Annotated in this window: 55 protein-coding genes and 1 tRNA gene (2 of these 56 running past the window's edge); 26 read left to right on the forward strand and 30 right to left on the reverse strand. The window is 61.6% G+C overall.

Annotated features, from left to right (window positions below):
* From LQK84_RS13660 to LQK84_RS13670, 3 genes are all read left to right on the forward strand, one after another.
* A protein-coding gene (locus tag LQK84_RS13660) for a hypothetical protein (protein ID WP_230829284.1) crosses the window boundary here: on the forward strand, positions 1-291 show its 3' portion. 234 nt of this gene lie to the left of the window's left edge; only the last 291 of its 525 coding nucleotides appear in the window; the start codon falls outside the window, past its left edge; the stop codon is at positions 289-291.
* A 159-nt stretch (positions 292-450) separates the two neighbouring features.
* Complete coding sequence (locus LQK84_RS13665; RefSeq protein WP_230829285.1) at positions 451-738, forward strand: HigA family addiction module antitoxin; 288 nt, start codon at positions 451-453, stop codon at positions 736-738.
* A gap of 73 nt (positions 739-811) precedes the next feature.
* Positions 812-1198, forward strand: coding sequence for a DUF302 domain-containing protein (locus LQK84_RS13670; RefSeq protein WP_230829286.1), 387 nt, complete (start codon positions 812-814; stop codon positions 1196-1198).
* 13 nt (positions 1199-1211) lie between these two features.
* On the opposite strand, the gene LQK84_RS13675 is transcribed toward LQK84_RS13670, so the two are convergent.
* The 4 genes from LQK84_RS13675 to LQK84_RS13690 all read right to left on the reverse strand — a co-directional run bounded on the left by LQK84_RS13675 (position 1212) and on the right by LQK84_RS13690 (position 4544).
* A complete protein-coding gene (locus tag LQK84_RS13675) occupies positions 1212-1979 on the reverse strand; it encodes a hypothetical protein (RefSeq protein WP_230829287.1) in 768 nt (255 codons plus the stop codon).
* Positions 1980-2011: 32 nt separating this feature from the next.
* Positions 2012-2488 (reverse strand): hypothetical protein, encoded by a 477-nt coding sequence (locus LQK84_RS13680; RefSeq protein WP_230829288.1) that lies wholly within the window; start codon positions 2486-2488, stop codon positions 2012-2014.
* Positions 2489-2497: 9 nt separating this feature from the next.
* A complete protein-coding gene (locus LQK84_RS13685; protein ID WP_230829289.1) occupies positions 2498-3424 on the reverse strand; it encodes a porin family protein in 927 nt (308 codons plus the stop codon).
* 94 nt (positions 3425-3518) lie between these two features.
* Positions 3519-4544 (reverse strand): AraC family transcriptional regulator, encoded by a 1026-nt coding sequence (locus tag LQK84_RS13690; RefSeq protein WP_230829290.1) that lies wholly within the window; start codon positions 4542-4544, stop codon positions 3519-3521.
* Between the two features lie 96 nt (positions 4545-4640).
* Between LQK84_RS13690 and LQK84_RS13695 the strand changes: the two genes are divergently transcribed.
* The 3 genes from LQK84_RS13695 to LQK84_RS13705 all read left to right on the forward strand — a co-directional run bounded on the left by LQK84_RS13695 (position 4641) and on the right by LQK84_RS13705 (position 8481).
* Positions 4641-5906: an MFS transporter gene (locus LQK84_RS13695; RefSeq protein WP_230829291.1), complete on the forward strand. Its 1266-nt coding sequence runs from the start codon at positions 4641-4643 to the stop codon at positions 5904-5906.
* Positions 5907-5981: 75 nt separating this feature from the next.
* The gene (gene glgX, locus LQK84_RS13700; RefSeq protein ID WP_230829292.1) at positions 5982-7940 is read left to right on the forward strand and encodes a glycogen debranching protein GlgX; all 1959 of its coding nucleotides are present in this window, start codon (positions 5982-5984) and stop codon (positions 7938-7940) included.
* Positions 7941-7998: 58 nt separating this feature from the next.
* Positions 7999-8481 (forward strand): MaoC family dehydratase, encoded by a 483-nt coding sequence (locus LQK84_RS13705; protein WP_230829293.1) that lies wholly within the window; start codon positions 7999-8001, stop codon positions 8479-8481.
* A 72-nt stretch (positions 8482-8553) separates the two neighbouring features.
* Here LQK84_RS13705 and LQK84_RS13710 read toward each other — a convergent pair whose 3' ends face one another.
* Positions 8554-9489 (reverse strand): LysR substrate-binding domain-containing protein, encoded by a 936-nt coding sequence (locus tag LQK84_RS13710; protein WP_230829294.1) that lies wholly within the window; start codon positions 9487-9489, stop codon positions 8554-8556.
* Between the two features lie 119 nt (positions 9490-9608).
* Between LQK84_RS13710 and LQK84_RS13715 the strand changes: the two genes are divergently transcribed.
* Both LQK84_RS13715 and LQK84_RS13720 read left to right on the forward strand, forming a co-directional pair.
* On the forward strand, positions 9609-9821 hold the full coding sequence (locus LQK84_RS13715) for a hypothetical protein (RefSeq protein WP_230829295.1): 213 nt from the start codon (positions 9609-9611) through the stop codon (positions 9819-9821).
* A 259-nt stretch (positions 9822-10080) separates the two neighbouring features.
* A complete protein-coding gene (locus LQK84_RS13720) occupies positions 10081-10872 on the forward strand; it encodes a ParA family protein (RefSeq protein ID WP_230829296.1) in 792 nt (263 codons plus the stop codon).
* Here LQK84_RS13720 and LQK84_RS13725 read toward each other — a convergent pair.
* Genes LQK84_RS13725 through LQK84_RS13740 form a run of 4 tightly spaced genes read right to left on the reverse strand, consistent with a single transcriptional unit; the run spans position 10824 to position 15991 of the window.
* Entirely contained in the window at positions 10824-11375 is a 552-nt protein-coding gene (locus LQK84_RS13725) for a sarcosine oxidase subunit gamma (RefSeq protein ID WP_230829297.1), read from the reverse strand. The two genes, LQK84_RS13720 and LQK84_RS13725, sit on opposite strands and share 49 nt — an antisense overlap.
* Positions 11368-14361 carry a sarcosine oxidase subunit alpha gene (locus LQK84_RS13730; protein ID WP_230829298.1) on the reverse strand — a complete coding sequence of 998 codons (2994 nt, stop codon included), beginning with the start codon at positions 14359-14361 and terminating at the stop codon, positions 11368-11370. Before LQK84_RS13730 ends, LQK84_RS13725 begins: the two co-directional genes overlap by 8 nt.
* Positions 14358-14723: a sarcosine oxidase subunit delta gene (locus tag LQK84_RS13735; protein ID WP_230829299.1), complete on the reverse strand. Its 366-nt coding sequence runs from the start codon at positions 14721-14723 to the stop codon at positions 14358-14360. Before LQK84_RS13735 ends, LQK84_RS13730 begins: the two co-directional genes overlap by 4 nt.
* 14 nt (positions 14724-14737) lie before the next feature.
* Positions 14738-15991, reverse strand: coding sequence for a sarcosine oxidase subunit beta family protein (locus tag LQK84_RS13740; protein ID WP_230829300.1), 1254 nt, complete (start codon positions 15989-15991; stop codon positions 14738-14740).
* 358 nt (positions 15992-16349) lie between these two features.
* Between LQK84_RS13740 and rpsU the strand changes: the two genes are divergently transcribed.
* The 3 genes from rpsU (at position 16350) to LQK84_RS13755 (ending at position 19029) form a co-directional block, all read left to right on the forward strand.
* Positions 16350-16577, forward strand: coding sequence for a 30S ribosomal protein S21 (rpsU, locus tag LQK84_RS25240; protein WP_109856714.1), 228 nt, complete (start codon positions 16350-16352; stop codon positions 16575-16577).
* A 181-nt stretch (positions 16578-16758) separates the two neighbouring features.
* A complete protein-coding gene (locus tag LQK84_RS13750) occupies positions 16759-17589 on the forward strand; it encodes a tetratricopeptide repeat protein (protein WP_230829301.1) in 831 nt (276 codons plus the stop codon).
* A gap of 204 nt (positions 17590-17793) precedes the next feature.
* Positions 17794-19029, forward strand: a complete 1236-nt coding sequence (locus LQK84_RS13755; protein ID WP_230829302.1) for an NAD(P)/FAD-dependent oxidoreductase — start codon at positions 17794-17796, stop codon at positions 19027-19029.
* A 70-nt stretch (positions 19030-19099) separates the two neighbouring features.
* Here LQK84_RS13755 and LQK84_RS13760 read toward each other — a convergent pair whose 3' ends face one another.
* From LQK84_RS13760 to LQK84_RS13770, 3 genes are all read right to left on the reverse strand, one after another.
* Complete coding sequence (locus LQK84_RS13760) at positions 19100-19321, reverse strand: aa3-type cytochrome c oxidase subunit IV (protein ID WP_230829303.1); 222 nt, start codon at positions 19319-19321, stop codon at positions 19100-19102.
* Positions 19322-19583: 262 nt separating this feature from the next.
* Positions 19584-20126 (reverse strand): hypothetical protein, encoded by a 543-nt coding sequence (locus LQK84_RS13765; RefSeq protein ID WP_230829304.1) that lies wholly within the window; start codon positions 20124-20126, stop codon positions 19584-19586.
* A gap of 191 nt (positions 20127-20317) precedes the next feature.
* Positions 20318-23794: an indolepyruvate ferredoxin oxidoreductase family protein gene (locus LQK84_RS13770; RefSeq protein ID WP_230829305.1), complete on the reverse strand. Its 3477-nt coding sequence runs from the start codon at positions 23792-23794 to the stop codon at positions 20318-20320.
* A gap of 227 nt (positions 23795-24021) precedes the next feature.
* Here LQK84_RS13770 and LQK84_RS13775 point away from each other — a divergent pair, with 227 nt between their 5' ends.
* The 3 genes from LQK84_RS13775 (at position 24022) to LQK84_RS13785 (ending at position 27153) form a co-directional block, all read left to right on the forward strand.
* A complete protein-coding gene (locus LQK84_RS13775; protein WP_230829306.1) occupies positions 24022-24576 on the forward strand; it encodes a TRAP transporter small permease subunit in 555 nt (184 codons plus the stop codon).
* Between the two features lies 1 nt (position 24577).
* Positions 24578-26443 carry a TRAP transporter large permease gene (locus tag LQK84_RS13780; RefSeq protein ID WP_230829307.1) on the forward strand — a complete coding sequence of 622 codons (1866 nt, stop codon included), beginning with the start codon at positions 24578-24580 and terminating at the stop codon, positions 26441-26443.
* Between the two features lie 86 nt (positions 26444-26529).
* Positions 26530-27153 (forward strand): LysE family translocator, encoded by a 624-nt coding sequence (locus LQK84_RS13785; RefSeq protein WP_230829308.1) that lies wholly within the window; start codon positions 26530-26532, stop codon positions 27151-27153.
* Here LQK84_RS13785 and LQK84_RS13790 read toward each other — a convergent pair whose 3' ends face one another.
* Both LQK84_RS13790 and LQK84_RS13795 read right to left on the reverse strand, forming a co-directional pair.
* Positions 27154-27819: an HAD family hydrolase gene (locus tag LQK84_RS13790; protein WP_230829309.1), complete on the reverse strand. Its 666-nt coding sequence runs from the start codon at positions 27817-27819 to the stop codon at positions 27154-27156.
* A gap of 134 nt (positions 27820-27953) precedes the next feature.
* A complete protein-coding gene (locus LQK84_RS13795; protein ID WP_230829310.1) occupies positions 27954-29063 on the reverse strand; it encodes a TRAP transporter substrate-binding protein in 1110 nt (369 codons plus the stop codon).
* Positions 29064-29324: 261 nt separating this feature from the next.
* Here LQK84_RS13795 and LQK84_RS13800 point away from each other — a divergent pair, with 261 nt between their 5' ends.
* Entirely contained in the window at positions 29325-30086 is a 762-nt protein-coding gene (locus LQK84_RS13800; protein WP_230829311.1) for a gamma-glutamyl-gamma-aminobutyrate hydrolase family protein, read from the forward strand.
* 42 nt (positions 30087-30128) lie between these two features.
* Here the strand turns inward: LQK84_RS13800 and LQK84_RS13805 are convergent, their stop codons facing one another.
* From LQK84_RS13805 to LQK84_RS13820, 4 genes are all read right to left on the reverse strand, one after another.
* Positions 30129-30533, reverse strand: coding sequence for a hypothetical protein (locus LQK84_RS13805; protein ID WP_230829312.1), 405 nt, complete (start codon positions 30531-30533; stop codon positions 30129-30131).
* A gap of 205 nt (positions 30534-30738) precedes the next feature.
* Positions 30739-31695 (reverse strand): 2-hydroxyacid dehydrogenase, encoded by a 957-nt coding sequence (locus LQK84_RS13810; protein ID WP_230829313.1) that lies wholly within the window; start codon positions 31693-31695, stop codon positions 30739-30741.
* A gap of 78 nt (positions 31696-31773) precedes the next feature.
* Positions 31774-32793 (reverse strand): LacI family DNA-binding transcriptional regulator, encoded by a 1020-nt coding sequence (locus LQK84_RS13815; protein WP_230829314.1) that lies wholly within the window; start codon positions 32791-32793, stop codon positions 31774-31776.
* 114 nt (positions 32794-32907) lie between these two features.
* A complete protein-coding gene (locus tag LQK84_RS13820; protein WP_230829315.1) occupies positions 32908-33396 on the reverse strand; it encodes a MarR family winged helix-turn-helix transcriptional regulator in 489 nt (162 codons plus the stop codon).
* A 94-nt stretch (positions 33397-33490) separates the two neighbouring features.
* On the opposite strand from LQK84_RS13820, the gene LQK84_RS13825 reads away from it, so the two are divergent.
* Positions 33491-34252, forward strand: coding sequence for a creatininase family protein (locus LQK84_RS13825; protein ID WP_230829316.1), 762 nt, complete (start codon positions 33491-33493; stop codon positions 34250-34252).
* On the opposite strand, the gene LQK84_RS13830 is transcribed toward LQK84_RS13825, so the two are convergent.
* Positions 34236-35141 carry a LysR family transcriptional regulator gene (locus tag LQK84_RS13830; RefSeq protein ID WP_230829317.1) on the reverse strand — a complete coding sequence of 302 codons (906 nt, stop codon included), beginning with the start codon at positions 35139-35141 and terminating at the stop codon, positions 34236-34238. The two genes, LQK84_RS13825 and LQK84_RS13830, sit on opposite strands and share 17 nt — an antisense overlap.
* Positions 35142-35262: 121 nt before the next feature.
* Here LQK84_RS13830 and LQK84_RS13835 point away from each other — a divergent pair, with 121 nt between their 5' ends.
* Complete coding sequence (locus tag LQK84_RS13835) at positions 35263-35481, forward strand: hypothetical protein (RefSeq protein WP_230829318.1); 219 nt, start codon at positions 35263-35265, stop codon at positions 35479-35481.
* Here LQK84_RS13835 and LQK84_RS13840 read toward each other — a convergent pair.
* A complete protein-coding gene (locus LQK84_RS13840; protein WP_230829319.1) occupies positions 35471-36664 on the reverse strand; it encodes an OpgC family protein in 1194 nt (397 codons plus the stop codon). The two genes, LQK84_RS13835 and LQK84_RS13840, sit on opposite strands and share 11 nt — an antisense overlap.
* Positions 36665-36893: 229 nt before the next feature.
* On the opposite strand from LQK84_RS13840, the gene LQK84_RS13845 reads away from it, so the two are divergent.
* The 5 genes from LQK84_RS13845 (at position 36894) to LQK84_RS13865 (ending at position 41067) form a co-directional block, all read left to right on the forward strand.
* Positions 36894-38012: a CobW family GTP-binding protein gene (locus LQK84_RS13845; protein WP_230829320.1), complete on the forward strand. Its 1119-nt coding sequence runs from the start codon at positions 36894-36896 to the stop codon at positions 38010-38012.
* An 87-nt stretch (positions 38013-38099) separates the two neighbouring features.
* Positions 38100-38807, forward strand: coding sequence for an FkbM family methyltransferase (locus LQK84_RS13850; RefSeq protein WP_230829321.1), 708 nt, complete (start codon positions 38100-38102; stop codon positions 38805-38807).
* 117 nt (positions 38808-38924) lie between these two features.
* Positions 38925-39914 carry a WD40 repeat domain-containing protein gene (locus LQK84_RS13855; protein WP_230829322.1) on the forward strand — a complete coding sequence of 330 codons (990 nt, stop codon included), beginning with the start codon at positions 38925-38927 and terminating at the stop codon, positions 39912-39914.
* Between the two features lie 4 nt (positions 39915-39918).
* Positions 39919-40335: a DUF2267 domain-containing protein gene (locus LQK84_RS13860; protein ID WP_230829323.1), complete on the forward strand. Its 417-nt coding sequence runs from the start codon at positions 39919-39921 to the stop codon at positions 40333-40335.
* Between the two features lie 159 nt (positions 40336-40494).
* Positions 40495-41067 carry a peptidase inhibitor family I36 protein gene (locus tag LQK84_RS13865; RefSeq protein WP_230829324.1) on the forward strand — a complete coding sequence of 191 codons (573 nt, stop codon included), beginning with the start codon at positions 40495-40497 and terminating at the stop codon, positions 41065-41067.
* Positions 41068-41110: 43 nt separating this feature from the next.
* On the opposite strand, the gene LQK84_RS13870 is transcribed toward LQK84_RS13865, so the two are convergent.
* From LQK84_RS13870 to cpdR1, 4 genes are all read right to left on the reverse strand, one after another.
* On the reverse strand, positions 41111-41554 hold the full coding sequence (locus LQK84_RS13870; RefSeq protein ID WP_230829325.1) for a glyoxalase superfamily protein: 444 nt from the start codon (positions 41552-41554) through the stop codon (positions 41111-41113).
* A gap of 204 nt (positions 41555-41758) precedes the next feature.
* Positions 41759-42409 (reverse strand): PAQR family membrane homeostasis protein TrhA, encoded by a 651-nt coding sequence (gene trhA / locus LQK84_RS13875; protein WP_230829326.1) that lies wholly within the window; start codon positions 42407-42409, stop codon positions 41759-41761.
* Positions 42410-42555: 146 nt separating this feature from the next.
* A tRNA-Val gene (locus tag LQK84_RS13880) sits at positions 42556-42630 on the reverse strand.
* Positions 42631-42729: 99 nt separating this feature from the next.
* On the reverse strand, positions 42730-43092 hold the full coding sequence (cpdR1, locus tag LQK84_RS13885) for a response regulator CpdR1 (protein ID WP_109858444.1): 363 nt from the start codon (positions 43090-43092) through the stop codon (positions 42730-42732).
* Positions 43093-43308: 216 nt separating this feature from the next.
* On the opposite strand from cpdR1, the gene LQK84_RS13890 reads away from it, so the two are divergent.
* Together LQK84_RS13890 and hisN are read left to right on the forward strand one after the other, a co-directional pair.
* Positions 43309-44193 (forward strand): N-formylglutamate amidohydrolase, encoded by an 885-nt coding sequence (locus LQK84_RS13890; RefSeq protein ID WP_230829476.1) that lies wholly within the window; start codon positions 43309-43311, stop codon positions 44191-44193.
* 1146 nt (positions 44194-45339) lie between these two features.
* Positions 45340-46113, forward strand: a complete 774-nt coding sequence (hisN, locus tag LQK84_RS13895) for a histidinol-phosphatase (RefSeq protein ID WP_230829327.1) — start codon at positions 45340-45342, stop codon at positions 46111-46113.
* Here the strand turns inward: hisN and LQK84_RS13900 are convergent, their stop codons facing one another.
* Positions 46114-47118, reverse strand: coding sequence for an alpha/beta fold hydrolase (locus tag LQK84_RS13900; RefSeq protein WP_230829328.1), 1005 nt, complete (start codon positions 47116-47118; stop codon positions 46114-46116).
* 169 nt (positions 47119-47287) lie between these two features.
* On the opposite strand from LQK84_RS13900, the gene LQK84_RS13905 reads away from it, so the two are divergent.
* A complete protein-coding gene (locus LQK84_RS13905) occupies positions 47288-47752 on the forward strand; it encodes an Hsp20 family protein (protein ID WP_230829329.1) in 465 nt (154 codons plus the stop codon).
* A gap of 65 nt (positions 47753-47817) precedes the next feature.
* Here LQK84_RS13905 and LQK84_RS13910 read toward each other — a convergent pair whose 3' ends face one another.
* The 5 genes from LQK84_RS13910 to LQK84_RS13930 form a co-directional block, all read right to left on the reverse strand.
* On the reverse strand, positions 47818-48396 hold the full coding sequence (locus LQK84_RS13910) for a DoxX family protein (RefSeq protein WP_230829330.1): 579 nt from the start codon (positions 48394-48396) through the stop codon (positions 47818-47820).
* A gap of 1 nt (position 48397) precedes the next feature.
* Complete coding sequence (locus tag LQK84_RS13915; RefSeq protein WP_230829331.1) at positions 48398-49183, reverse strand: HvfC/BufC N-terminal domain-containing protein; 786 nt, start codon at positions 49181-49183, stop codon at positions 48398-48400.
* Entirely contained in the window at positions 49176-50075 is a 900-nt protein-coding gene (gene bufB, locus LQK84_RS13920; protein ID WP_230829332.1) for an MNIO family bufferin maturase, read from the reverse strand. Before bufB ends, LQK84_RS13915 begins: the two co-directional genes overlap by 8 nt.
* A gap of 81 nt (positions 50076-50156) precedes the next feature.
* Positions 50157-50468: a BufA1 family periplasmic bufferin-type metallophore gene (locus LQK84_RS13925; protein ID WP_230829333.1), complete on the reverse strand. Its 312-nt coding sequence runs from the start codon at positions 50466-50468 to the stop codon at positions 50157-50159.
* 204 nt (positions 50469-50672) lie between these two features.
* Positions 50673-51725, reverse strand: coding sequence for a threonine aldolase family protein (locus tag LQK84_RS13930; RefSeq protein WP_230829334.1), 1053 nt, complete (start codon positions 51723-51725; stop codon positions 50673-50675).
* A 535-nt stretch (positions 51726-52260) separates the two neighbouring features.
* Here LQK84_RS13930 and gltB point away from each other — a divergent pair.
* A protein-coding gene (gltB, locus tag LQK84_RS13935) for a glutamate synthase large subunit (RefSeq protein WP_230829335.1) crosses the window boundary here: on the forward strand, positions 52261-56253 show its 5' portion. It continues 735 nt past the right edge of the window; 3993 of the gene's 4728 nt are visible here — the first part of the coding sequence; the start codon lies at positions 52261-52263; the stop codon falls past the right edge of the window.

Raw genomic sequence — 56253 nt, forward strand, 5'->3', positions numbered from 1 at the left:
AATGGTGAATTCGAAAAAATACCGCTTACCCTGCGTAAAGCGCCGACAATATCTTCCTACATATATATGATTCCTGCTGATAAATACGCCAGCGAAAGATATATAATATTGAATAAGAAGAATGGTGCGCCCGTGATCGATCTTTATATATGCAAGGATCTCGAGGGGTATTATTGCATCATAAATCTAAACGATGTTGGGCGGGGCAATCAACGGCGGGTCGAGGTCGGTAACGCACAGGACATGGTTCAGAGAATTTTGTCATTTGCCCAGAACGATGATGGCGAATGACGTGTCCGGATGTTCCGAGTTTTGACGATGCGGTTCCTCGGTCGTAGAGTCTTTTCAGCCGCCGACGCGGGCTGGCTGGATACCGGGTCAAGCCCGGTATGACGGAGATCTTGGACCGCTTTGGACTGAGCGGGGCCATTGATATGGACGAGGTGGCACATGATGAAAACTCCGCCGCATCCCGGCTTGCTTCTCAAGGACGATGTCATTGCGCCGCTGGGTCTTTCCGTGACCGAGGCGGCAGATCGGCTGGGCATGTCTCGTGTGGCCTTTTCGCGGGTGCTGAACGGGCGTGCTGCGATCAGCGCGGATCTGGCCATCCGGCTTGAAATGGCCGGCGCCAGCAATGCGCGGTTCTGGATGGCCCTGCAAAGCGCCTATGATCTTGCCGTGGCGCGGGCGCATGCGCAGCCCAATGTGAAGCGTCTGGAGCCGGAGGAGGCCTGACGCCTCAATCTTGACATTTCATTCCTGCATAATACATATTGAATATAATATTTATTGTGCAGGAGCACCTAAAATGACCTACGCATTCACCAAGACACTGGATATGCCGTTTGACGCGGCGATTGCCCATGTGACGGACGCGCTGAAGGCCAAGGGCTTTGGCGTGTTGACGACGATTGACGTCAAGGCGACGATGAAGGCGAAGCTCGACAAGGAGATGGCGCCCTATACCATTCTCGGCGCCTGCAATCCGGGGTTTGCCTACAAGGCCCTGCAGGCCGAAGCGCTGATCGGCACGATGCTGCCCTGCAATGTCGTCGTTCGTCAGATGGACGATGGCAAGGTTGAGGTTGCGGCAGTTGATCCGGCGGCCTCCATGCAGGCGATCGACAATCCGGCGCTCGGTGCCGTTGCCGGCGATGTGCAGACGATGCTGAAGGATATGGTTGCGGGGCTTTGAGGCCCCGCGAGGATCAGCTCGCCAGCCCTGGCAGGCTGGTGAAGGTTACTGGGTTGAACTTCAGCAACTCGCTGTCGAGAAGCGTCTCACTATAGCTCGTACCGTCTTTCGTTCTGATCAAGTGATCGCTCATCCACTGGCGCGCGGCGTCATCGTCGGTCAGAAACGTCGTGAGCGCGCTGTCATCCCTGATCAGGTCGCGGATGTCCGAGAAGTGGAAGGGGCCATGGGGCTGGATCCGCTTCTTGAAGAGCTCGTAACGCTCGGTGATCGCAGCGGCCTCCGGGCCTGATCGAAGGGACTGCTGCCACAGCCGTCCCCAGTTCTTATAGTATTCGAACTGAGCCGGATCGAGATCGATGGGGTTCTTATTCTCCAAACCCGCGCTCTTGCATGCCGGGCCGCAGTAATTCAGGCTGTGCTGGAGCTTGTTGAGCTGCTCATAGCCCAATTCCGGGTGATTGTAGAAGTAGCTGCCCAGAACGGCGCCGAGGAACAGATTCTTGTTTGACGTCAGTTCCGTGCGGTAGTTTTCAGAAACATAAAGAAGGTTTTCGCCCAGAAGCTCGTTCCAGGCATCCTGACTGTCCTGGCTTTTGCTGCGGAGAGTTTCAAGAAGCTGTCTCTCGCCGCCGTCGTTCCTGAGAGCGAGGGAAATCTGCGGCATGACGCCAAGATCGAAGGTGCAGCCGGCGATAAAAGGCACCGCCATCGCGAGCGCCATGAGCATAGTGCGGCCGGACCGGAAGAATGTGCGCTCGACGCGTTCATCATATTGCATGAGTGTTCCTTCGCCAGGTTGCACTGGCCGGATCAACTGGCGAGGCCCGGCAACGACGACATTGTGATCGGGAATGCGTATTGGAGCACGCCCTCCAGGGTGAACCCCCCGGCAGTCAGCGACGATTGCCAGTAGGACGTATCGATCAGGATCTGCTTGAGCGTCGCAGCCGCATAATCGTCGTCCCTGAGGAACCTGTTGAGTTTTTCATCGTCGATCAGAAGGGAGTTCGGCAGGTACCAGGTTCCCTTTCTCGTCTCCGTCAGGCCGCTCAGCCTTTTCATGATCAGCGCGATCTTGCTCTGGCGCACGCTGTCTTCAGACGTCGGGCTGTCGTCGTCGGTAACCGACGCCATTCCTCCGGCTCCGCCAATGATGGCGATGGTCGGCAATTGCGGCGTTACCAGCGAAGACTGCGCGTTAGCACTGGAGAATATGCTGGAAAGGAGGGCGGCGCTCAGGACAAGGGTCCCCTGCATCCGGCGAATGGTTTGACAGGCGAAAATCATTGCTTCCCCTCAGAACTTGTAGGTCAGCCCGAGGGCGACGCGGCTGTAGTCAAACTTGTTGTTGTTGAGCCAGGTTGATCCGCTCAGCTTCACGTCGAGATTTTCCGTGACGGCGTAGGTTGCCCCGAGCTGCAGCGATGCCCAGTTGATGTCGTTCGCCGTATCCGCGGGGGCGACCGTCTGCTTCATGATGTGGTTCAGGCCGAGACCGGCAGAGAGTGTCAGCTGCGGCAGTACGCGGTAGCTTGCACCCAGCGACAGGCTCAGAAGATCCGAGCCCCAGGTGGCGATCTGCGGAGTATTGTTGGGACCGTAATCCTGCCTGTTGCGGATGTTGAGATAGACGAGGTCGGCCGAGAGGGCGACCGGACCGGTCACATATGTTGCGCCGACGAAGCCGCCGAGGCGCTGGCCTTCACTGACGCTGTTCGAGCCGCCGCCAAAGGCGGTGAATGTGTAGCCGGCGTTGCCGTTGCCCATGCCGCCGATGAAGCCGGCGCGCAGCCACGGCAGAGGTTTGACGCCGATGATGGCATCGAAACCGCGGCTATAGGCATTGGCGGAGAGGTCGAGCGGGAACTGCACCACCTTCGACTTGATGACATTGGAGGAGAAGTTGCCGGTAATCGACGCGAAGGCATAGTCGCCCAAGTCGAAGCTCAGGCCAACGGCCATGCCGGTGCTGTACTGGCGAAGCGCTGCCGGCTGGCCGGCCTTGTGCCTGACCTCGCCGTAGCTGCCTTCGGCGGAGAGCTGGAAATTATGGAAGAAGCCGGCATCTTCTGTGGCGCCAGCGGGAAGCGCAGAGAGCGGCAGGGGCTTCACCTGGTCGAGGCTTGGCAGGGCGGCGTTGCGGTTCGTCTTATCCCTGGCGAAGGCGGTGCCGGAAATGGCAAGTGTCGCCGCCGCGGTTGCAACGAAGAGAGTGCGGTACATGAATGATCCCCTTGAACCTGTTGGTCTTGGGGTAGCAGGAATTTTCGCAAGGCCAGAAGTCCTGGCGTCTCGCGAATATTCAAATTGTCTCACATCAGTCGGTTTTGTTCAGGCCGCGAAGTTCGCTGGGCGGGATACCGAAGCGGCGACGAAACTGGCGCGAGAAATTGGCGGTGTCGTAGATTCCGCATTGCAGGGCGAGGTCCGTGACGGGAATATGCGCCGGTGCGTTCTCGATCAGTACTCTTGCGCGGTCGAGCCGCAGATCGCGTATGCAGCCGGCAACCCCGGTTTCGTGGCTGGAGAACAGCCGGTACAGTGTTGAGCGCGAGCAGCCCAGCGCCCGCGCAACCCGGCTGGAGCTCAGGCTCGGTTCACTCAGATGCTGTTCGATATAGGCTGTGGCTGCGGCCAGCAGCCCGGAATTCTGGTCAGATTGGCTATCTGCGCTATTGTGGCTGGTGATGGCATGCACGGCCATATCCGCTGCCTGCGAGAGGAGGAAGGCCTGTACGTAGCGGTTGGCGAGCTTCATGTTGCGTGCCATGGACATCATGTGGTCGCGCAGGACCTTGCCGATCGGCGAGCGTTCCAGCCGTTTCGTCAGCAGCGAGACCGGACCCGGATCGCCGCCGAGCGCGTTGCAAACGGCATCGCGGCGGGTCACCACATAAACGACCTTGTGACGGTTCCAGGCGACTGTCGAAGGCTTGGCGCCGTCATAGATGAACATGCTTCCCGGCCCGGTCGATATCCGGTCGTCGCCGTCCTGAACCGCGTCGCGGCGGCCCTCGACCACCAGACCGATACTGATGCTCTCCAACCCGTCGGCCTCGATATGCCGGCGTGTGCGGCCGCCTGAGACCGGGTCAGACTCGCTGACGAAGAAATCGGCCTTCTGCCAGGTGTAACCGGACGCGGCGGCGCGGAAATGTCTCGCCTCTTCCTTGCGCAAGGGGTCCGCTTCGAAATCCGCGAACGCGATCCTGCGCCAGAAATCATACGGGTTTTCGTCGCCGGCCAGGTTTGTGCCGAGCGACAGGAAGGCAGGGTCGGACGGATAGCCATGGCGGTCGAACTGCCATGCGCCGAGTTCTGGTCGCCAGCTCCAGTCCTTCATCTTCGCTCACTCACGTCCTGCGTCGCGTGCGATGCCCGGTTGCCTATCGTCAATCGCCGACGTAATCATCATCTCATTCACACAACGGGGGGCAGGATGAGTGAAGATCAGGGCACTGTCGCAGTATCGGGCAAGGTTTCTGCGCTGGTTGTTACACAGGCCCTGAGCGCTTTCAACAATAATCAACTGCGCGGTGCGATGCTGACACTTCTGGGGTTCGGCCAGCTGCGCGCATTTGGACTTGCGCCCGAAACGATTGTCGCGCTCAGCACATTGCTCATCGTAACACCGATTTTCCTTCTTTCGCTCCCTGCCGGAAGGCTTGCCGACCGGAGGTCGAAGGCATTGATGATCCGCGCCTGCAAGCTCGTGGAGCTTGCCGTCTTCATCATCGTCGCACTCGCGCTCTCGACCGGCAATGGAGAATTGCTGCTGGTCAGCCTGCTTCTGGCGGGCCTCGAAACGGCCTTCTTTGGGCCAGCGAAGCTTGGCATCCTGCCGGAGCTTGTGAGCCCCGACCGTCTGATCGACGCGAATGCCTGGATGGGGGCGACCAACACGCTGGCTATCCTGGCCGGTCTGATCACCGGGAGCCTGCTGCTGTTTTTCCCGCAAGGCGTGCTGCTGGTGGCAGCACTCGGCGTCCTGACAGCGTTGCTCGGGCTGGTGGCAGCTTTTGCGATCCCCAGACAGAAGGCCGTTGCCGGTTCATCGCCACCCCTGCGCAGTCTGGCGCAGGACCTTGGAGACCTTCGCCGGCTCTGCCACGAACAGCCGGTGCTGCGATGGCCTCTCATCGGTCGCAGCTGGTTCTGGTATCAGGGAGCCATTACCACATCCCTGATGCCACTCTTGCCGGGCGCCATGCCGGGACAGTCGACTGCCTATGCGACGATGATCTTCATTGCCACCGCGGCTGGGTTCTGTCTCGGCGCTTTCGGTTCTCGCTTTCTCGTGGGGGGGCGGAGTGGCGACCTATCGGCACTCGCGCTGCTATTCGCTGTCATCGCACTGCCGGCGATCGACATTCCTTTCGCCGTGCAGGCCAACCAGCCCATTCGTCTACTTGCCGATATCTTCGTGCTTTCTGCAGGAACGGGCCTGTTTCTAGTTCCACTCAATACCGTTCTGCAAAGCGAGACCCCGCCTGCTTTCAGAGCGCGGCTGATCGGCACGGGTGACATGGTGAGCGGTCTTGCCATGATGCTCTCAGGTGTGACGATCCTCGCGCTGGAAGCTCTTTCGGTGTCGATGCCTTTCATGTTCCTGATTGTCGGCGGACTGACGGCGGTGGTCGCCGTCCTGACGCTTCGCCCCGCTCTGCCGGCTGTCCGCGCTTTGGGCCGGGCGGCACAGGCGTAAACGGACCCAAGCGCGCTTTGCACGCCAGCCGATCTCTGGTCTAAGATGGGACGACTCAAGATACCTGGAGCCCGCATGCATTCTCCCAAACTTGGCGCAACGCTTCTTTCCAACGGCACGCAGTTTGGCGTGTGGTCGGAACATGCAGCGGCCATCGACCTTTGCCTCTACGCCCCGGATGGCGTGACGGAGATCGTGCGTTTGCCGATGGAGCGCGGGGTGGACGACGTGTTCCGTGCCTTTGCCGAAGGTCTGGGCGAGGGCGCGCTTTATGGCTTCCGGGCGTCCGGATCCTATGCGCCGGATCATGGTCTGTGGTTCGACGATGCGAAGCTGCTGGTGGACCCATATGCGAAGGAACTCGACCGGCCCTTCGTCTACTCGCCCCGGCTTTCGAGCTTCGGAGACGACACGGCCGATATCGTGCCCAAGGCGCGGGTCGTGGGGCAGACGCTGGTCAGCGTCGAGCCGCCCCGTTTCCAGCCCGGCGGCTTTGTCTATGAGGTGGCGGTCAAGCCGTTCACGATCCTGAACGAGGATGTGCCGGCCGCGCAGCGCGGCACGGTGGCGGCGCTTGCCCATCCGTCGGTCATTGCGCATCTGAAGCGGCTGGGCGTCGATGCCATCGAACTGATGCCGATCACGGCCTGGATCGATGAGCGGCATCTGCCGCCGCTTGGACTCTCCAACGGCTGGGGCTATAATCCCATTGCCTTCATGGCGCTCGACCCGCGTCTCTGCTCCGGCGGTCTTGCCGAATTGCGCGAGACGGTGGCCTCGCTGCATGCCGAGGGCATCGGCGTGATCCTCGATCTCGTCTTCAACCATTCGGGTGAGAGCGACCGCTATGGCGCGACGCTGTCCATGCGCGGGCTCGACAATCTCGCCTATTACCGCCATCTGCCCGGCGAGCGCGGCATTCTCGTCAACGATACCGGCTGCGGCAATACGCTGTCGCTGGACCATCCGATTGCCGGCGGGCTGGTGGTGGATACGCTGGCGCATTTCGTCTCCGAGGCCGGCATTGACGGGTTTCGTTTCGATCTCGCCCCGGTTCTGGGTCGCGAGGAGACCGGGTTCAATCCGAATGCGGCGCTCTTCCAGGCGATCAAAAGTCATCCGCTTCTCTCCGACCGGGTGATGATCGCCGAGCCCTGGGATATCGGCCCCGGCGGCTATCAGCTCGGCAATTTCCCGGATGATTATCTCGAATGGAACGACCGGGCGCGTGATGACATGCGGCGCTTCTGGCGCGGCGACGGGCATATGGTCGGGGCGCTGGCGACGGTGCTGGCCGGCTCCTCGCCAATCTTCGGGCGCTATGGCGGAAAGCGGACGCGCAGCGTCAATTTCCTTGCCGCACATGACGGGTTCACGCTGTTCGATCTCGTCTCGCATGCAGGCAAGCACAATGAGGCGAATGGCGAGGACAATCGCGACGGCCATAACGAAAACCATTCGTGGAACAATGGCGCCGAAGGGCTGACCGAGGATGTCTCGATCAATGCGGCGCGGCGGCGCGATGTGAAAGCGCTCCTTGCGACACTGTTTGCCGCGCGCGGCACGGTGATGCTGACCATGGGCGACGAGGGCGGCCGCAGCCAGCAGGGCAACAACAATGCCTATTGCCAGGACAATGCGATCACCTGGCTCGACTGGGAGCTGCTGGACGAGGAACTGGTGCTCTACACGCGCTTCCTCGCCGGTCTGCGCAAGCGTTTCGATGTCTTCGCGCGTGCCGATTTCTTCACCGGCGTTGACGAGGATATTGCGTGGCTCTCGCCCACCGGCGCTCCGATGACGGTCGGCGAATGGGAGGCGGAAGATCAGGGGCAGCTTGCCATGATCGTCAGGACGCGCGACGTGCTGAAGGGTGTCGGAACGCGTCTGGCCGTGCTCTTCAACCGCGGCGGCGGACCTGTCTCCTTCCGGTTGCCGGGGCTCCTGTGGCACGAGCTTGAGGGCGGGCAGGGCGGATCGACATTTACCGTTCCGGCGCGTAGCGTTCTCTTTGCCGTTGAAGAACCGCAATAATTCCGGCATGTTGCCGCGCTATTGATATTCTTACGACTGACTTTGCACGGAATTTCTCATGCCCCCTAAAATTCACCTGAAGGATGTTCCCGCGCTCATCGGCACCGAGGTGGGCGTATCTGAGTGGATCACCGTCGATCAGGCGATGATCGACAAATTCGCCGATGCGACGCTCGACCATCAGTTCATCCATGTCGATCCCGAGCGCGCCAAGGACACACCCTTCGGCACGACGATCGCCCATGGCTTCCTGTCGCTGTCGCTGCTCTCTGCCATGAACGCCTCCGGCGCGCCGCAGATCATCGAACAGAAGATGGGGATCAATTACGGGTTCGAGAAAATCCGTCTCATGTCGCCGGTCAAGTCCGGTTCGCGGGTGCGTGGCCGCTTCAAGATCGACGATGCGCGCTTTCGCGGCGGCAACATGCTGATGATCACATACAACGTGACGGTGGATATCGAGAACGAGACAAAGCCGGCGCTGACGGCGACCTGGATTACCATCGTGCAATTCGATCCGGCGGATCGTCCGGCGCTGTGACGCCCGCCATTGATGCTTCGATGCTTCGATACGCGCGCTTTGCGCGCTCCTCAGCATGAGGGTGGCACAGCCTCAGACGATCGGCCGTTCCTGTTGCTCGATCTGCTGCGCCTCGCCCAGGATCCATTCGCGGAAGGCGAGGATGCGCGGGTCGTTGGCGCTTTGCTCCGGATAGACGAGAAAGTAGGCGAACTCGGCCGGGATGCGGATGCCGAGTTCGAAGGGCTGGACGAGCCGGCCTTCCGCCAGATCGTTGGCGACGATGGCGAAATCGGCCAGCGCCACGGCAACGCCGCTGAGTGCCGCCTCGATCGCGTCCGATGAGGACGAGAAGGACAGCACGCTGCGGTCATCGAAGTCGGGAATGCCGGCAGCGGCCATCCAGACATTCCAGTTGGGCCAGGTGATGCCCTGTCCAGACCATTCGACATGGGCGAGTGTGTGCTGCAGCAGGTCGCGCGGCTCCTTCAGCGGGCGCTCCGCGTTCAAGAGACGGGGGCTGCAGACCGGTACGATGACATTGCCGAACAGACGTTCCGAACGCAGGCCTTCGTAGTGCCCGGTGCCGAAGCGGATGGCGAGGTCGATATCGTCGAGATCGAAATTGCGCGTGTCGTAGGAAATGTCGAAGCGCAGGTCGATGCCGGGGTTCAGGCGGCGGAACTGCACGACCTTCAGCATCAGCCATTTGGTGGCTAGCTCCACCGGCACGCTGATGCGCAGCGCCGTCGAGCCGCGCGAAAGCTTCTGGATGCGCGAGGCGGCGCGCGTCAGCGTTTCGATCGATTCCTCGGCCGCGTCGCAGAAGATCGTTCCGGCCTCGGTGAGCCGCAGGCTGCGGCCGGCGCGGTGAAAGAGGAGGGCTCCCAGCTGATCCTCGATCTCCTTGATCTGATGGCTGACGGCGGCCGGCGTCAGGCCCAATTCATCCGCCGCGCGGGTGAAATTGAGGTGCCGGCGGGCCGCCAGCAGGGTCTTCAAGGCGCGGGTTCCGGGAATGAACAGCATCGCAACTTCAAAAATAATTTGAAAGAGAGAGAAAAATTATCAGTTTCTCTTTTTGTTATCAATGCGTCATAAGCTCCCTCACAAGGAAACATCAAAGATAAATAAAAAGGAGTGGCGACATGGCACACGAAGTCACCAAGATCATGGAAATTCTCAAAATCCGCCGCTCGCAGCAGCGCCTCTCCCATGCCCTGCACAGCGTTCCGGATTTCCTCAAGTCCGATATCGGCGTCGAGGGCGCACCCGTGACCCGCGCGCATTATGGCGACCTGCATTCGGCAGCCTCCGTTGCGCGCGTGTCGACGGCGCATCGCCAGGTTTCGGCGTTCTGATCCGAACGATACTGTTGAACAAAAGGCCCGGTGCAGTTCCATGCGCCGGGCTTTTTATTGCGGCTGTTCGTTTGCCGGGTTTTATGTTGCTTCGATCAACCGATGATGCCGTCTTTGAATCGCGCAGAAATATTAGTTTTCAATAATATAATTTTTCCAACAAGATGTAGTAATATTGGCGCCGTCATTTTTTTGTCATGATATGAATATGCGATTCGGTCTGTTGGACTGAAATGCGCGTAGGACGGGGTAACGACAGGTGGCGATCATATCGTTGGCGAATGCCAAGGGTGGCTCGGGGAAGACGACGGCGGCGGTTCTCCTGGCAGCGGCTTATGCTCGTAAGGACAAGCGTGTTCTGGTTCTCGATTGCGACCGGTTCTCAAGCGCGACCGACTGGTGCGCCAAGGCGGGTGGCAAGATCGATGCCATCAGCGGCATTTCGGCTTCCAATCTTGCCGAACATCTTCGGCGCAATCGCGGGCACTACAAGCATATCATCATCGATCTTTCCGGCGCGTCGGACATGCTGATTGCGCTGGCTTCGGGGCTTTCCGATCTGGTTCTGGTGCCCGTGCAAGGCAGTGTGCTCGACGGGCAGGGCGCGGTGCATGTCTTCAATATCATTGAAATGGTGATGCAGAATACGCGCTGCCGGGTGCGGCGCGCGGTGCTGCTCTCCCGCGTCAATCCGCTGGTGACGACGCGGTCGCTGCGCAAGGTGCAGGCGATGCTGGATGAGAAGGGCATTTCGATGCTCTCCACGCCCATTGTCGAACGCAGCGCCTATCGCGACATGTTCGAGAAGGGGTGCCTTCTGGATGAGCTCGATCCGGCAAAGACGAGCAATATCGACAAGGCCATCGCCAATATGACGGCGCTGTTGCGCGAGGTGAAGACCTTCATCGCGGATGACGAGGATGCGCAGGCGCCCTATTCGGGCATCTGCTTCGGAGAGGAGCGCGCCGAACCGTTGCCGGTCAAGCGCGATCCCTTCAGGCGTTACGCGGCAGCGTCGCTGGCGCCTTCGTTGAGCATGCCCAGAGCATAGGTCGAGAACGACCGCCAGCATTCGACATGGAACGTGTCGGCGCTCTTCTTCCAGACGATCACCTCGATCTTGCCGAGCACGGTGCGGGCGCATTTGCCGACCGGGAAGGCGGTGTCGCGGAGATCCAGCGGGCAAGCGGCATTGATGGCGGCGGCGGCCATCGGCCCCTTCACCTCGAAACCCGTATTGCGATGCGAAACGTCGGTCGCCGAATGCAGCACGTTCACGCCGGCGAGAAGCGCCATCATGTCGGCACCGCTGGCGTCGATCAGCAGCCATTCGTCGGGGCCGAGCCAGAGGGCCGCGCGGCCATCCTTTTCGGCAGAGGTGAGCGGCGCGGTCGGCAGCGTCACGCCAAGCGCCTTCGAGAGTGTTGCGACAGCATCCGCGTCAGCGCGCAGCGAAAGCCGCGTCATGGGCTGAAGCGGCGTCACCGAGGCGGTGCCGGAGCCGGATGCGCTCAGCTTCTGGGGGAGGGTACGTGTTGCCTGAGCCTCAAGCATTGATGCGGCTCCCTTCCTTGTCATAGAAGACGGTGTCGGTCACTTCGACCGCGATGGTTTCCTTTTCCAGCGGCACATAGAGCGTCTGGCCGATCTTGGCGCGGCCATCGGCGACGACCGCGAGGCCGAAGCTCGTGCCCAGGTTTTCCGACCAGTAGGACGACGTGATGTGGCCGAGCATCTTCATCGGCTTCGGCTGGTTCGGGTCTTCGACGATCTGCGCGCCTTCCGGCACGAGCGTCTTGCCGTCACGCGGCTTGAAGCCGACGAGCTGCTTGCGGCCGGGGCGCACGAGATCCGGGCGCTTGAGGCCACGGATGCCGACGAAATCGGTCTTCTTCTTGGAAACCGCCCAGGCAACGCCGGCATCGTCCGGCGTCAGCGTGCCGTCCGTGTCCTGGCCGACGATGATATAGCCCTTTTCGGCGCGCAGAACGTGCATGGTTTCCGTGCCATAGGCGCAGCCGCCTGCGGCCTGTGTGGCAGCATAGAGCGCATCCCAAAGGGCTGCGCCATAGTCTGACGGCACGTTGATTTCGAAGCCCATTTCGCCGGCAAAGGTCATGCGGAAGAGGCGGGCGGGAACGCCCATCACCTTGCATTCGGCCACGCTCATGTGCGGGAAGGCTTCGTTGGTCAGATCGACGCCCTCAACGAAGCGCGCGATGATGTCGCGTGCCTTCGGACCCTGGACGGCAACGGTTGCCCATTGCTCGGTGGCCGAGGTCAGCCAGACCTTCAGATGCGGGAATTCCGTCTGCAGATAGTCTTCCATGTGGTTAATGACGCGGGCGGCACCGCCGGTCGTCGTGGTGACATGGAAGCGGTCGTCGGCGATGCGGCCGACAACGCCGTCGTCATAGACGAAGCCATCTTCGCGCAGCATGATGCCATAGCGGCAGCGGCCGGGCTTCAGATTGTCCCAGGCGTTGGTGTACATGAGATTGAGGAAGGCGGCCGCATCCGGGCCGACAACCTCGATCTTGCCGAGCGTGGAGGCATCGAAAATGCCGACGCTTGTCCGCACCGTCTTGCATTCGCGGTTGACGGCGGCGTGCATGTCTTCACCGGGGCGCGGGTAGAACCAGGCGCGCTTCCAGTTGCCGACATCTTCAAAGACGGCGCCGATCGCCTCTTCGCGCTCATGCATCGGCGTCTTGCGCGCCGGGTCGAAGAGCGGGCCACGATTGTGGTTGAGGATCGTGCCGAAGGTGACGGGCGTGTAGGGTGAGCGGAAGGTGGTGAGGCCCACTTCCGGAATGTCCTTGCCGAGCGCTTCGGCAGCAATCGCCAGACCGTGCATGTTGGAAAGCTTGCCCTGGTCGGAGGCCATGCCGTTGGTGGTGAAGCGCTTGATATGCTCGATCGAGGCCATGCCTTCGCGCACCGCCAGACGGATATCCTTGGCGCAGACATCGTTCTGGAAGTCGATGAAGGCCTTGCCATGGGTTTCCGGGCCGGCGCCTTCCGGCGTGCCGATCATGCCGCCGGTCCAGGCATAGGCGGATGCTGCTTCCGGCGCGGTGCGGACATCGCCGGTGGCGCCGGCTTCGCGGGCAGCATCGGTGCCGGCCGCAAAGGCTTCGGCGACGAGGGCTGCGGCATCGTCCGTGCCGTTGCAGGCGCCGACCGAGATGCAGTTCTCGGTATAGATGTCGGGCAGGAAACGGGCCTTTTCGCTGTCATATTTCAGCTTGCCGCGTGTCTGCGAGAACATGTGGACGGAAGGCGTCCAGCCGGCGCAGGTGATCAGCGCGTCGATGTCGATTCTGCGGCGCGTGCCGCCCGTCTTGCGGATGACGGACATCGAATTGACGCGGAGCTTGCCGCCGGTGGTGACGACCGACTGGCCGGTCATGACCTCGATGCCGAGGCGGGCCGCTTCGGCGCGGACGGCTTCGCCCGGGTTGTCGCGCGTGTCGACGATGGCGGCGATCTTCACGCCGGCATTGGCCAGATCGAAGGCGGCCTCATAGGCCGAATCATGGGCCGTGAAGACGCCGACTTTCGAGCCGACGGCGACGCCGTAATGGTTGAGGAAGGTGCGGGCGGCCGATGCCATCATGACGCCCGGACGGTCGTTGCCGTCGAAGACCATGTGGCGTTCGATGGCGCCGGAGGCGATGATCACCTTCTTGGCGCGGACCTTCCAGAGCCGTTCGCGGGGCGCTGCGCGCTCCGGGATGGCCTGATGGTCGGTGACGCGTTCGGCGAGGCCGACGAAATTGTGGTCGTAATACCCGAATGCAGTGGTGCGGGTCAGGACCCGGACGTTGGGGCGGGCAGCCAGACGCGTGGCTGCGCCCTGAGCCCATTCATAGGCCGGCTGGCCGTCAACGGTCAGGTTGCCGTCGAAATGGGCGGCACCACCGAGTTCCGGGCGCTCGTCGCAGAGGATGACGTCAGCGCCGGCACGGGCTGCGGCCAGTGCTGCCGTGATGCCGGCAAGGCCGCCACCGATGACGAGCACGTCGCAATGGGCGAAGCGGCTGGCGTAGTGATCGGGGTCTGCTTCCTTCGGGGCGTTGCCGAGGCCGGCGGCGGCGCGGATGAAGGGCTCGTAGACATGCTTCCATGCAGCCTTCGGCCACATGAAGGTCTTGTAGTAGAAGCCGGCGGCGAAGAAGGGCGAGAGCATGTCGTTGACCGCGCCGATGTCAAAAGACAGCGACGGGAAGCGGTTCTGAGACTTGACCTTCATGCCCTCGAACACTTCTTGCACCGAGGCGCGGACGTTGGGCTGTTCGCGCGACGCGTCGCGGGCAACGTTCATCAGCGCATTCGGCTCTTCGGAGCCGGCCGAGATGACGCCGCGCGGGCGGTGATACTTGAACGAGCGGCCCATGAGATGGACGCCGTTTGCCAGCAGGGCGGAGGCGATCGTGTCGCCTTCCAGCGCCGTGTAATATTGGCCGTCGAAGGAGAATCGCGCCTGACGGGCGGGCGTCAGCCGGCCCTTGCCGGCGATACGGAATGCGCCGCTCACTTGGCACCTCCTTCATTGTTTGTACGCAAGTCCGGACGGAAAACCGGTTCCCACTTTTCCTGGCCTTGCTCGATGTTAAGAGATTCAAGGGAGCGCTTGGCTTCGCCGGCCTTGTAGGTGACGACGAACTTGTCGCTGACCGTGTGGCGCACGGCGTTGAAGAAACGGCCGCAGCCATGCTGGTGCCGCCAGCGCTCGTAGATGTAGCCTTTGGGATTGTCGCGCAGGAAGAAATATTCCGCGAAGGCTTCATCCGAGATGTCGGCAATGTTTTCCGGCCGGGCGATATGGGCTTCGCCGGCGGCGTGGAATTCCAGCTCCGAGCGGTTTTCCTGGCAATAGGGACAATAAATGAGAAGCATCAGGACCCCCGGGATCAGTGAGCAACGGCGGCGGCAGCCGCTTCGTCGATGAGGCGACCCGTGCGGAACCGGTCGAGCGTGAGACCTGCGGCAAGCCGGTGCGGCTCGTTGCGGGCGATGAGATGGGCGAAGAGATTGGCCGAGCCGGGCGTGGCCTTGAAGCCGCCGGTGCCCCAGCCGCAGTTCACGTAGAGGCCCGGAACCGGAGTCGTGGACTGAATGGCCGAACGGTCCGGCGTGTTGTCGGTGATGCCGCCCCACTGACGCATCATCTTGACGCGACGGAAGATCGGGAACAGCTCGCAGATGGCGTCGAGCGTGTGCTCGATGATCTGGATGCCGCCGGTCTGGGAATAGGAGACATACTGGTCGGTGCCGGCGCCGATGACGAGTTCGCCCTTGTCCGACTGCGAGATATAGGCATGCACCGTGTTGGACATGACCACGCAGGGGAAGATCGGCTTCAGCGGCTCGGACACGAGCGCCTGAAGCGGGTTCGAGACCAGCGGCACGCGGACATCGGCCATGGCCATGATCTGCGTGTTGTGGCCGGAGGCAGAAACGCCGATCTTCTTGGCGCCGATGAAGCCGCGAGTCGTTTCGACGCCGGTGACGGCGCCATCCGGACCACGGGTGATGCCCGTCACCTGGCAGTTCTGGATGATGTGAACGCCGCGATCATGCGCTGCGCGGGCATAGCCCCAGGCAACCGCATCGTGGCGCGCCGTGCCGCCGCGACGCTGTAGCGCTGCGCCATTCAGCGGGTAACGCGCGGTGGCCGAGATATCGAGCGGCGGGCAATAGGCCTTGGCCTGTTCCGGCGTCAGCCACTCATTGTCGATGCCATAGAGACGGTTGGCATTGATGTGGCGGGTAAACGACTGCTTGTCATGCGTATTGTGCGACAGCATCATCACGCCGCGCGGGGAATACATGACGTTGTAGTTGAGATCCTGGCTGAGATTTTCCCAGAGCTTCAGCGAGTGCTCGTAAATGTCCATGCTCTCTTCATAGAGATAGTTGGACCGGATGATGGTCGTGTTGCGGCCGGTATTGCCGCCGCCGAGCCAGCCCTTTTCAATGACAGCGACATTGGTAATGCCGTGTTCCTTGGCCAGATAATAGGCGGCACCCAGGCCATGGCCGCCACCGCCGACGATGATGACGTCGTAAGCCTTCTTCGGCTCAGGCGACACCCATTGCTTCTCCCAGCCCTTGTGGCCGCGCAGGGCCTCGCGAACCACGGCGAATGCGGAATATTTCTTCATGAAGGGCGCTCCGGCGGTCGAATGATGCGGGACAGGATGCGATATGCGACATCCTATCTTTTCTCTTGGCGACAGGAATGGCAAATTTCCGTCACGCATAATGGTTCTTTTGCGACGCGAAAACAGCAATCTTTCGACACTGGTCCGATGAGGTGTCGCTTCCAGTGCATTTCCGGGGTCCCGGGGACGAAAATCTTGCGCGGGGCTTTCGAACGGTCTGGACTTCGCGGGGATGATCTGTTATCCGCTTCACCCAATCGCAGGGCTTCCGGCTCGGCGAACGTTATATTTTTGCCGCTTTGGAGCAGAACCTACTCCTCTTGCTGGCGTAACACAAAACCAAAGGAACGGGATTCACGTGCAGGTACTTGTCCGCGACAACAACGTTGACCAGGCGCTCCGCGCTCTCAAGAAGAAGATGCAGCGCGAAGGCATTTTCCGTGAAATGAAGATGCGCGACTACTATGAAAAGCCGTCGCAGAAGCGCGCCCGCGAAAAGGCAGAAGCCGTTCGCCGCGTTCGCAAGCTGGCTCGCAAGCGCATGCAGCGCGAAGGCCTCATCGGCGGCCGTCCGGGCGCTCGTTGATTTTCGCGCCGTTTTTTCGGCGTTTTTTTGATTGATGTGTGGCGGTGGTGACTGTGTCGCCGCCGCCATTTTCTTCAAGCGGCGTCGCGGTTGTCGTGACAGGAATTTCAGCATTTCCTTTGGGGGACTGGTTTTGACGGGTGCCATCAATTTCTCGGCAGCGAACGCTGCGACTACGGCTATGCGGCCTGTTCGCGCTGTTCTTGCCGCCCTTGCAGTCGGAAGCCTCGTGGTGGTTGCCGGTTGCGCGACAACGACGTCGGACGATACGATTCGCATCGACCGTGCGCAGGGCTCCGACGAGAACATCAGCTCGCTGACCAGCGTCATCAACTCCAATCCCAGCGATCCGGAAGCCTATAATTCGCGCGGTTCGGCGCTCGGCAAGGCCGGCCGCTTCAAGGACGCGATGAACGACTTCAACAAGGCGATCGCGCTCAATCCGCGTTACTATCAGGCCTATGCCAACCGCGCGCTGATCGAGCGCAGCCTTGGCAAGCAGGTCGAGGCCGTGCAGGACTACAACACGGCGCTGCAGATCAACCCGCGCTATGACGTCGCCTATATCGGCCGCGGCGATATCTATCGTCTGGCCAACCGGCTCGACGAAGCCATGGCTGATTTCAACAAGGCGATCGAACTCGACACGACCGATGGTCGCGCCTATCACCGCCGTGGCCTGATCTATCAGCGCCGGAACCAGCATGCGAAGGCGATCGACGACTTCTCGTCCGCCATTTCGCTGTCGCCGACGGCCCCGGAACCCTATAACGGCCGCGGCATTTCGTATCTTGCGACGAACGACCTCGACAACGCCTTCTCCGACTTCAATCATGCGATCGATCTTGACGGTCGGGTTGCCGAATCCTGGGCCAACCAGGCGCTTGTCTATGAAAAGCGCGGCAACATGCAGATGGCCTACAAGTCCTACTCGCATGCGCTGCAGCTTGATCCGAAGTACCAGCCCGCCCGCGAGGGCGTCGACCGCACGCGCGGCGCGACGGCCGGCTGATCAAGGCAGACAATCTCCTTCAAAAGCCCAGAGCTCTTCCGGGCTTTTTTTCGTTGAGCGCTTGCCTCTTGAAAGGTTATGCGGTTTCAACGACAAATCCTGTCAGAAACTGTTGCGGAGCGGCGCTGTGACCCCTTGCGGATAGGGCAATGATGCTGCCATCATTGTGCAACGCAACATGACAGTCCCGTGTCGGAGAATAGCATGAAACAGACCATCATCCTTGGCGCCGGCATGGCCGGCATCGGCGCGGGCCTGCATCTCTTGAAGCGCGGCGTCGATGTGACCATCATCGACCAGACGGAGCCGGGCCGCGAGACAAGCTATGGCAATGCCGGTCTTATCCAGACCGAGGCAGTCGAGCCCTATGCGCTGCCGCGCGAGATCAGCAAGCTTTTCATGATCGCGACGGGCATTTCGAACGATGTCTATTACGAGATCTCGAACCTGCCGAGCCATGCGCTGTCGCTGCTGAAATACTGGTGGTATTCCGGTCCGTCGCAATATCGCGAGATTTCGAAGGCCTATGCCTCGATCATTTCGCGGGCGACGGCGGAACATGCGCCCTTCGTTGCCGAAGCGGGTGCTGAAGACCTCGTGGCCCATGATGGCTTCCGGACCTTCTATCGCGACGGTCGCGAGTTCGAGAAGGGCATTGCGAATGCCAGGCGGCTGCTCGACACCTATGGTCTCGGCAGCACGGTGATGACCGGGCGGCAGCTGATGGAGGCCGAGCCGCATATCCAGATTTCAGGCGCCGGCGCGATCCACTGGCCGGACACCTGGGCGGTGCGAGACCCCGGCTCGCTGGTCGTGGCTTACGCCGACCTCTTCCGCAAGCTTGGCGGCAAGATCGTGCGCGGCGAGGCGCAGACGCTGGCTCCGAGCGGTTCCGGCTGGAAGGTGACGACGGTTGACGGGCCGATCGAGGCGGACTCGGTTGTCGTGGCGCTCGGACCCTGGTCGCCGACGCTGCTGAAGTCCTTCGGCTACGATATCCAGATGGTCCGCAAGCGCGGCTATCACATGCATTACCGCTCAGAAACGCCTTTGAACGTGCCGCTGATGGATATGGCGAACGGCTATGTGCTGGCGCCGATGCTGAAGGGCATGCGCATCACCACGGGTGCGGAGCTGACGAAGGAAGCTTCGCTGGCCGCTCCCGTGCAGCTCAAGCGCGCACACAAGGCGGCAAGCGAAATCATTCCGCTTGGCAGCCCGGTCGAGAATGCCCCGTGGTCGGGGACGCGGCCCTGCATGCCCGACATGCTGCCGGTCATCGGCGAGGCGCCGAAGCACAAGGGGCTGTGGTTCCATTTCGGCCATGGCCATCAGGGCTTCACGCTCGGGCCGGCAACGGGCCGCATGCTGGCCGAGCTGATGACCGGCGAAACGCCGTTCACGGATGCAACGCCCTTCCGGCCGTCGCGCCTGTTCTGAACAGACGAAATGAAAAGGCCGCAGCGGCAAGTGCCGCGCGGCCTTTTTGATTCGAAACTTTTGCCGCTGTTTAGAACAGCACGATGCCGCCGACGCTCAGGATGATGAAGAGCAGGACGGAGAAGAGGAAGCCGGCCGAGGTGAAGAAGCCGACGGCCATGGCGATCATCAGGAACACGATGATCATCGTGCCGTATTTCGCGCCCTTGATGAAAAGATCGTAGCTCTTTTCATGTTCCTTGTAGTCCATCGGCGCACCGAGCTCGACCGGACCGGACTGATGTTCTGCCATGATGTCTCTCCTCATCCCGAAAATGCGCCCCGTCCCCTCCGGATTGACGCATGTCACTCTTGGTATGAGAAATTACATAAAGAGCGGGAGTTGGCAATGGTGGCGGAGTGTCGCTGGGGGTTTCCGTGTGGAGGGATGCCCCCTCTGGCTCCCGCGATCTCCCCCACAAGCTTCTTGCAATGCTTCGAACACGCGACGGCTATCTCTCAAGCAAGCCAGCGGACACTGGGGTACGCAATTGATTTCGAGAACGGTTTACTTATTAGTTTAGGTTGAGTTCGAAGTAATATCCTACCCCATTATCCCACTGGCTCACGACCTTTTCGCGGTAGCGTTCTCTGTTGAATTCCACCCTATCTTCCCCCGAGCGCAAGAAAATATCGTCTTGGTTGACCACAGCCTCGAGGAAAAGGGGGGACCATTCCTTTAGGATTGTATAGTCTCCTATCATGAACTGGTTGAACGTGAACATCGCGTTGCAATAGTTGTTTAGCGTTTCGAAGGCGGAGAAATTCATGCGCTGAAATTCGTCCAACGTCATCATCGGTTGGAAGAATGGGCTAGACATCTTGATTGACCTATCGCCGAGCCGTTCTAGGGCTTCGGCGGTGTGGGGGAGCCGCTTAAGAATGCCAGCGCCTTCCAAAGCCCCCGAAGTCCACTCCCAGCAGCTTGTGAACTCATGGAAGAATGCTTCACGCTTAATGCCAGATTCATCAGGAATAAGGTTAATCCACTGATTGGACCGATCAACCTCCATTTTCTTGTACATTTTGAATAAGAGTTCATAAATAAGAGCGGCCACGCTCGCGTTTCGCATATGCAACCTCAATCTACATAAGGGTCGTATGCGACTTTAAGTAGAGAGATTTAAGAATCCTGTCGATAGATAATTAAATAACCTGGCAATTGGATTTCATTTTTACTTTGTCCAACCAACAATTCCACGGCCGACCGTTCTGGCTACATTCTCCAAGTGGGTAGATGAGTGGCCACTCATTCCGCCGCCACCCGCACCTCGGCCTTCGGCGAATCAAGCCCCCGCTCCATGTCCGCCATCTTCGCCAGAACCTCCTTCGCCGCCTTTTCCTTCACATGGCCGAAGCCGCGGATCTTTTCGGCGGCAGCCAAGAGCTCGGCTACCGCTGACGCGTTTTCGGCGTTGAGCTTGCCGGAAACCCGACCTAGCAACGCTTCGAAATCGGCGATCATCTGCCGTTCCATCTTGCGCTCGTCCGTATAGCCGAAGATGTCGAGCGGGGTGCCGCGCAGGGTCTTGAGCTTGGCGAGTACGCCCAGCGCGCCCATCATCCACGGGCCGTAGGATGATTTCACAAGATGGCCCTGCTTGTCCTTCTTCGCGAAGATGGGCGGGGCCATGTGGAATTCGAGGCGCTCCCAGTCGGAGAACTGTTCGGAAAGCCGCTTTTCGAAAGCGCCGTCGGTGAAGAGGCGGGCGGTTTCGTATTCGTCCTTGATCGCCATCAGCTTGCCGAGGCTGCGGGCGGCGGCGAGCGTCACCGCACCGGCCGCGCCCGTCGCGCGGATTTCGGCTTCGCGAATCGGGGCGAGTGCGCGTTCGAAACGTTGGGCGTAGCGGGCGTTCTGGTAGGCGGTGAGGTGGGCCTTCAGGCGGGCGATTGCTTCGTCGGCGGTCTCGGCGCGCGGGGCTTCGTGATGGTGGTCGCGATAGATCGCGGTGACGGCGGCAGGATCGTTGCCGGCGATGCGGCCCCAGCGGAAGGCGGCGATGTTCATCTCGACGGCTTCGCCGTTGAGGCGGATCGCTTCTTCCACCGAATCGGGCGAAAGCGGCAGGCCGCCGAGCTGGCTGGCATAGCCCAGCATGAACATGTTGGCGGCGAGCGCATTGCCGAAGAGTTCGCGCGCGGCCTCATCGGCGTCGAAGAAGCGGGTCGTGGCCTCGCCGGCCGACTTGCGGATGGTCTTCTTCATCAGCTCTGCGGGGAAGGAGAAATCCGGGTTGCGGGTGAAGCCGCCGGGCATGATTTCGGCGGTGTTGGCGATGAAGAGCGTCTTGTCCTCGGTGACGGTGGAAAGCACCTTCTTGGAGGCCGAAACGGCAAGGTCGCAGCCGAGTACGAGATCGGAGCGGCCGGCGGGGATGCGGATCGCGGTGATCGCCTCCGGGCTTTTCGCGATGCGCAGATGGGTCAGCACCGCGCCGCCCTTTTGCGCCAGGCCTGCCATGTCGATCAGGCCGCAGCCCTTTTCCTCGATATGGGCGGCCATGCCGAGGATCTGGCCGATGGTGACGACGCCGGTCCCGCCGATGCCGGCGACGATCGCGGCCCAGCCGTCATCGAGTGGGGCGATGGCGGGCGCGGGGAGGTTTGCGAAGAGGCTGTCGAAGCCGCTGGCGTCTTTCGCTTTCGCCTCGGCCTTGCGCAGCTTGCCACCATGGACGGTGACGAAGGAGGGACAGAAGCCCTCGATGCAGGAGAAGTCCTTGTTGCAGCTGGATTGGTCGACCTTGCGCTTGCGGCCAAAGGCGGTTTCGACCGGCTGGATGGAGACGCAGTTCGACTTCACGCCGCAATCGCCGCAGCCTTCGCAGACGGCCTCGTTGATGAAGGCGCGTTTGTTCGGGTCCGGGAAAGTGCCGCGCTTGCGGCGGCGGCGCTTTTCGGCAGCACAGGTCTGATCGTAGATGAGAACGGTGACGCCGGGAATGTCGCGCAGTTCGCGCTGCACATCGTCCATGTCGCGGCGATGGTTGAAGGTGGTTCCCTTCGGCCAGTCGATGCCCGGCGGATATTTATCCGGCTCGTCGGACACAACGGCGATGCGCGTGACTCCCTCGGCGGCGAGCTGGCGGGCGATCTGGTCTACGCTCGCGCCGCTTTCGACATGCTGGCCGCCGGTCATGGCGACGGCATCATTATAGAGGATCTTGTAGGTGATGTTGGTGCCGGCCGAGAGCGCGAAGCGGATGGCGAGCGAGCCGGAATGGGCATAGGTGCCGTCGCCGAGATTCTGGAAGATATGGCCGCGATCGGAGAAGGGGGCGACGCCCACCCATTGCGCGCCTTCGCCGCCCATCTGGGTGAAGCCCACCGTGTTGCGGTCCATCCAGATCGACATGAAGTGACAGCCGATGCCGGCCGCCGCAACCGAGCCTTCCGGCACCTTGGTGGAGGAATTGTGCGGACAGCCGGAACAGAAAAAGGGCGTGCGGATATTGCCATCGGCAATGCTGGCAATCATCGCCTGTGCCTGTTTCATGCGCGCCGTGCGGGCTGAAATCTCGTCCGAGGGGCCGATGAAGCGGGTGATGCGTTCGCCGAGCGCAATGGCGATGTCGTTGGGGTCGAGCGCGCCCTTCACCGGGAAGAGCCAGTCGCCACGCTCGTCGCGCTTGCCGACAATGGTGGGCTGGCCGGCCGTGCCATAGAGCGCTTCGCGCAGCTGCGTTTCGATCAGCGAGCGCTTTTCCTCCACGACGATGATTTCGGTGAGGCCGTTTGCAAAATCCTTCACGTCATCGAGATCGAGCGGCCAGGTGCAACCGATCTTGAACAGGCGGATGCCGAGGCGGTTTGCCTCTTCCTCGCCGATGCCGAGATTGGAAAAGGCCTGCAGGACGTCGAGATAGCTCTTGCCAGTGGAGATGATCCCGAGCTTGGGAGCATTGCCGCCGGACCAGATGATCTTGTTGAGGCCATTGGCGCGGATGAAGGCATTGGCGGCGGCGCGCTTGTATTCGTGCAGGCGCGCTTCCTGGCCGAGAAAGTCGATATCGTTGAGCCGGATATGAATGCCGCCGGGCGGGCCTTCGAAGGGCGGGGTGACGATGTCGAGGCGGTTCAGGCCGGCATTCACCGAGGCGGTCGATTCGACATTGTCCTTCACGCATTTCAGCGCCACCCAGCAGCCGGAATAGCGGCTGAGCGCATAGCCGAGCAGGCCGTAATCGATGATTTCCTGCACGCCGGCGGGGTTCAGGATGGGCATCATGTAGTCGACGAAGTTGAATTCGGTCTGATGCGCATTGGTGGAGGATTCGGCGGTGTGGTCATCGCCCATCAGGACGAGTACGCCGCCATTCGGCGCGGTGCCGGCAAGATTGGCGTGGCGGAAGACATCGCCAGCGCGGTCGACGCCCGGACCCTTGCCATACCAGAGACCGAAGACACCGTCATATTTGCCGTGGCCATCGAGCCCTGCCTGCTGCGAGCCCCAGACGGCGGTGGCCGCAAGTTCCTCGTTGAGGCCGGGGGTGAAGGTGATCTGGTGGGCGGTGAGCTGCTTCTTCGCCTTGACGAACTGGCTGTCCAGACCGCCAAGCGGCGAGCCGCGATAGCCGGAAATGAAGCCGGCGGTGTTGAGCCCCGCCGCCCTGTCGGCCTCGTGCTGCATCATCAGCATTCGCGCGATGGCCTGCGCGCCGGTGAGATACACCCGGTTGCGCGAAAGGTCGTATTTGTCATCGAGCGAGATTTTCTGATGCACTCGCGGTCCTCCCAAACCTTGAATAATGAGAGGAGTGTTCTACCAATGTCTAAGAAGGTCAAATCTTTTCAGGCCCCTGCTTTACAGACGCAACGGAGTTGCGGATAACCGTTGATGGAAGAGGAAATCTTTCAGACAGGGCGGGTTAAAGGAAACAAGCGAAAAGCGCCGGCTCTGAGGTTATTGGCTTTTTGCCGCGAGGCAGGGATCCAGCAGGGGGAGAAAAAATGGCATTCTTGTTGAGGTTGAGCGCGTTGGTCGACGCGGTCACGGCCGCGATCGGGCGTAGCGTCGCGTGGCTTATTCTCGTGGCGGTGCTCGTCAGCGCGACCAACGCCATCGTGCGCAAGATATTCGATATGTCCTCCAACGCCTGGCTTGAACTGCAATGGTATCTGTTCGGGGCAGTGTTCCTGCTGGCGGCGGCTTACACGCTGCAGAAAAACGAGCACATCCGCATCGACATCCTGTCCTCCAGCTGGAGCAAGCGGACGCGCGACATCATTGACCTCGTGCTGCACATCATCTTCCTGGTGCCGTTCTCATCGCTGATGGTCTATCTTTCCTGGTCTTGGTTCTGGCTGTCCTTCCGGACGAGTGAAGTCTCGGCCAATGCCGGCGGTCTCATCATCTGGCCGGCCAAGTCCTTCGTGCTGATCGGCTTCATCCTGCTGACGGCGCAGGCGTTTTCCGAAATCATCAAGCGCCTTGCAGTGCTGATGGGCCGGATCGACGATCCGTTGGTGGAAAAACCGACTGATCATGCCGAGGAGATGCGCTGAGATGCTTGAATTCATTGTCGAAAATCTCGCGCCGATCATGTTCACGACCGTCATGGTCATGCTGCTGCTCGGTTATCCCGTCGCTTTCACGCTGGCTGCCGGCGGCCTCGCCTTCTTTGCCATCGGTGTCGAATTCTCGCATCTGTCGCCATCGATCAACCTCTTCTGGCCACTTCTGCAGTCGCATCCCGAGCGCATCTACGGGATCATGAACAACGATACGCTGCTGGCGATCCCGTTCTTTACCTTCATGGGGATCATCCTTGAGCGTTCGCGCATGGCGGAAGACCTGCTCGACACGGTCGGGCAGCTTTTCGGGCCGATCCGGGGCGGGCTTGCCTATGCCGTCGTGCTGGTGGGCGCACTGCTTGGGGCAACCACCGGCGTGGTCGCGGCCTCTGTCATGGCCATGGGACTCATCTCCATGCCGATCATGCTGCGCTACGGTTACAACAAGCCGTTCGTCTCCGGCACGATCGCAGCATCGGGAACGCTGGCGCAGATCGTACCGCCGTCTCTCGTCCTCATCGTCATGGCCGACCAGCTTGGCCGGTCGGTCGGCGACATGTATGTCGGCGCGCTCTATCCTGCGCTGCTGATCATTGCGGCCTATTGCGCCTATGTCTTCGTCATCACGTTGATCAAGCCCTCATGGGCGCCGGCGCTTCCGCGCGAGGCGCGCACGCTAGGCGGCGGCGTGACGTCGCTGATCGTCATGGTCGCGATTGCCGTCGCGCTGTATTATTTGGCGGATCTCTTCCTTCTGACCGGTATTTCGCCGGAATGGCGGACAGTCGTCTCGCTGGCGCTCGGCGTCGGCGCCATCTATCTGGTGGCGTTGGCCAATGACCGGTTCAAGCTCAACCTGATCTCCCGGCTTGCCCAGCAGGTGATCATCGTGATGATTCCGCCGCTGGCGTTGATCTTCCTCGTTCTTGGCACGATCTTCCTCGGTATCGCGACGCCGACGGAGGGCGGGGCGATGGGTTCGGCCGGCGCGCTCATCATGTCCTTGCTCAAGGGGCGTCTGAGTTTCGCGACGCTGAAGCAGGCGGTCGACGCGACGACCAAGCTTTCTGCATTCGTGATGATGATCCTGATCGGCTCGCGCGTCTTCGGCCTGACCTTCTATGGGCTGAATGGCAACCTGTGGATCGAACACCTGATGTTGTCGCTGCCGGGCGGCGAATACGGCTTCCTGATCGTTGTGACAATCATCGTGTTCATCCTTGGCTGTTTCCTCGATTTCTTCGAGATCGCCTTCATCATGGTGCCGCTTCTGGGGCCGGTTGCCGAAAAGCTTGGCATCGACCTCGTCTGGTTCGGTATCATCCTCGGCATCAACCTGCAGACGTCGTTCCTGACGCCACCCTTCGGGTTCTCGCTATTCTACCTGCGATCGATCGCGCCGGCGGGCAATTGGAAGGATCCTGTGACGGGCCTGACGATGTCCGGGGTCAAGACCTCCGACATCTACAAGGGTGTATTCCCATTTATCGTGATCCAGTTCATCATGATCCTGGTGGTCATCGCCTTCCCGCAGCTCGTCATGGTCTATAAAAGTGGTGATGCGGTGGTTGATACGTCTAAGGTCAATATCACCGTTCCGATGTCCTCGCCCGGCGGTTCGTCGGGAATGACGCTGCCGCCGCTTGGCGGAGCAGGGGGCAATGGCGGTCTTCCGGGGCTCTCGCAGCCGCCTATCGGCGGATCGGGCGCTGGAAACTTGCAGAACGAGAGTGGAAATACGCTCGGCCTGCCGCCGCTCCAGGGGCTCGGCAATCCGCCGGCGCCAGCGAATACATCGAAGCCGGCAGAGGGCGCGAAACCCGCTATCGATCTCAGCCAGCCGCCGAAGTTCAACTAGGCCCGAAAATGTGCAAAGCCAAGCTCCGACCGGCTTTGCATTCATGAGCAGATAAACCGCGATCTTAAACGGAGTCTGGCAATTCCATGGATCATTTTCAGCATATCGGGCTTGTCTATGTGACCTACCTGATTACCGTGGCGAGCCCCGGGCCGAGCAATATGGCGATCATGGGCGTGGCGATGAACCAGGGACGTCCGCATGGTGTCGCTCTGGCGCTCGGCGTGTTGACCGGGAGCCTCTGCTGGGCGGGGCTTGCGGCGGCGGGAATTTCGACACTGCTGACGCGCTATGCCGAGGCGCTGATTGTCATGAAGATCGGCGGCGGGCTCTATCTGCTTTATCTGGCGTGGAAGTCGGCAAAATCGGCGCTATCGGCCAAGCCCGGTGGGTTTTCGGGGCAGGCGCGCGCCAGCCATTTTGCCTCCTATCACCGTGGCGTATTGCTGCATCTCACCAACCCGAAATCCATTCTCGGCTGGGTGGCGATCATGACGCTCGGTCTCAGGCCGGATGCGCCGGCGCATACGCTCGTCGCCATCATCGGCGGTTGCGCGGCGATCGGCTTCACGGTGTTTGTCGGCTATGCGGTGCTGTTTTCGACGGCGGCGATGGCGAATGGCTATCGCAGGGCGCGGCGGTGGATCGAGGGGACGCTGGCCGTGGTCTTCGGCTATGCGGGTCTCAGGCTGCTCCTGTCGCGCAGCTGATCAGGAGGCGCGTTCGATCATCATCGCGACTTCGTGGAGGTCGTGTGCGACGGCTGTACAGAAGGGCCGGATTTCGTCCGTCGGGTCGAGGAGGTCCGGCACCATGACCGCCATCATGCCGGCGGCATGGGCTGAGCGGATGCCGTTATGACTGTCTTCCAGCGCCAGACAGGCTGTCGGGTCGACGCCGAGGCGGTTTGCGGCGGTCAGGAACGGATCGGGCTCCGGCTTGCCCTTGGCATAGTCGCCCTGGGCGACGATGGCGTGAAAGCGGTGCGTGATGTCGAAGGTGCCGATCTTGAAATCGACCTTGTCGCGCGGCGAAGACGTGGCGATGGCGCGCGGGATCGAAAACCGGTCCAGAACGTCGAGGATTTCGACGACGCCCGGCTTGATATCGAGCCTGAGCTTGAGAAGCGCCTCGTAATGCGAAATCCAGACCGGGCGGAAGGCTTCGGCATCGAAGCTGTCGCCCAGCGCTGCCAGCAGTCTCGTCCGGATATCCGGCCATTGCCGGCCGATCAGCGTTTGGAAGAGATCCCATTCGACCGTGTGCCCGAGATGCGCAGCCGCGGTGACGGCGGACTCAAACGAGAGAGTCTCGGTGTTGAACAGCAGGCCGTCCATGTCGAAGATCACGGCGGCGGGTCGGCGGGAAAGGGGCATCGAAGCGTGGTTCCTGAAACTGGGCCATTTCCGAAACGTGCTTAGAGCATTTCCGGGGAAAACGGAATCATATGGCCAATAGAAAACGCCCCGGAGTTTCCTCCGGGGCGCGTGTGTCTTTCAGACAGGGCCGATCAGAGCTTGCCGGCGCGCTGCTGGATCATCATGAAGGTGTCGAACGTGTATTCGCCGACCTGCGCCCAGAGATAGGCGTCCTTCTTGAATGCCAGCTGGTCGTCATAGACCTTCTTGAAAGCGGGGCTCTTGGCCGAGAAGTCCGCATAGATCTCGACGGCGGCCTTGTAGCAGGCTTCCATGATTTCCTGGCTGAAGGGGCGAAGCTGCGTGCCGGAGCCGACCAGTTCCTTCAGTGCCGTCGGGTTCTTGACGTCGTACTTGGCCATCATGTTGGTGTTGGCGAAGGCGCAGGCGTCCTGCAGGATCGCCTGATAGTTCTTCGGCAGGGCATTGTACTTCGCCAGGTTGAAGAAGGCGTGGACGACCGGACCGCCTTCCCAGAAACCCGGATAGTAGTAGTACTTCGCGACCTTGTTGAAGCCGAGCTTGGCGTCGTCATAGGGGCCGACGAATTCGGCTGCGTCGATCGTGCCCTTTTCCAGCGCCGGATAGATGTCGCCGCCGGCGAGCTGCTGCGGCACGACGCCGACCTTTTCGAGGATCTTGCCGGCGAGACCGGCAATGCGCATCTTGAGGCCCTTGAGGTCGTCCAGCGTGTTGATTTCCTTGCGGAACCAGCCGCCCATCTGAACGCCCGTGTTGCCGGCGGGCAGGCCATAGACGCCCTGCGTGGCATAGAATTCGTTCATCAGCTTGTTGCCGTTGCCTTGATAGAACCAGGCATTGGACATGCGGGCATTGAGGCCGAAGGGCAGGGCGGTGCCGAATGCGAAGGTCGGTTCCTTGCCCCAGAAATAATAGGAGGTCGTGTGCGCGGCTTCGACCGTGCCGGCGGCAACGGCGTCAAGCGCCTGGAGACCGGGCACGATTTCGCCGGCGGCGAAGGTCTGGATGGTGAAGGCGCCGTTGGTGGCGGCGGAGACGTGCTCGGCGATATCCACCGCGCCGCCCCAGATCGTGTCGAGCGACTTCGGGAAGGACGAGGTCAGACGCCACGTGATCTTCGGATTTTCCTGGGCAATGGCGGGTGCGGCGAGCGTGGTGGCCGCGGCAGCAGCCCCGGCGCCGGCAACGCCAGCCTTCTTAATAAATGAACGACGATCCATGTATAACCTCCCGATTGGATTGTTCCGCAGCCCGGTTTCCCCCTCTGTGCCGCAGAGTGCGTGAAGCTAAACATTTTGCTTCTCCGCTGGCAAGCGCGCGCGTCAAAAAATCTTTCTGTAAGTGGCTGCAAGCAAATATCTTTTTGATAAATGTGCCGAACATTTCCGGGTGCATTTGCTCTTCATGTCGCCGCAATTTTGATTGACTTGCGTCAGTTGTGGCGTGATGAATGCAAAACTTGATCAAATTGGAGACCCTTCATGAGCATGCCGATTGTCGCGATTCCTGCCGATATCCGTGAACTTGACGGAACGACCTGGCACGCGGTGCAGACGCAATATGTCAACGCTGCCGTTGTCGGTGGCGGACTGCTGCCGCTGATCGTGCCGGCTCTGGAAGACGGTCACGATATTGATGAAGTGCTCGACCGGGTCGATGGCGTGCTGCTGTCTGGCTCGCGCTCCAACGTTCACCCCTCGCTCTACGGCAAGGAAGCGGAGGAAAAGGACGGACCTTTCGATCCGGCGCGCGACGCGACGACCATGCCGCTGATCCGCCGTGCCATCGAGCGGGGCGTTCCGCTTCTGGCGATCTGTCGCGGCATTCAGGAGCTCAACGTTGCGCTCGGCGGAACGCTGGCCAGCGAGATCCAGGAAATGCCGGGCATTGCCGATCATCGCCGCCGCGATGTGCCGGACCGCGACGTGCAGTATGAAATCCACCAGATGGTGCATGTGAAGGAAGGCAGCTGCCTTGCGGGCGCGCTGGGTGCCGGCCAGTTCAAGGTCAATTCGCTGCATCGCCAGGCGATCTCGGAAGCTGCCCCCAACCTGGCAGTCGAGGCGGTTGCCGAAGACGGCACGATCGAGGCCGTCTCGGTCATCGGCGCGAAGTCGTTTGCCGTGGGCGTCCAGTGGCACCCGGAATACTGGGTGGGCAAGGACGGTCCGTCGAATGCGCTGTTCAAGGCATTTGGGCAAGCCGTGCGCGATCACGCGGCAGGCCGCAAGCTGAACGACTGAAAGCTTTCACCTGTCCTCTCCCTTGCGGGAGAGGAAGGAACGTCAGCGGACGGCCGTCAACGTGAGGGCGGCCGAGGGTGGCTCGACGGCGACATAACCGATGCCGTCGCCGGGGGCGATCATCAGCAGCTGCCTGCCGGACTTGTCGGTCAGCGCCACGCTGCCGTCTGCGTTTTCCGTCCAGTTGCGCGCCTGATCGAGACCCGGCCAGACATCGTCACAGCCCGGCTCGCTCTTCAGCACGAAGGTGCGGGTGGAGGCATGCTTGCCGCGATTGACGACGCAGGCTTTTCCTTCTGCGATGTTGGCGACAGAGTAGCTGGACGGATTTCCGACCGCGGCAGTCTTCAGGGGATCAATGCCCGGCGCCTGTTGCGGCGAGGGCGCGAAGTAACTTGCGGCGGCTCCGGCAATGGCGACGGCCGTGGCGGCGATGATCATCTTCATGCGTTTCTCCTTTAGTCTCGGAGACCATTGCAGCTTTGCGCCAATCCAAGCCGAAGGGAATGAACCGGCACGGGATGCACTGCAATGCTTTCACATGCATCATAAAAGCATGTTGCGCGCCAATTCCTAACAGAAGTCTAACGCGCAAATGAGATATTAACCGGATATTGAGGTCAGACGATGACCGAGATCAAGTTGAACCCGCTCAACCCTTGAACGGGGTCTCCGGAACCGGCGTGATCGGGTGGCCCTTTTCGAACCAGGAGATCAGATTGTCCGCCGTCAGGTCGGCCATGGCGATGCGGGTCGGCACCGATGCGGAGGCGACATGCGGCAGCAGGCAGGCATTCTCCTGCGCGATCAGACGCTGAGGCACATTCGGTTCGTCCTGAAAGACATCAAGGCCTGCGGCTGCGATCACCTTGTTTTCAAGCGCATCGGCCAATGCATCCTCATCCACCGTCCAGCCACGTCCGACATTGATCAGAACGCCGTTCGGGCCAAGGCGGCGGAGAATATCCGCATTGATCGTCTTGTGTGTCTCAGCCGTCTTGGGAACGATGCAGATCAGCGTGTCGACCGCTTCGGCGAGTGCTTCCAGCGTCGGGTAATGACGGTAGGGCACGTCCTTGCGTTCCGTGCGCGTGTGATAGCTTACCGGCAGATTGAAGGCGGCGACGCGACGGGCAATCTCGATGCCGATGCGGCCAAGACCGTAGATGCCGACCGAGCGGCCGCGCAGAGAGAGCGGCGACAGCATGAAGGCGCCGTCGCTCGCCCAGCGTCCGTCGCGTAGCCAGGTTTCGGCGCGCGGCAGCAGGCGCACCGTGTTGATCAGCAGGCCGAGCGTCGTGTCGGCGACTTCCTCGTTCAGGACATCCGGCGTGTTGGTCACGATGATCTTGTTGGCGGCGGCATGGGCCACATTCACGCCGTCATAGCCGACACCGAAATTGGCGACGATCTCGAGATGGGGAAGCGCTGCCATCAGGTCGGCCGGCATGCCGTTGAAGCCGGTCGCGCCGCGCACGTTGGCGGCAATCTCCGGCGTGACAAGCGCCGGGTCCGGCCTGTCGATGCGGACGAGGTCGAAATGCGGCTGAAGTCGCTCGATGACGCGTGGATGGACCTTGCCGGCGGTGAGAATGGAGACTTTCGACATGGGACGTTCTCTGCCTATCGGTTTCAAGCAGTTCCGGACGCCAGACGCTGTCCGCGTTTGCCGGATTGCTCCGGGGGATCAGCTGCGGTGCAGCGGGGCGGTCGATTGCCGGATGCGCATTTCGGGCTTGATCAGATGCATGCCGTCCGGTTCGTGGCTGCCCGAAAGCTTGTCGAGAAGCGCGCGCGCGGCAAGGCGGCCGACTTCCGACTGGCCGTTCCAGACCGTGGTGAGGCCGGGCGTGGCAATGGCTGCCTCTTCCAGGTCGTCATAGCCGGTGACGGAAATGTCGCGGCCGGGCATCAGGCCTGCGCGCGCGATACCGTTCATGAAGCCGATGGCGACAAGGTCGTTCCAGCAGACGGCGGCGGTTGGCTTCTGCGGCAGCGACAGGAAATGCACGGCCGCCTCGAAGCCGCCCTGCTTGGAGCGGGGACCGGCAATGCGCAGCGCCGGATCAACCGGGATGTTCGCCTTCTTCAGCGCGTTGACATAGCCCTGGTAGCGGTCGCGGCCGGTCGAGGTCTGGTCGGTGCCGCCGACCATGGCAATGACGCGATGGCCGAGGCCGATGAGATGGTTGGTGGCGAGCGAAATGCCGTAGCTGTCATCGCCGCGATAGGTCGGCAGGTCGAGGTTCTCGACCGAGCGGGCGACGAGGATCGCCGGCATGCCGTTGTTTTCGGCCAGCTCCAGATCCTCGCGCGGCGTGCCGATGGCGGGCGACATGATGACGCCATCGCCGCCGAGCTGCAGCAGGGTCTCGATGAAGTTGCGCTGCTTGTCGACCGAGTCGTAGTGGTTGGAGAGAATGAAGGTGTGGCTCGAGCGATCGAGCTCGCTTTCGATCGCCTTCAGGATTTCCGCGTAGAACGGGTTCTGGATGTCGTGCACGACGACACCGATAATGCCCGAACGGGATGTTCTGAGGCTCGCGGCGCGGCGGTTGTAAATATAGCCGAGGGCCCGGGATTGTTCCTTGATCTTCTCGCGGGTTGCGGCGGCCACGAGCGGGCTGTCGCGCAATGCGAGTGAAACCGTGGCGGTCGATACGCCGAGAGACTCGGCGATCGTTGAAAGCTTGATCTTTTGCGCCACGTTGCCTCCCCGACGCTTGTCTCGCGGGGTCTTTGCCCCGCTTTCCGCTTACTTAAAAATTTTAAGTAAACTGTTTTAACGGCGCTTGCAACAATTTCGACGGGGCTTCAGCCTTCAACCTTCGGCGGAGAGGGCGGTCTCCAGATTGTCGCTGACCTGCTGCAGCAGCTCCAGAAGCTTGCGCATCTGCTTCTCATCGAGATCGCGGAAGGCGGCGTCCATGACGGTGTGGCTGGAGGTCTCGACATTTGCGAGCTTGGCGCGGCCGTCATCCGTCAGCCAGACGGTGGTCTGGCGGCCGTCGTCGCCGCCCTTGCGGGTCAGCAGGCCCTGCGCTTCCATGCGGGTGATCGTGCGGGTGATGGTCGGCGGTTTCACGCCGAGGCGGCTGGCGATGGCGCCGGCCGTCAGCCCGTCCTCCTCGCCGAGAGCCGTCATGACGCCTTCCTGTCCGCCGTAAAGGCCGACATCGCTCAGCGTTCGCGAGGTCAGCGTGCGGAACTGGCGGGCAACCTGCGCCACTTCGAAGGCAATGTCCGCCGGGCTCGCCGACAGCTTGCCCCGCTTGGCGTCTTTTTTCTTGTCTTTGTTCTTCTTTGCCATTTGCCCCGCTTGCCTCCGTGCCCCGGCACGTTATGACTCCCCCCACAAGGGATACCGGAGGTTTCAGGACGTGTCCACGCCGTCAAAGGGTCGAATGGAAGGAAAAGACAAGCGCCGCATCGCGGTGCTGCCGCTGGGCGCGCATGAGCAGCATGGTCCGCACCTGCCGTTCGAGACGGACGCGATCATCGCCGAGGGCGTTGCACGCCGGGCGGAAGCGCTTCTGCTGGACGATCTCGACGTGATCGTCCTGCCGACGGAAGCGGTTGGCTACTCCATCGAGCATCTGGATGTGGAAGGCACGCGGACGCTCACCTATCACGAGGCGGTCGAGCGCTGGCTCGGAATTGCCCGGTCGCTGAACGACGAGGGCATCCAGCGTCTCGTCCTTCTCAATGCCCATGGTGGCAATTCGCCCTTGCTGACGGTGGTGGCGACCGAAGCGCGAGTGCGGTTCGGCATGCTCTGTGTCGCGTCGAGCTGGACCCGTTTTGGCGCCGAAGCCGGCATCGTGACGCCGGAGGAGAAGGCCATCGGCATTCATGGCGGCGAGATCGAGACGTCGGTGATGCTGGCGCTTGCGCCCCATCTGGTGGACATGGCGAAGGCGCGTGATTTCCCGTCGCGCCAGAGCGACTTCATTCGCGACTTCAGGCACCTGCGCGCCTATGGCCCGCATGCGTTCGGCTGGATGATGCGCGATCTCAACGCGGACGGCGTTGCCGGAAATGCCGGGCTTGCGACTGCGGAAAAGGGACAGGCGATGATCGATCGCGCGGCGCGCGGGTTGATCGAACTGCTGGGCGACGTGGCCCGCTTCGATCTCTCGCTTTTCGGGCCTAGAGCGACGTCCTGAGCAGCGGGTGGCCGGCCAGAAAGTCGACAAAGGCCCTGACCTTGGGACTGCGATTTCCGCCCGGCGGCATGATCGCGTGGATGGGAAAGGGGTCGACCCGGTGAGCATCCTTCAGGATCTCCACGAGGCGGCCGTCCTTCAGCGGCTGCGCGACCGTGAGGCGCGCCAGTCGGCCGATGCCGAGGCCTGACAGCATCATGTCGACAATGACATCGGCGCTGTCGGTGACGAGATTGCCGCCGACCTCCTGCAGGTTCACGCCTTCCGGCGAGGCAAACGGCCAGCGCCTCAGATAGGGAAAGCCGGAAATCACGATGCAATTGTGCTGCACCAGATCGGCCGGGTTTTGCGGCATGCCGTGGCGCGCCAGATAGGCGGGGCTGGCGCAGATGGCGCGCGACGATTCGCCGATCTTGCGGGCGACCAGCGACGGATCTCCGAGCTGGCCCATGCGGATCGCCACATCCCATTGCTCGCCGATCAGGTCGACCTGCCGGTCGGCAATGCCGAGGTCGAGGCGGATCTTCGGGAAACGCGCCAGAAAGTCCGGAATGATCGGCCCGAGAACGTAACGGCCGAAGGCTGTGCCGGTGTTGACGCGCAGCAGCCCGGTGGGTTCAGCAGCGCTCGCCATGACCTCCTGTTCGGCATCCTCGACTGCGGCGAGAATGTCGCGGGCGCGGGCGACATAGGTCGCACCTTCCGAGGTCAGGGACAGGCGGCGGGTGGTCCGGGTGATCAGCCGGATGCCGAGCCGCGCCTCCAGCCGGCCAACGAGTTTGGAGACGGCGGACGGGGTGAGCGCGAGATCGTCCGCGGCCTGCGCGAAGCTTCCCGTCTCCGCGATCCGGCAGATGGCCTGCATTTCCTTGAGCGACGCGTCGGACATAGTTGACTGAAATTCACCTATGTGAGGATTTTTCCGACCATTATCATCCAACGGGAATGAATTAAGATCAAGGTCAATCACACGAAACGGGAGCATACGCCTTCCCGCAAAGGAGATCGACATGGCCGAGATCGACAGCTACCGCGCCGGCAGGTTCGAACTTGTCGGAGAAATCGAGGCGCCCCGGCGGCGCAGCCATCGCGAGGTCGAGGTTCCGTCCGCCATCTGGCCGGGAACGCGATCCGACATGGCGAGCCTTGAGCGCAATGCAGAGGAATGGCGGCGCGAGGAGCGCCGCCAGGCCGTGATCGCCTTCATGCGTCGCCTGTTCAGGCGGTGACGGGACGAAGGCCGGACGTGGAGGCGACAGCCGTCTTGCCCGTCTTTGCCGTCTTGCGGTTGGCATCGCGCTGATCGAGCACATAGGCGGCAATGATCTGGATGAAGATGCCGTTGGCGATCAGCAGCAGGCCGGTTTCCGGCCAGTTGCCGATGACGGCCATGATCGCCTGCGCCAGAACGGCCAGCACCGTCCCGATCAGGAAGATCGCCAGACCTTGGCGGCCGATGACGGCGAGCGGATTATCATGATCCAGGCGCGTGATGCGCGACAGGAACGGCACCGACAGGAAGATGTAGACCAGCGAGAGCATGTGGGCGAGGCGCCAGCCGGTGAGATAGGTCTTGTCGAAGCCGGTCAGCACGAAGGGCAGGCCGAGCGAGAGGCTGGAATGTGCGCCAAGCCCCATCACGGTCCAGAGTGCCGAGAAGAGCACGAAGGTGATCGACGCGGCGAGCAGGCCGGGGCTGCCGCCGATGCGGCCGCCGCGGGCGATGTAGCGCGCGCCGACATAGCCGATGACGAAGAGCAGCTGCCAGGACAGCGGGTTGAAGAACCAGACACCTTCTTCAAGCATCCGCGGCGGGCCGATGCGCCATGTGCCGGCGAGTGCCCAGATGAGGGCGGAAACGGCGATCAGCATGGCCGGGTTGCGACGCTCCAACCAGATCATTGCCGGCGCCATTGCCATCAGCGCCATGTACATGGGCAGGATGTTGTTATAGCCGAGCTGGTGGCCGAGGGTTGCCAGCGCCACGAGGCCCTTCATCGGGGCTTCCATGACCGGGCCGATCGCGACCTGCGTCATCAGATCCGGGCGGATAAACAGCCAGGCTGCGCCGACAAAAATGCCGAGCGTCAGCAGCGTGCCGGTCATGTGGGCGGCAAAGAGGGTGACGACGCGACGCCACGCCTTGACGGTGAGCGACGCGAGATTGGTCAGGTCATACTTGCGGCCATAGGCCAGCGCGACCGCGATGCCGGAGATCAGCACGAAGAGTTCGGAGGCATCGGAGAAGCCGAAATTCTTCATCGTCCAGTGCTCGAGTGGCTGGCCGGGGACGTGGTCGATGAAGATCATCAGGAGCGCGAGTGCGCGCAGAACGTCCAGCCGCGTGTCGCGGCGGCGTACGGGAGCTGTCGTCGGAGCAGCTTTTGCGGGCGAAGCGTGTGTCGCGGACATGGGTTGTCTCCTTTCGCCCGACAACGCACGGACGATTCGCTTGTTCCATCATCTTCATCCGACAGGGAAGCAGAAGTGCGTTCCAGCCGTGGCTGCATTGTGAAAAAAACATGACGGGAAAATCGAAGCAGCTTTCGTGCCAGCTTTTAATTTTTCACCATTGTTGCGGTCGCCGGGGAGGGCGTCCTATATAGGCTGAAATTCGAAGCCCTTTCCCCAAAGGTGGACCATGACGCAAGCGCAAGCGACCAAACCCATTCCCGTCACCGTGCTGACCGGCTATCTCGGCTCAGGCAAGACGACGCTGCTCAACCGGATCCTCACTGAAAATCATGGCAAGAAATATGCCGTCATCGTCAACGAGTTCGGTGAAATCGGCATCGACAACGACCTGATCGTCGAGTCGGACGAAGAAATCTACGAGATGAACAATGGCTGCGTCTGCTGCACCGTGCGCGGCGATCTGATCCGCGTCGTGGAAGGCCTGATGCGCCGCCCCGGCCGCTTTGACGGCATCATCGTCGAGACGACGGGCCTTGCCGATCCGGTGCCGGTTGCGCAGACCTTCTTCATGGACGACGACGTGCGCGCCAAGACCGAGCTGGACGCCGTCGTTGCGCTGGTCGACGCCAAGCACCTGCCGCTGCGCCTGAAAGATAGCCGCGAAGCGGAAGACCAGATTGCATTTGCCGATATTGTCATCATCAACAAGACCGACCTCGTCTCGCATGACGAGCTGCATCAGGTTGAGGACGTCGTGCGCGCCATCAACCCGGCAGCCCGCGTGATGTTTGCCAAGCGCTCGGAAGTCGATATCGCCAAGATCCTCGATCAGGGCGCGTTCAACCTCGAAAAGGCGATGGAAAACGATCCGCATTTCCTCGACGAATACGAGGATCACGTCTGCGGCCCGGATTGCGATCACGACCACCACCATCATCATGACCACGATCACCACCATCACGACCATGATCATCACCATCATGACCATGGCCACGATCACGGGCATCATCACGGCGCGCCCTCGGCCATCCATGACGTGACGGTGAAGTCGATCTCGCTGCGCGCCGGCGAGATGAACCCGGACAAGTTCTTCCCCTGGATCCAGAAGGTGACCCAGGTGGACGGCCCGAAGATCCTCCGCCTCAAGGGCATCATTGCCTTTGCCGGCGACGAGGAACGCTATGTCGTGCAGGGCGTCCACATGATCATCGAAGGCGATCACCAGCGCCCGTGGAAGGTGCACGAGAAGCGCGAAACGCGCCTCGTCTTCATCGGCCGCGATCTCGACCAGGAAAAGCTGGAACGCACCTTCAAGGCCTGCGAAGCGCAGACGGTTGCCGCCTGATTGCGGAACCGGCGTTTAGCAGGTTGATGGGGATCGTGCCTCGTGCACAATGGCCCCGGAATCGATTTCTCCATTCCGGGGACCGGCATGACTGAAGCACCGGCACGCAAGGCCTATCAGCTCGACTTCGTCGAATGCGAACTGGCAGGGAATTTCTATTTCCTGCCAGCCTATTCGATCGACCGGCCGGCGGTGAAGTGTTTCCTCGACGGGACGGTTTATGAGCCGGAAACCCATGCGCTGGTGCGCCACGTCTTCAGCCGCATCCGCGGGTCCATGATCCATGCGGGCACGTTCTTCGGAGACATGATCCCGAGCTTTGCGGCGGTGGCGGATACGCTCTGGTGCTTCGAGCCGGTGCTCGAAAACTACGTGCTGGCGCGCCTTTCCATCGAGCGCAATGGTCTTGACAACGTCAACCTGTTCAACGCGGCGCTGTCCGACACGGTCGGGCATGTCCGCATCAACACGGTGTCGCAGGGCGGCATCCATCGCGGCGGTTCGTCCTTCGTGGCCGAGACCGGCGTGACCTGCCCGGCGATGCGGCTCGACCAGTTCGACTATACCGATCTGCGGATACTCCAGCTTGACGTGGAAGATCATGAACTGCCGGCGCTGCAGGGGGCGGTCGAGACGATTGCCCGGCACAAGCCGCTGATCATGGTGGAGGACCGGGCGGAAACCTGTTCGGCGTTTCTGAGCAGCATGGGATATGTCAATGTCGGCGCGCTGCCGAACCTCAATATCTGGCTTGATCCGACAAATACCGTCGTGGAACTCGCGCTGAGGGCGTGATGCGTCCTTCAAGACCTCGATGCGGCTTTTCTCGCGGCCCGAAATTGGCTAGAGCCAAGCCTGACCTATCAGACGCCGAGCCTCTCCCGGGCCGGCACAATCGACAGAGACATGTTCATGCCCACAGTTGCTCCGCTTGATCTCGAAGGCCATATCGTCGGCGCGCATTTCATCGGTGATGTTCCCTTCTTCTCGGCCGCGTCCGGCGAGGTTCACCGCCTCGACATGGGCCACAAGACGGTGGCCGCGCATGAAGGCCTGCTGGCCTCCATCAAGGACGAGGCCAGCAACACGCTGGTGACCTCGGGCGAGGACGGCAAGGTCAATCGCATTCATGCCGATGGCCGGGTGGAATTGCTCGCCGAGGAACCGCGCAAGTGGATTTCCGTCATTGCCGCCGGCCCGCAAGGGGCGGTTGCCTATGGTCTCGGCAAGGAGGCGAAGGTGCGGCTTGCCGATGGAACGGTGAAGAGCTTTACCGAACAGCGCACGGTCGAGGCGCTTGCCTTCGCGCCGAAGGGTCTGCGCATCGCCGCTGCACGCTACAATGGCGTGACGCTGCATTGGGTGCTGACGGCGGGTTCGCCGATCGATCTCGACTGGAAGGGCGCGCACAACGCCGTGACCTTCTCGCCCGACGGCCGTTTCGTCGTCACCGCCATGCAGGAAAATGCGCTGCATGGCTGGAAGATCGACGTGAAGCCCGGCGAAGAGGCACGTCATATGCGCATGACCGGCTATCCGGCCAAGGTGAAGTCGCTGTCCTGGTCGGTCAAGGGCAAGTGGCTGGCATCCTCCGGGGCGCCGGCTGCGATCGTCTGGCCGTTTTCGGCCAAGGATGGCCCGATGGGCAAGCCGCCGATGGAACTCGGCACGCGCGGCAACATCATGGCGACCGCCGTCGCCTGCCATCCGGCGGAAGAGGTGGTGGCCATCGGCTTCATCGACGGCATGATCCTTCTGGTGCGCTTTGCCGACGAGAAGGAAGTGGTGCTGCGCCGCCCCGGCAAGGGGGCGATCACCGCCATGGCCTGGTCGAAATCCGGCAAGATGCTCGCCTTCGCCTCGGAAGCCGGCGACTGCGGCGTGGTCGACATCGCGGGGTGACACCATGCCGATGCCGCAGGACTATTTCCAGGCGTCGCGCGACTTCGAGGCCTTCATGGCGTCCCTCAAGCGGATCTCGCTGCTGCAGACGACGCATCAGTGCTACACCATGGTCGAGGCGGTGTTTCATGCGCTGCGCAGCCATATGAGCGCGCGCGAGGCGCTGGCGTTTGCCGATCTTCTTCCGCCCGTTCTCAGGGCAATTTTCGTGTCGGACTGGGACATTGACGTACCGGTCCTGCCGATGACCGACCGCGCCGGGCTGCAGCGCGAAATCCTGGCGCTTCGGCACAATCACAATCTTTCGACGCCTTCGGCGCTGGAAGATGTGGGGGCGGCGCTGCGGGAAAACATGGAACCGGAGAAGTTCGCCCGCCTGCTCGACATCATGCCCGCCGAGCTTGCCGGCTTCTGGCGCTGAACCCGGCTACCCGCGTGTTTAAACACCGTGTTCCGCCGGGAACAGCGGCCTGATCGTGTCGCATCTATACCTGTCTCCATCAGATGCAAGCCAGCCGGAGGCAAAAGCCTCCTGACGATCAGCCAAGGCTCGGGATGAGCCATACCGGGAGACACGACCATGACCAAGTTTCGCACTCTTTTCGCACAATCCGCTCTTGCCGCCGTTCTCGCCATCAGCGTAGCCAACGTCGCGCATGCCGACATCTCCAGCATGTCCGCCTCGATCGGAGGCCATTCGGGCAACGGGCCGAGCGCTGGCAACAACGGTGGCAACGGCAACAATAGCACTGACAGCGTCGGCACCAGTGCCCCAAGCAGCGGCGAAGGCCCTGACGCCTTCACCTACGACACCAAGCTTCCTAACAAGCCGAGGCTGCCGCGCCTGCCCAGGCCAAGGCCCTGCCACGGTGCAAGCTGCAAGGTCCAGACTGCGTCCGCCGACGGCAAGGTCTGCTTCTACACGGGCGCAAACTTCACCGGCGCACATTTCTGCGCCTCGATCGGCACCAGCGCGCCGCGCCTGCCGGCCACCTGGAACGACCGCATTTCCTCCGTCGAGGTGATCGGACCGGCCAGCGTCAAGATCTGCTCGGACCGCGCCTATTCCGGCGAGTGCCTGGCACTCAGCGGCAGCCGCGGCATGCTGATCTCGCTCGACAAGGCGATCTCGTCCTACACGGTCACCCGGTGATCGCAGGAAGGCGGCAACCCCTCTGGAGCTGCCGCCTTCCGTCTCACCATTCCAGTTCCATATGCGGCCGGCCGTTGGAGGTTTTCTCCACGGTCCGGCCGTCTTCGCCGATCATGCAGGTGACGCGCTTGCGGAACGCCGAGAAGCTGTCGAAGGTGACGACATCCACCGGCTCCTCGAAATCGAAGGTGATGCGATAGCGCCCCGGCGCATGCGTCAGCGCCTGCACCGAGAGGATTTCCGCCTTGAAGGGCTGGCCGAGATAGTGGCCGGTAACCCTGGAGCCGAGCATCCACGGATTGAGCGGCGGGCGGTTGCCGGCTTTCGCGGCCATCGTGTTCCAGTCGCGGAAGCCGTATTGGGCTGCGACCAGTTCCAGCGCTTTCGAGTGGGTGATGTCCTGGCTCTCGTCCTTGAGGCGACTGCGCAGGCGCTTGGCCTGATCCTTCAAGGTTTCGAGCGAGGGGATGGGCATCGATTGTGACATGGTTGAAGTCCTTGCCGCATTCGCAGTGCCGTGATCGGGACCCGCATTGCCGATGGCGCGAATGCTTCAAAGCTTCGGTCATCAATCGGAGTTTCGATGCAAGTCCTGACGAACTGCACCGGGAACTTCACCAAGGCAAATGCCAGCGGGCGGCAGGCGTTCCCAAGCCTTCCGACGAGCTTATGCCTGAAAGTGGCGCAGAGTTCAAGTAATCGCCGGAACGGCCGTCAGGACGGCCACGTAATGGATCGCCGCGGCGGCCAGCACATGGGTGTGCCAGATGGCGCGGGAATAGGGCAGGCGGTCGAAATGATAGAAGAGCGTGCCTGCCGTGTAGGTCACGCCGCCGACGAGCAGCAGGATCAGCACGAGCGGGTTGAGGTTTTCGATCAACGGCCACAGCGCGACGATGCCGAGCCAGCCCATGCCGAGATAAAGGAAGAAGCCGGCGCGCGGCCAGCGATGGAAGAAGGCAAGCTTCATGACGATGCCGACGATGGCCAGCGTCCAGGAGGCAATCGCCAGTCCCCAGCCCAGCCAGCCGCCAAGCCCGATGATGCCGATCGGCGTATAGGTGCCGGCGATCATCAGATAGATGGCCGCATGGTCGAATCGGCGCAGCACGGCGCGCACCTTGCTGTGGATGGTCAGATTATAGGCTGCGGAAAAGGAGAAGGTGGCGATCAGCCCGATGCCGTAGAAGGTCAGCGGCCAGATCCAGCTCGCCGGCAGCTTCAGGCTGGCCCAGACGATCAGCGCCGAGGTCGCGGCGATGGCGGCGGCAACGCCGATCACATGCACGACACCATCGGCAAAATGTTCCCAGGGCGTATGTGGCAGCTCGAATCGGGTCATGGGACAGCGTGGTCTCGTCGGGGTGGTTCTTGGTCCGGCAATAATATCGGGCGGCACCGCGCAAGGCAATCGCAAGTGCTGCGACATTCCCGCCCGCCGCTTCCGAAGAAGCGGCCGGGCAATCACATATGATTGTGAGGGAAGGATGGTGGGCGTGACAGGGATCGAACCTGTGACCCCTACGATGTCAACGTAGTGCTCTCCCGCTGAGCTACACGCCCATCCGATGTCGGCGCATAGATCATAAAATGCTTTGCGCCGTCAATAGGGTTTTTGAAGCTTTTTTCTCAATCGGTGGAAAAGCTTCGGTGGCCGCCTGATCAGGCGGCCAACATCTTGTTGACCTCGTCGACGAGGTCGCGAAGGTGGAAGGGCTTGGAGAGAACCTTGGCGTCCTTGGGGGCGCGGGAGTCCGGGTTGAGCGCCACGGCGGCGAAGCCGGTGATGAACATGACCTTCAGATCCGGGTCGAGTTCGGTCGCGCGGCGGGCGAGCTCGATGCCGTCCATTTCCGGCATCACGATGTCGGTCAGAAGCAGCGAGAAGGGCTCTTCGCGCAGACGGTCATAGGCACTCGCGCCATTGTCATAGGACATGACGTTGTAGCCGGCGCGTTCCAGCGCCTTGACCAGGAAACGGCGCATGTCGTTGTCGTCTTCTGCGAGGAGGATCTTCTGGGTCATTTTCTCTGACATCTGGTGTTTTCTCGTTCTGGCATATGAACAGGAGTTGTATGCTGGAGCGGGTAAATTTCCCGTGAACAGCAGCGGCCAAGCCTCTGTATAACGGTTCGTGAGCCGTTTTGGCTCCCGCGAATGGTTTTGACTTCGCAGCCGCCTGCTGGCAACATGTTTGACACTGCAAATCACCACAACAACAAAACATGGTAAAGGGGAATGATGCGCGGCCCAGGCGATGAACAGATCGATTTCGAGGTCTTCGAGCCTGTCGCTCATACCATTCCATTCGTGTTCAATTCCCCGCATAGCGGTCGCTGCTACAGCCGCGAATTCATGGCGCAGTCGCGCCTCGATCCGCTGACGATCCGCCGGTCGGAAGACGTCTATGTGGAGGAATTGTTCGGCGCCGCCGTCTCGCTCGGCGCGCCGATGCTGATTGCCCATTTCCCGCGCGCCTATCTCGATGTGAACCGCGAGCCCTACGAGCTCGATCCGCGCATGTTCATCGGCGAGCTGCCGTCGCATGTGAACCGCAATTCCGTGCGGGTCGCCGGCGGGCTCGGGACCATTCCGCGAATCGTCGCCGAGAACACGGAAATCTACCGCATGCGGCTGACGGCGGAGGAGGGGCTGGACCGGATCGAAGCCGTCTACAAGCCCTATCATGCCTGCCTGCGCCGGCTGATTGCCCGCACCCATGTGTGCTTCGGCCAGGCCATCCTCATCGACTGCCACTCCATGCCCGGCAATATTCGCATTCCCGGATCGCCGGAAAAGCCGGAGATCGTCATCGGCGACCGTTATGGCACAAGTGCCTCGTCGCGGCTGACGCGCGCGGCAAGCGACATCCTCACCGATCTCGGCTTCGCCACCGTGCGCAACAAGCCCTATGCCGGCGGCTTCATCACCGAACATTACGGCCGCCCGGCCCGCAACCTCCATGCCATCCAGATCGAGGTCAATCGTTCGCTTTATGTCGACGAGACGACGCTGGAGCGGAAGCCGGAATTCCTGCTGATCGCCGGGCTGCTGCGCGAATTCATGCTGCGGCTCGCCGATTACGTCGTCGAGACATCGGGCGACATGGCGTTTGCGGCGGAATAAGTCAGTCTCCCCCTTGTGGGGGAGAAAGCAAAATCAGGGTCTTAGGCGAAGCCTAAGTCGTAGATTTTGCCAGAGAGGGGGTTTCGCGGCGTGGTCGAAACTCCCCCCATCACCTGGAAAATCTAGCACTTAGCTTGCAGCTAAGATGCTGATTTTCTTGTCCTCTCCCACAAGGGAAGGACAAGCAGCAAACCTCTCCGCCGTCATCCTCGGGCCTGTCCCGAGGATCTACTGACGAGACCGAGCAATTGACGGTGCGGCGTGCATGCTGCGTAGCAGATCCTCTGGACAAGCCAGAGGATGACGGCAGTGGGGGCTGTGCCAAGGGTGCCTCAAGACATCACGGCGGAAAAATTTCATCCCACATTTTCCCCGTTATCTCATCTCCGCTTATTCTGTAGCTCTTCCGCCACCGGATGGACCAGCGACGACTGGCTCAGGCGGGAGGAGAGCCTGATGATGTTCTCCGTAACGTGCGGCGGATGTCATCAGGGGACGCGGGCGGCGTCGGGGCAAAAATCCCGACGAAACGTTTCCCCCGATGGGCCGCGAATGGCTCGGCGGCTTGGCTGCGCCAAAGAACCCGTCTGCCTCCGCAGACGGCTTAGCGAGGCGGCCCGCGTTTGAGGATCAGGGTCGGATGAGGCCCTGCCTTGCAGATCTCGACGGGTCGCGCTGGCGCTCCGCCGTTATTTTACTACTCAATCAGGGCGGCGCGTCAGCGTGGCTCTCCGGAAGCTGATGTCCAGAGAAAGGGACGGAGGCGGTTAGACCGGAGGATAACTCGGGGAAGGTATTTGTCCGAGGGTTTTGCTGCGCCAGCGTTCTCCGCTCGCCATGAGGGCAGGGCGCCAGTGGCCAAAAAAAACCGCGCCATTGGCGCGGTCAAATCTAGGGAGGAAACACCCAAGGAGGGTATTACAGCCGCGAGCGACTGTAAGATGAACATATTATTGCAGCGCACACATGTCAACGGATTTGGCACAGGATTTAAGCAGATTTTTTTCTTGCTCATTTTTTACCCATTCGTGCTTGCTGCGGCATCAAATGTGAAAGAATGGCCTTTCCTCTGCCGGCGATTTCCGGTTTAAGCAGGGAGGTTTCTGCATAAAACAAGAGCGCGCGGCGCGCGCATACGAGGGCCCCATGTTGCCAGACAGAGCGTTTTTCGATCGCCTCGCCGAGGTTGCTGCGCGCGAGACGCTGCCGCGCTTCCGCGCCGGTGCTGCGGTGGTCAACAAGGAAGCGGGCGGTTTCGATCCGGTGACGGAAGGCGACCGGGCGGCAGAAGAAGCGATCCGTGCCGAAATCGAGCGCGCCTTTCCCGATCATGGCATCCTTGGCGAAGAGCATGGCAATGTCGGGCTCGACCGCGAGAATGTCTGGGTGATCGACCCGATCGACGGCACGCGCGCCTTCATTTCCGGCCTGCCGGTCTGGGGGACGCTGATCGGGCTCTACAGCAATGGCCGGGCGAATATGGGACTGGTCGACCAGCCCTTCACCGGCGAGCGCTATTTCTCCGACGGCAAGGCCTCCTACTATACCGGCCCCGGCGGGGCGCGCGAGATCAGGACGCGCGATTGCGGCGACATCACCAAGGCGACGCTGTTTTCCACCTCGCCGCATCTCTTCACCGGTGAGGACGAGCGGAAATATCGTGCGGTCGAAAAGACCGTGCAACTCTTCCGCTATGGCTGCGATTGCTATGCCTATATGCTGGTCGCCAGCGGCAATATCGATCTCGTGGTCGAGAACCAGCTGAAGCCCTATGATGTCGGCGGCATCATTCCGATCATCGAGAATGCCGGCGGGGTCATCACGACATGGGATGGCGGGCGGCCGGAAATGGGCGGACGCATCGTTGCTGCCGCCACGCCGGCACTGCACAGGCAGGCGCTGGAACTGCTGGCGGGCTGATCAGCCCGCCGCCTTCTCCGCCGCGTCTTCCTTTTCCCCGTCTTCCTCGATCAGGCGAACGGGTTCGGCAAAGCCGCCGGGGATGAAGGCGAGCAGCGCCGCCATGGCCTGCGCGCGATATTTCTCCGCCTCCTGAAAGACCTCGTGTTCCGCGCCGTTGATTGGGATCAGCTTGCCGGCGCGGAAGTAGCGCGACATGCGCTCGATCTCCGGATAGGAGGCGACGCGATCGGCCGTGGGGCCAAGGACCAGTGTCGGCACAGTGATCGACTGCAGATAGGTCGGCGAGACGACCTTGCGGCCTGCCTTCAGGCATTCATGCAGCCAGCGCCAGGTCGGCGGGCCGAGCGTCAGTTCGGGATGCGCGTCAAGGATTGCCTGGTTGCGGGCAAAACGCTTGGGGTCCGACGTCACGGCATTGTCGGCGAAGTTCGAATAGTCCCTGTCCTTGCGCGAGGCGCGGCCGCCGAGGCCGATGAGGCACATGAGGCGGGCGACGAAGCGGACCATGCGGGGCGACGGCCGCAGGGAGGCGAGACCGAGGAAGGGAGCGGAGACGACGATCCGTTCGACACGGTTGGCGATGCGTCGAGCACTTGCCAGCGCAATCAGCCCGCCGGTCGAGTGACCGACGAGGAAGAAGGGGAGCTTGGCGTCCGGCAGGACGATCTGCTCGAAGAACGAGTCGAGATCCTTCTGGTAGTCGACGAAGCGGCGGACATGGCCGAGCCGCTTGTTTTTCAGGAGGCGCGGCGATCCGCCCTGGCCGCGCAGGTCGAAGGTGGCGACCCAGAGCCCGGTGGCCGTTATGTCGGCAATCGTTTCGGCATATTTCTCGATCGTCTCGCTGCGGCCCTGCAGGAGGACGACGGTTCCCTTGGGCGGCGATGCCTTGCCCTTGAAAACGGCATAGCGCAGGTCGAGCCCGTCATGCGTCTTGAAGGTCCCGGCCATATGGACAGGCGGCAGCGGATTGTCTGGGGTGGAATGCAGGGTCTCGGTCATCGCGCTCTCGATTTGGCTAAACTTCTCATCACCTCTTGAAGCGCAAAAATCAATTCCCATCTCTTCTTCAGAAGACGCCAAACGGGTCTTCCCAAACCGTCTCCCGCCGCCACAAACGGGGCGTGAGGCATTGAAAACATTGACTGACGTCGCTTCTCAGGAGGACATCATGCGTCACATCGACTACTCTCCCCTTTATCGCTCCACCGTCGGCTTCGACCGCCTGTTCAACATGCTTGACGGCATCGGCCAGCCCGACCAGTCGCAGAGCTATCCGCCCTACAATATTGAGCGGACGGGTGAGAACGCCTATCGCATCACCATGGCCGTTGCCGGCTTTGACGAAAGCGAGCTTTCGATCGAAGCGCGCGAACATGCGCTGACCGTCAAGGGTGAAAAATCCGCCGAAGTCGACAAGGATGTCGACTATCTCTATCGCGGCATTGCCAAGCGCGCCTTCGAGCGCCGCTTCCAGCTTGCCGACTATGTCGAAGTGCGCGGTGCCTCGCTGAAGAACGGCCTGCTCCACATCGACCTCGTGCGCGAAATTCCCGAAACGATGAAGCCGCGCCGCATCGATATCGTCGCCTCGAAGAGCGAAGCTCCCAAGGCGATCGAAGGCCAGCTCAACTAAAACTTCTCCTCCGGTTGATTGAAGAGGCCCCCGGTTTCCCTGCCGGGGGTCTTTTCGTGCCGGCTTCAGGCCATTTGCGGCTTCGGTACAAGTCTCGAGAGGATTGCATCCAGCGAGATGGCTCCGCCGCCCTTCAGCGCCAGATAGACGAGCGGCACGCTCCAGAGCAGGCGCTGGTCGGAGATCAGGCTGTCGGGGAAACGGTCGAAGAGCGCGCCGATCGTCTGGGCATCGGCCATGTGGCCATAGATGTCGGTCAGCGTCTGGACGATGACGAAGCCGATCATGCCGACGGCGGCAAGGCGGGTGAAAAGGCCGAGCACGACCAGCGTCGGCAGGATGAGCTCCATATAGGTGCCGAGCGGCACGATGATCTTCCAGGGCAAGAAGGGCAGGGCTCCGACATCACCGCTGACGGCATCCATCGCCTTCGGGGCGATCTGGTAGAAGGCGCCGTCCTGGATCTGGAAAAAGCCGGCAAGGCCTTCGCCGACCTTGGTGCCGAAGGAATTCAGGAAATAGAAATAGAGCACGGCGAAGAAGACGAAACGGGCGAAGAGGCCGAGAAACCAGCCCTCCGTCAGTTTCTCGGCGAGGCCGAAGACGCCATCGTGCAATTGCTTGATCTTGATTAGAAAATTCATGTCAGGAAACCTCCAGCCCCTCAAACAGGATTTTTGAAAATGCGCCTGCCTCGATGATGGCCGAAATTGCGGCGGGCAGGTTGAAATCGGGATCCGCAGCAAGCGCGGCTCCTGCCGCCTCGCCAAGCGTCCGGCCCTCGATCAGCAGGCCGATGAAATCCGCGCCGCCGGGCGGCAGATGGCGAATTTCGGGATCGTAGGCGGGGCGGGTGACGAGACCATCTTCGGCCACGAAGGGATCGAGCCCGTCGAGCGGTTCGCCGGCACGGTCTCGCGCCATGATCGTCACGGCAGCATGGCTGGCGCGGAAGAGGCGCGTGGCGGGATGGGCAACGAAGGTGAGGCCCGCCAATTGCTCCGGCGCGACGCGCTGGAGGACAGCGCCGTCAAGCGGCGCCGCATCGGCTTCATGGAAACTGTCGAGCCAAAGGCGCTCCAGCCGTGCGACATCGGCGAGAAAGGGCAATTCGGCAGCGGGTTCGAACTGTTCGATGAAGCTCGGAAAGGTCGCGCCGTATTCGAAGAGCAGGCGGGATGTGGGTGGATTGTCCTGCACGTAGAGCCTGGCCATGGCGCGGAAGAAGTCTTCGCCCACCAGGTTCTGGACGGTCGGGAAGACTTCCGACAGCGCGCTGACGAGGCTGACGGTCACGTTGTTGCGATAGATGCCGAAACGCTTGCCGGCCGGCTGGCCAGCCGGCGTGACGAGGCCGTCCGGGATGGCGCGATCCGGATCGAGAAGGGCGGCGGCGAAGGCCTGCTGCCGGGATGAGGGGGCGTTACCCATGGCGCGCGCCCATCAGATAGGTGCTGGCGTGGCGGGCAAGGATCGCGTCGGCGGCCTGCGCCTCGCGGCGAAGCACCGGCCAGTCGGGCACGTCATTGTCCCATTCGATCAGGGTCGGCAGCGGGCCGGTCTGGCTGATGACGATGTTGTAGAGGTTCCAGACTTCATCATCCACCGGGCGATCATGGGCGTCGATCAGCAGGCGGGTGCCGTCTTCGTCCTGATCCTCGGCGTGACCTGCCAGATGAATCTCTTCCACCAGGTCGAGCGGGAAGTCGTGCAGATACATGATCGGCTTGAAGCGGTTGTTGACCGAGGAGACCAGCACATTGTTGACGTCGAGCAGCAGGCCGCAGCCGGTGCGGCTGGCGATTTCGCGGATGAAGTCCGTCTCGCTCATGGTCGAGCGTTCGAAGAGCGCGTAGGTCGAGGGATTTTCGAGCAGGATCTTTCGCCCGAGCACGGATTGCACCATGTCGATGTGATCGCAGACGCGGTCCAGCGTTTCGCGGTCATAAGGCACGGGCAGAAGATCGTTGAAATAGCTGTCGTCGTGGGTCGACCAGGCGAGATGTTCGGACACCTGTTCCGGCTGGTAGCGCTCGACGACGGTCTTGAGGCGCGAAAGGTGCATGGCGTCCAGGCCCTTTTCGGAGCCGATGGACAGTCCGACGCCATGCACTGAGAGCGGAAAACTCTCCCGCATGCGGCTCAACAGGCGGTGCGGATGACCGCCGGCCCCCATGTAGTTTTCCGCATGCACTTCCAGGAAACCGATCCGGTAGCTGTCGGCGAGGATCGCGTCGGCGTGAACGGACTTGAAGCCGGCTCCGGCGCGAGCGGGCAAGCCGGTCACACTCGATTTTGCTGCGTTGAAGCGAAGCGGTTCCATGGCAGTCCTCCGATGATCCGTGCAGGCAGGAAGCCGGAGCCCAAGGGGCAGAGCGGGGGCTCCGGCTTTGGCGCGGGCCGATCAGGCCGGCAGATCGCGCTTCAGGGCTTCGAGCGCGCCCTTGCGGTCGCCCGGGAGCTTCATCGTGGTGCAGGTGCCCTTGGCAACGTATTTCCAGGAATTGCCCTGGAAGTCGACCTTGGACGTGCCGGCGCAGGTGGTGCCGGGGCCGGCGGCGCAGTCGTTCTTGCCAGCCATGGCAACGCCGAAGCACTTTTCCTTGGCATCATCGGCAACAGCTGAGGTGGCGGACGAGACGAAGGTCGTGGCGGAAACTGCCATCATGAGGGCGCTGGCGACAGCGGAAGCGCTGAGTACGGTCTTGGTGGACATTATTGATCTCCTCAAATTGCCTTGGGTTCGGCGGATCAGAAATCCCGCCGCCGGGCCTCTCTGGTCCGGTGATCAAAAGCTCTCACAGTTCCCGCAGAAATGGAAATCAACCCGCAGTGAGCGTTGCATGACGCCCGTGTGATCGCGCCGTGACGGATGCGTCATCGGCGCGGATCATGCCGTGAACCCCGCGTGATCGGGAGTTTACCGAAGGAGTTCGACGAAGCGGTCGACTTCGGACGCGTCCGTGGCGAAGGCCGTCACAAGGCGGGCAAGGGTCTCGTCGGGGCCGATCGTGTCGTGCAGGTGTTCGGGGATTTCATGCCAGTCGTAGAACTGGGCGCCGGCATCGCGCAGACGTTTGGACGCGTCGTTGCGGATGATCGCAAAGACTTCGTTTGCATTTGTGTCCCACGCGGCGTGGGCGTTGCCGCTCGCCGCAATGCCGGCACGCAGGCGGTCTGCCATGGCGTTGGCATGGGAGGCGAGCTCCAGCCACAGGCCGTCCTCGAAATAGGCCTCGAACTGGGCGGCGACGAAGCGGGTCTTGGAGAAGAGCTGTGCCGACTGCTTGCGGATGAAGGGGAGCTGGCGGGCCTGTTCCGGGTTCATGAAGACGATCGCCTCTGCACACCAGCAGCCGTTCTTCGTCGCGCCGAAGGAGAGGATGTCGACGCCGCGTTTCCAGGTCATCTCGGCGGGCGAGACATTCAGCGCCGTCAGCGCATTGGCAAAGCGGGCGCCATCCATGTGAAGCGGGATGTCGTGGCTCCTGGCAATGCCGGCAATGCGTTCGATTTCGTCAAGCGTATAGAGCGTGCCGGATTCGGTCGACTGCGTGACCGTGACGGCCATGGGCTGGCCGGCATGGATGAAGGCGGGCGGCACGGCGCGGATGCCGCGCTCAAGGCTCAAGGGATCGATCTTGCCGTCCTTGCCGGCAATCGGCGAGAGACGGGCGGCGCTGGAGAAGAAGCCGGGCGCGCCGCATTCGTCGCAGAAGACATGCGCGCTGTCATGGCAGAAGATGACGCCGCCGGGCTTGCCGACGCTGGCCAGCGCCAGCGAATTGGCGGCCGTCCCGGTGGAGACGAAGAAGACGGCGACCTCGCGTTCGAAGATGTCGTTGAAGGTCTGCTCCACCTTCCTGTCCAGCGCCGAGGTGCCATAGGCGGAGGCAAAACCGCCGGCTTCCGTCGTCAGTCTCTGGGCAATTTTCGGGTGGGCACCAGCCCAGTTGTCGGAGGCGAAAAACATCGTAAAATCGGGCCCTGTTGCTGGTGTATCGATGGACAGACCGGAGATTAGCCAATTGTCCCTGTTGCTGTCACCTGCGGGCTTCATAAACCTCAAAATTTGATCAATTGGCAACATTGCGAGCATTTTCACGAAAGAGACGAAATTTTATTACGTAAACTCGTAATTTTACGAAAGCTTGTGCGGCGTTGCGTTAATATTTTCCCCCAAGGCCCTTGCAGCCTCGGCGTGTTTCTGGCATAGAACCAATGAAATAGGACAGGTTTGCTGTCCTATTTCGGTCTTGAAGGGCCGAAGACGCGGCAAAAACGCTGGAAACAGCGACAATTCGCGCTATAGTCCGATCGTCACTTGCGGATGATAACGTCCGCCCGAGGACATCAATCAAGGCATGAGAATTTCGCAGGTTCCTGCGCCGGATGACGGGGCAGGCGAGGCTGCGGGATGCTCAATCTTCGAGGGTTGCGGCGGCTTGCTGCATCAAGGGAATGAACAAGGGCGTCCGCGCGTGCGGACCGGTTTTGGAGGAAGGACGATGACGGATTTGTCGCCATCTCAGGTCATGGGTGTTGAAATCGCGGCTGGTGAGACCACGGCCACGAAAACCCGCGCCTTCGCCCGAAAACTGCCGGATGCCCAGGGTCTCTACGACCCGAAGAACGAGCACGATGCCTGCGGCGTCGGCTTCGTCGCCCATATGAAGGGCGTGAAGTCGCATCAGATCGTCAAGGACGGTCTGTTCATGCTGGAAAACCTGACGCACCGCGGTGCTGTCGGTGCTGACCCTCTGATGGGTGACGGCGCCGGCATTCTGGTGCAGATCCCGGATCGCTTCTTCCGCGAGGAGATGGCAAGCCAGGGCGTTACGCTGCCGAAGGCGGGCGAATATGCCGTCGGCCACATCTTCATGCCGCGCGAGGGCGACCAGATCGCGCATTTCAAGAAGGTCATCGGTGAGGTGATTGCGGAAGAGGGGCAGGTGCTTCTCGGCTTCCGCGACGTGCCGGTCGATAATTCCTCGCTCTCCAAGGCTCCCGACATTGCCGCGACCGAGCCGCACCATGTGCAGGTGTTCATCGGCATGGGTTCGGGCGTTGCCTCGGCTGTCGAGTTCGAACGCAGCCTTTTCCTTCTGCGCAAGGTGATCTCCAACCGCATCTATAACGAAGGCGGCGGGCAGGAAAACCGCGATTTCTATCCGGTTTCGCTGTCGTCCTCGACCATCGTCTATAAGGGTATGTTCCTGGCCTATCAGGTCGGCGCCTATTACAAGGACCTGGCAGATCCGCGCTTCGAAAGCGCGGTCTGCCTCGTGCACCAGCGCTTCTCGACCAACACCTTCCCGTCGTGGAAGCTGGCGCACCCGTATCGCATGGTCGCCCACAACGGCGAAATCAACACGCTGCGCGGCAACGTCAACTGGATGGCGGCGCGTCAGGCTTCCGTGTCCTCGCCGCTCTTCGGCGAGGATATCTCCAAACTCTGGCCGATCTCCTATGAAGGTCAGTCGGACACGGCATGCTTCGACAACGCGCTCGAATTCCTCGTGCGCGGTGGCTATTCCATGGCGCATGCCGTCATGATGCTGATCCCGGAAGCCTGGGCTGGCAACCAGTCCATGAGCCCTGAGCGCAAGGCGTTCTACGAATATCATGCCGCTCTCATGGAGCCGTGGGACGGCCCGGCTGCCGTTGCCTTCACCGACGGTCGCCAGATCGGCGCGACGCTCGACCGCAACGGTCTGCGTCCGGCCCGCTATATCGTCACCTCCGACGATCGCGTCATCATGGCGTCCGAAGCCGGCGTTCTGCCGGTCGAGGAAGAGAAGATCGTCACCAAGTGGCGCCTGCAGCCCGGCAAGATGCTGCTGATCGACATGCAGGAAGGCCGCATCATCTCGGACGAGGAGATCAAGTCTTCGCTCGCCAACGCGCATCCTTACCGCAACTGGCTCGACAACACGCAGCTCATCCTTGAAGAGCTGAAGCCGGTTGAGCCGCGCGCGCTGCGCCGCGACGTCTCGCTACTCGATCGTCAGCAGGCCTTCGGTTACACGATCGAAGACACGAAGATCCTGATGTCGCCGATGGCGACGACGGGTCAGGAAGCCATCGGCTCGATGGGCACGGATACGCCGATTTCGGCCATGTCGTCGAAGTCGAAGCTGCTCTACACCTATTTCAAGCAGAACTTCGCGCAGGTCACGAACCCTCCGATCGACCCGATCCGTGAAGAGCTGGTCATGAGCCTCGTCTCCTTCATCGGGCCGCGGCCGAACATTCTCGACCACAAGGGCGCGTCCAAGGCGAAGCGCCTCGAGGTTCGCCAGCCGATCCTGACCAATGGCGATCTGGAAAAGATCCGCTCCATCGGCCACACGGAAGACCGTTTCGACACCAAGACGCTCGACTTCACCTATGAAGCCGAGATGGGTGCCGAAGGCATGCCGGCGATGATCGAGCGCCTCTGCGAGCGCGCCGAAGCTGCCGTCACCAGCGGCTACAACATCATCATCCTGTCGGACCGTCAGATCGGGCCGGATCGCATCGCGATCCCGGCGCTGCTGGCAACGGCTGCCGTGCATCACCACCTGATCCGCAAGGGGCTTCGCACCTCGGTCGGTCTCGTCGTCGAATCCGGCGAGCCGCGCGAAGTGCACCACTTCTGCTGTCTGGCGGGCTATGGCGCCGAAGCCATCAACCCCTATCTCGCCTTCGACACGCTGATCGACATGCACAATCGTGGCGAGTTCCCGCAGGAAGTCTCGGCCGACGAAGTCGTGTATCGCTACATCAAGGCGGTCGGTAAGGGCATTCTGAAGGTCATGTCCAAGATGGGCATTTCGACCTACCAGTCCTATTGCGGCGCGCAGATCTTTGATGCCATCGGCCTGAATTCGCAGCTGGTCGAGAAGTTCTTCTTCGGCACGGCCACGACGATCGAGGGCGTTGGCCTTGAAGAGATCGCCCGCGAGACGGTCGATCGCCACGAATCGGCCTTCGGCAACGATCCGGTCCTTGCCGGTACGCTCGATGTCGGCGGCGAATATGCCTTCCGCAAGCGTGGCGAAGGCCATGCCTGGACGCCGGATGCGATTGCCTCGCTGCAGCATGCCGCACGCGGCAACTCGCGTGACCGCTTCAGCGAGTTCTCCGCGCTTGTGAACGACTCGACGCAGAAGATGAACGCCATCCGCGGTCTTTTCACCATCAAGGATGCCGCAGCGCTCGGCCGCAAGCCGGTCGCGCTCGATGCTGTCGAGCCGGCTGTGGAGATCGTCAAGCGTTTTGCAACGGGTGCCATGTCCTTCGGCTCGATCAGCCGCGAGGCGCATACGACGCTCGCCATTGCGATGAACAAGATCGGCGGCAAGTCGAACACGGGCGAGGGCGGCGAAGAGTCCGAACGCTATCTGCCGAAGCTCGACGGCTCGCTGCCGCTGGAGCGCTCGGCGATCAAGCAGGTGGCCTCCGGCCGCTTTGGCGTGACGACCGAATATCTGGTCAATGCCGACGTGCTGCAGATCAAGGTCGCGCAGGGCGCCAAGCCCGGCGAAGGCGGCCAGCTGCCTGGTCACAAGGTGGATGCGACGATTGCCAAGACGCGTCATTCGACGCCGGGCGTCGGCCTCATCTCGCCGCCGCCGCATCACGACATCTATTCGATCGAAGATCTGGCACAGCTGATCTACGACCTGAAGAACGTCAACCCCAAGGCCGACATCTCGGTCAAGCTCGTCTCGGAAGTCGGCGTCGGCACGGTTGCCGCCGGCGTTGCCAAGGCGCGCGCCGACCATATCACGATCTCCGGCTATGACGGCGGCACGGGCGCTTCGCCGCTCACCTCGCTGAAGCATGCCGGTTCGCCTTGGGAAATCGGCCTTGCCGAAACGCACCAGACGCTGGTGCTCAACGGCCTGCGTTCGCGTGTCGCGCTGCAGGTGGACGGCGGTCTCAAAACCGGCCGCGATGTCATCGTCGGTGCGCTGCTGGGGGCTGACGAGTTCGGCTTCTCGACCGCGCCGCTGATTGCCGCCGGCTGCATCATGATGCGCAAGTGCCATCTCAACACCTGCCCGGTCGGCGTTGCGACGCAGGACCCGGTTCTGCGCAAGCGCTTCAAGGGTGCGCCGGAGCATGTCATCAACTTCTTCTTCTTCGTTGCCGAAGAAGTGCGCGAAATCCTCGCTTCCATGGGCTTCACCCGCCTCGACGAGATCATCGGCCAGACCGACATGCTCGGCCAGGACGCGCTGATCGCACACTGGAAGGCCAAGGGTCTCGACTTCAGCCGCATCTTCCACAAGGTCGATGCGCCGAAGGCTGCGACCTACTGGACCGAGCGCCAGCACCACCCGATCGAGCATGTTCTCGACCGGACGCTGATCGAAAAGGCCATGCCGGCTCTGGAATCGAAGACGCCGACCGCCTTCGAAGTGTCGATCAAGAACGTCGACCGTTCCGCCGGCGCGATGCTGTCGGGCGAAGTCGCGATGCGCTACGGCCACAAGGGTCTGAAGGATGACACG

Origin of the sequence: Rhizobium sp. C4 (assembly GCF_021026315.1) — a bacterium.
Taxonomy (GTDB): domain Bacteria; phylum Pseudomonadota; class Alphaproteobacteria; order Rhizobiales; family Rhizobiaceae; genus Ensifer_A.

Coding starts and splice junctions, on each gene's coding strand:
- LQK84_RS13665 (WP_230829285.1), top strand. CDS start 451: ATGATGAAAACTCCGCCGCATCCCGGCTTGCTTCTCAAGGACGATGTC.
- LQK84_RS13670 (WP_230829286.1), top strand. CDS start 812: ATGACCTACGCATTCACCAAGACACTGGATATGCCGTTTGACGCGGCG.
- LQK84_RS13675 (WP_230829287.1), bottom strand. CDS start 1,979: ATGCAATATGATGAACGCGTCGAGCGCACATTCTTCCGGTCCGGCCGC.
- LQK84_RS13680 (WP_230829288.1), bottom strand. CDS start 2,488: ATGATTTTCGCCTGTCAAACCATTCGCCGGATGCAGGGGACCCTTGTC.
- LQK84_RS13685 (WP_230829289.1), bottom strand. CDS start 3,424: ATGTACCGCACTCTCTTCGTTGCAACCGCGGCGGCGACACTTGCCATT.
- LQK84_RS13690 (WP_230829290.1), bottom strand. CDS start 4,544: ATGAAGGACTGGAGCTGGCGACCAGAACTCGGCGCATGGCAGTTCGAC.
- LQK84_RS13695 (WP_230829291.1), top strand. CDS start 4,641: ATGAGTGAAGATCAGGGCACTGTCGCAGTATCGGGCAAGGTTTCTGCG.
- glgX (WP_230829292.1), top strand. CDS start 5,982: ATGCATTCTCCCAAACTTGGCGCAACGCTTCTTTCCAACGGCACGCAG.
- LQK84_RS13705 (WP_230829293.1), top strand. CDS start 7,999: ATGCCCCCTAAAATTCACCTGAAGGATGTTCCCGCGCTCATCGGCACC.
- LQK84_RS13710 (WP_230829294.1), bottom strand. CDS start 9,489: ATGCTGTTCATTCCCGGAACCCGCGCCTTGAAGACCCTGCTGGCGGCC.
- LQK84_RS13715 (WP_230829295.1), top strand. CDS start 9,609: ATGGCACACGAAGTCACCAAGATCATGGAAATTCTCAAAATCCGCCGC.
- LQK84_RS13725 (WP_230829297.1), bottom strand. CDS start 11,375: ATGCTTGAGGCTCAGGCAACACGTACCCTCCCCCAGAAGCTGAGCGCA.
- LQK84_RS13735 (WP_230829299.1), bottom strand. CDS start 14,723: ATGCTTCTCATTTATTGTCCCTATTGCCAGGAAAACCGCTCGGAGCTG.
- LQK84_RS13740 (WP_230829300.1), bottom strand. CDS start 15,991: ATGAAGAAATATTCCGCATTCGCCGTGGTTCGCGAGGCCCTGCGCGGC.
- LQK84_RS13750 (WP_230829301.1), top strand. CDS start 16,759: ATGCGGCCTGTTCGCGCTGTTCTTGCCGCCCTTGCAGTCGGAAGCCTC.
- LQK84_RS13755 (WP_230829302.1), top strand. CDS start 17,794: ATGAAACAGACCATCATCCTTGGCGCCGGCATGGCCGGCATCGGCGCG.
- LQK84_RS13760 (WP_230829303.1), bottom strand. CDS start 19,321: ATGGCAGAACATCAGTCCGGTCCGGTCGAGCTCGGTGCGCCGATGGAC.
- LQK84_RS13775 (WP_230829306.1), top strand. CDS start 24,022: ATGGCATTCTTGTTGAGGTTGAGCGCGTTGGTCGACGCGGTCACGGCC.
- LQK84_RS13780 (WP_230829307.1), top strand. CDS start 24,578: ATGCTTGAATTCATTGTCGAAAATCTCGCGCCGATCATGTTCACGACC.
- LQK84_RS13785 (WP_230829308.1), top strand. CDS start 26,530: ATGGATCATTTTCAGCATATCGGGCTTGTCTATGTGACCTACCTGATT.
- LQK84_RS13790 (WP_230829309.1), bottom strand. CDS start 27,819: ATGCCCCTTTCCCGCCGACCCGCCGCCGTGATCTTCGACATGGACGGC.
- LQK84_RS13795 (WP_230829310.1), bottom strand. CDS start 29,063: ATGGATCGTCGTTCATTTATTAAGAAGGCTGGCGTTGCCGGCGCCGGG.
- LQK84_RS13800 (WP_230829311.1), top strand. CDS start 29,325: ATGAGCATGCCGATTGTCGCGATTCCTGCCGATATCCGTGAACTTGAC.
- LQK84_RS13805 (WP_230829312.1), bottom strand. CDS start 30,533: ATGAAGATGATCATCGCCGCCACGGCCGTCGCCATTGCCGGAGCCGCC.
- LQK84_RS13810 (WP_230829313.1), bottom strand. CDS start 31,695: ATGTCGAAAGTCTCCATTCTCACCGCCGGCAAGGTCCATCCACGCGTC.
- LQK84_RS13820 (WP_230829315.1), bottom strand. CDS start 33,396: ATGGCAAAGAAGAACAAAGACAAGAAAAAAGACGCCAAGCGGGGCAAG.
- LQK84_RS13825 (WP_230829316.1), top strand. CDS start 33,491: ATGGAAGGAAAAGACAAGCGCCGCATCGCGGTGCTGCCGCTGGGCGCG.
- LQK84_RS13830 (WP_230829317.1), bottom strand. CDS start 35,141: ATGTCCGACGCGTCGCTCAAGGAAATGCAGGCCATCTGCCGGATCGCG.
- LQK84_RS13835 (WP_230829318.1), top strand. CDS start 35,263: ATGGCCGAGATCGACAGCTACCGCGCCGGCAGGTTCGAACTTGTCGGA.
- LQK84_RS13840 (WP_230829319.1), bottom strand. CDS start 36,664: ATGTCCGCGACACACGCTTCGCCCGCAAAAGCTGCTCCGACGACAGCT.
- LQK84_RS13845 (WP_230829320.1), top strand. CDS start 36,894: ATGACGCAAGCGCAAGCGACCAAACCCATTCCCGTCACCGTGCTGACC.
- LQK84_RS13850 (WP_230829321.1), top strand. CDS start 38,100: ATGACTGAAGCACCGGCACGCAAGGCCTATCAGCTCGACTTCGTCGAA.
- LQK84_RS13855 (WP_230829322.1), top strand. CDS start 38,925: ATGCCCACAGTTGCTCCGCTTGATCTCGAAGGCCATATCGTCGGCGCG.
- LQK84_RS13860 (WP_230829323.1), top strand. CDS start 39,919: ATGCCGATGCCGCAGGACTATTTCCAGGCGTCGCGCGACTTCGAGGCC.
- LQK84_RS13865 (WP_230829324.1), top strand. CDS start 40,495: ATGACCAAGTTTCGCACTCTTTTCGCACAATCCGCTCTTGCCGCCGTT.
- LQK84_RS13870 (WP_230829325.1), bottom strand. CDS start 41,554: ATGTCACAATCGATGCCCATCCCCTCGCTCGAAACCTTGAAGGATCAG.
- trhA (WP_230829326.1), bottom strand. CDS start 42,409: ATGACCCGATTCGAGCTGCCACATACGCCCTGGGAACATTTTGCCGAT.
- cpdR1 (WP_109858444.1), bottom strand. CDS start 43,092: ATGACCCAGAAGATCCTCCTCGCAGAAGACGACAACGACATGCGCCGT.
- LQK84_RS13890 (WP_230829476.1), top strand. CDS start 43,309: ATGCGCGGCCCAGGCGATGAACAGATCGATTTCGAGGTCTTCGAGCCT.
- hisN (WP_230829327.1), top strand. CDS start 45,340: ATGTTGCCAGACAGAGCGTTTTTCGATCGCCTCGCCGAGGTTGCTGCG.
- LQK84_RS13900 (WP_230829328.1), bottom strand. CDS start 47,118: ATGACCGAGACCCTGCATTCCACCCCAGACAATCCGCTGCCGCCTGTC.
- LQK84_RS13905 (WP_230829329.1), top strand. CDS start 47,288: ATGCGTCACATCGACTACTCTCCCCTTTATCGCTCCACCGTCGGCTTC.
- LQK84_RS13910 (WP_230829330.1), bottom strand. CDS start 48,396: ATGAATTTTCTAATCAAGATCAAGCAATTGCACGATGGCGTCTTCGGC.
- LQK84_RS13915 (WP_230829331.1), bottom strand. CDS start 49,183: ATGGGTAACGCCCCCTCATCCCGGCAGCAGGCCTTCGCCGCCGCCCTT.
- bufB (WP_230829332.1), bottom strand. CDS start 50,075: ATGGAACCGCTTCGCTTCAACGCAGCAAAATCGAGTGTGACCGGCTTG.
- LQK84_RS13925 (WP_230829333.1), bottom strand. CDS start 50,468: ATGTCCACCAAGACCGTACTCAGCGCTTCCGCTGTCGCCAGCGCCCTC.
- LQK84_RS13930 (WP_230829334.1), bottom strand. CDS start 51,725: ATGTTTTTCGCCTCCGACAACTGGGCTGGTGCCCACCCGAAAATTGCC.